47 protein-coding genes, 4 tRNA genes and 1 riboswitch (2 of these 52 running past the window's edge) are annotated in these 57,671 nt (G+C 48.4%); of the genes, 15 read left to right on the forward strand and 36 right to left on the reverse strand.

All coding sequences use genetic code 11. The features are described from left to right. Positions 1 to 210 carry the final stretch of a threonine synthase gene (gene thrC / locus RWJ96_RS01155; RefSeq protein WP_314018456.1) on the forward strand. 1,335 nt of this gene lie to the left of the window's left edge, so 210 of the gene's 1,545 nt are visible here — the last part of the coding sequence; its start codon lies off the left edge, out of view; the stop codon is at positions 208 to 210. A 22-nt stretch (positions 211 to 232) separates the two neighbouring features. After that, the gene (gene thrB, locus RWJ96_RS01160; RefSeq protein ID WP_314018457.1) at positions 233 to 1,162 is read left to right on the forward strand and encodes a homoserine kinase; all 930 of its coding nucleotides are present in this window, start codon (positions 233 to 235) and stop codon (positions 1,160 to 1,162) included. A gap of 420 nt (positions 1,163 to 1,582) precedes the next feature. Here thrB and RWJ96_RS01165 read toward each other — a convergent pair whose 3' ends face one another. The 13 genes from RWJ96_RS01165 to RWJ96_RS01225 form a co-directional block, all read right to left on the reverse strand. Next, complete coding sequence (locus tag RWJ96_RS01165) at positions 1,583 to 2,332, reverse strand: ABC transporter ATP-binding protein (protein ID WP_314018458.1); 750 nt, start codon at positions 2,330 to 2,332, stop codon at positions 1,583 to 1,585. Further along, entirely contained in the window at positions 2,332 to 3,177 is an 846-nt protein-coding gene (locus tag RWJ96_RS01170; protein WP_314018460.1) for an ABC transporter ATP-binding protein, read from the reverse strand. Before RWJ96_RS01170 ends, RWJ96_RS01165 begins: the two co-directional genes overlap by 1 nt. A gap of 5 nt (positions 3,178 to 3,182) precedes the next feature. Then, positions 3,183 to 4,400: a branched-chain amino acid ABC transporter permease gene (locus RWJ96_RS01175; protein ID WP_314018461.1), complete on the reverse strand. Its 1,218-nt coding sequence runs from the start codon at positions 4,398 to 4,400 to the stop codon at positions 3,183 to 3,185. Positions 4,401 to 4,410: 10 nt separating this feature from the next. Beyond that, positions 4,411 to 5,283: a branched-chain amino acid ABC transporter permease gene (locus RWJ96_RS01180; protein ID WP_035428101.1), complete on the reverse strand. Its 873-nt coding sequence runs from the start codon at positions 5,281 to 5,283 to the stop codon at positions 4,411 to 4,413. 15 nt (positions 5,284 to 5,298) lie between these two features. Further along, positions 5,299 to 6,480, reverse strand: a complete 1,182-nt coding sequence (locus tag RWJ96_RS01185; protein WP_314018463.1) for an ABC transporter substrate-binding protein — start codon at positions 6,478 to 6,480, stop codon at positions 5,299 to 5,301. A gap of 199 nt (positions 6,481 to 6,679) precedes the next feature. After that, positions 6,680 to 8,083: a hypothetical protein gene (locus RWJ96_RS01190; protein ID WP_314018465.1), complete on the reverse strand. Its 1,404-nt coding sequence runs from the start codon at positions 8,081 to 8,083 to the stop codon at positions 6,680 to 6,682. A gap of 297 nt (positions 8,084 to 8,380) precedes the next feature. Beyond that, positions 8,381 to 10,486, reverse strand: a complete 2,106-nt coding sequence (gene rho, locus RWJ96_RS01195; protein ID WP_314018466.1) for a transcription termination factor Rho — start codon at positions 10,484 to 10,486, stop codon at positions 8,381 to 8,383. A 240-nt stretch (positions 10,487 to 10,726) separates the two neighbouring features. Then, on the reverse strand, positions 10,727 to 11,407 hold the full coding sequence (locus RWJ96_RS01200; protein WP_035428097.1) for a MarR family transcriptional regulator: 681 nt from the start codon (positions 11,405 to 11,407) through the stop codon (positions 10,727 to 10,729). A gap of 329 nt (positions 11,408 to 11,736) precedes the next feature. Beyond that, positions 11,737 to 13,581: an arginine--tRNA ligase gene (argS, locus tag RWJ96_RS01205; protein WP_314018467.1), complete on the reverse strand. Its 1,845-nt coding sequence runs from the start codon at positions 13,579 to 13,581 to the stop codon at positions 11,737 to 11,739. Between the two features lie 68 nt (positions 13,582 to 13,649). Continuing rightward, a complete protein-coding gene (locus tag RWJ96_RS01210) occupies positions 13,650 to 15,146 on the reverse strand; it encodes a nicotinate phosphoribosyltransferase (RefSeq protein WP_314018468.1) in 1,497 nt (498 codons plus the stop codon). Positions 15,147 to 15,206: 60 nt separating this feature from the next. Beyond that, positions 15,207 to 15,650, reverse strand: coding sequence for a hypothetical protein (locus RWJ96_RS01215; protein ID WP_314018469.1), 444 nt, complete (start codon positions 15,648 to 15,650; stop codon positions 15,207 to 15,209). Between the two features lie 2 nt (positions 15,651 to 15,652). Further along, complete coding sequence (locus RWJ96_RS01220) at positions 15,653 to 16,681, reverse strand: radical SAM protein (RefSeq protein ID WP_314018471.1); 1,029 nt, start codon at positions 16,679 to 16,681, stop codon at positions 15,653 to 15,655. An 81-nt stretch (positions 16,682 to 16,762) separates the two neighbouring features. Next, positions 16,763 to 16,838, reverse strand: a tRNA-Ala gene (locus tag RWJ96_RS01225). A 484-nt stretch (positions 16,839 to 17,322) separates the two neighbouring features. Here RWJ96_RS01225 and RWJ96_RS01230 point away from each other — a divergent pair. Next, complete coding sequence (locus tag RWJ96_RS01230; protein WP_314018472.1) at positions 17,323 to 18,525, forward strand: MraY family glycosyltransferase; 1,203 nt, start codon at positions 17,323 to 17,325, stop codon at positions 18,523 to 18,525. Positions 18,526 to 19,044: 519 nt separating this feature from the next. Here RWJ96_RS01230 and rplT read toward each other — a convergent pair. From rplT to RWJ96_RS01295, 13 genes are all read right to left on the reverse strand, one after another. Continuing rightward, on the reverse strand, positions 19,045 to 19,404 hold the full coding sequence (gene rplT, locus RWJ96_RS01235) for a 50S ribosomal protein L20 (protein ID WP_035428088.1): 360 nt from the start codon (positions 19,402 to 19,404) through the stop codon (positions 19,045 to 19,047). Positions 19,405 to 19,445: 41 nt separating this feature from the next. Next, positions 19,446 to 19,646, reverse strand: coding sequence for a 50S ribosomal protein L35 (gene rpmI / locus RWJ96_RS01240; protein ID WP_012808612.1), 201 nt, complete (start codon positions 19,644 to 19,646; stop codon positions 19,446 to 19,448). A gap of 1 nt (position 19,647) precedes the next feature. Continuing rightward, a complete protein-coding gene (gene infC / locus RWJ96_RS01245; protein ID WP_035428086.1) occupies positions 19,648 to 20,229 on the reverse strand; it encodes a translation initiation factor IF-3 in 582 nt (193 codons plus the stop codon). 249 nt (positions 20,230 to 20,478) lie between these two features. After that, positions 20,479 to 20,562, reverse strand: a tRNA-Leu gene (locus tag RWJ96_RS01250). A gap of 73 nt (positions 20,563 to 20,635) precedes the next feature. Then, positions 20,636 to 21,409 (reverse strand): MBL fold metallo-hydrolase, encoded by a 774-nt coding sequence (locus RWJ96_RS01255; protein ID WP_314018473.1) that lies wholly within the window; start codon positions 21,407 to 21,409, stop codon positions 20,636 to 20,638. After that, positions 21,402 to 23,747, reverse strand: a complete 2,346-nt coding sequence (locus RWJ96_RS01260) for a bifunctional (p)ppGpp synthetase/guanosine-3',5'-bis(diphosphate) 3'-pyrophosphohydrolase (RefSeq protein ID WP_314018475.1) — start codon at positions 23,745 to 23,747, stop codon at positions 21,402 to 21,404. The genes RWJ96_RS01255 and RWJ96_RS01260 overlap by 8 nt, the downstream gene beginning before the upstream one ends. Next, the gene (gene recJ, locus RWJ96_RS01265) at positions 23,740 to 27,102 is read right to left on the reverse strand and encodes a single-stranded-DNA-specific exonuclease RecJ (RefSeq protein ID WP_314018477.1); all 3,363 of its coding nucleotides are present in this window, start codon (positions 27,100 to 27,102) and stop codon (positions 23,740 to 23,742) included. Before recJ ends, RWJ96_RS01260 begins: the two co-directional genes overlap by 8 nt. 241 nt (positions 27,103 to 27,343) lie before the next feature. Further along, positions 27,344 to 28,561, reverse strand: coding sequence for a tRNA guanosine(34) transglycosylase Tgt (tgt, locus tag RWJ96_RS01270; RefSeq protein ID WP_314018479.1), 1,218 nt, complete (start codon positions 28,559 to 28,561; stop codon positions 27,344 to 27,346). 10 nt (positions 28,562 to 28,571) lie between these two features. After that, complete coding sequence (gene dapD, locus RWJ96_RS01275) at positions 28,572 to 29,273, reverse strand: 2,3,4,5-tetrahydropyridine-2,6-dicarboxylate N-acetyltransferase (protein ID WP_314007154.1); 702 nt, start codon at positions 29,271 to 29,273, stop codon at positions 28,572 to 28,574. A gap of 54 nt (positions 29,274 to 29,327) precedes the next feature. Beyond that, on the reverse strand, positions 29,328 to 30,044 hold the full coding sequence (gene dapB / locus RWJ96_RS01280) for a 4-hydroxy-tetrahydrodipicolinate reductase (RefSeq protein ID WP_314018480.1): 717 nt from the start codon (positions 30,042 to 30,044) through the stop codon (positions 29,328 to 29,330). Further along, complete coding sequence (dapA, locus tag RWJ96_RS01285; RefSeq protein ID WP_314018481.1) at positions 30,037 to 30,930, reverse strand: 4-hydroxy-tetrahydrodipicolinate synthase; 894 nt, start codon at positions 30,928 to 30,930, stop codon at positions 30,037 to 30,039. Before dapA ends, dapB begins: the two co-directional genes overlap by 8 nt. Before the next feature lie 15 nt (positions 30,931 to 30,945). Then, positions 30,946 to 32,250: a diaminopimelate decarboxylase gene (locus RWJ96_RS01290; protein WP_314018482.1), complete on the reverse strand. Its 1,305-nt coding sequence runs from the start codon at positions 32,248 to 32,250 to the stop codon at positions 30,946 to 30,948. Positions 32,251 to 32,281: 31 nt separating this feature from the next. After that, positions 32,282 to 32,446: riboswitch (Lysine riboswitch) on the reverse strand. Positions 32,447 to 32,478: 32 nt separating this feature from the next. After that, positions 32,479 to 33,630, reverse strand: a complete 1,152-nt coding sequence (locus RWJ96_RS01295; protein WP_314018484.1) for an aminotransferase class I/II-fold pyridoxal phosphate-dependent enzyme — start codon at positions 33,628 to 33,630, stop codon at positions 32,479 to 32,481. A 77-nt stretch (positions 33,631 to 33,707) separates the two neighbouring features. On the opposite strand from RWJ96_RS01295, the gene RWJ96_RS01300 reads away from it, so the two are divergent. The 4 genes from RWJ96_RS01300 to RWJ96_RS01315 all read left to right on the forward strand — a co-directional run bounded on the left by RWJ96_RS01300 (position 33,708) and on the right by RWJ96_RS01315 (position 38,414). Continuing rightward, positions 33,708 to 34,883 carry an endonuclease/exonuclease/phosphatase family protein gene (locus RWJ96_RS01300; protein ID WP_314018485.1) on the forward strand — a complete coding sequence of 392 codons (1,176 nt, stop codon included), beginning with the start codon at positions 33,708 to 33,710 and terminating at the stop codon, positions 34,881 to 34,883. A gap of 118 nt (positions 34,884 to 35,001) precedes the next feature. After that, complete coding sequence (locus tag RWJ96_RS01305; protein WP_035431761.1) at positions 35,002 to 35,280, forward strand: type II toxin-antitoxin system RelB/DinJ family antitoxin; 279 nt, start codon at positions 35,002 to 35,004, stop codon at positions 35,278 to 35,280. 158 nt (positions 35,281 to 35,438) lie between these two features. Continuing rightward, entirely contained in the window at positions 35,439 to 37,031 is a 1,593-nt protein-coding gene (locus RWJ96_RS01310; protein ID WP_314018487.1) for a DUF438 domain-containing protein, read from the forward strand. Between the two features lie 120 nt (positions 37,032 to 37,151). Beyond that, on the forward strand, positions 37,152 to 38,414 hold the full coding sequence (locus RWJ96_RS01315) for an MFS transporter (RefSeq protein ID WP_314018488.1): 1,263 nt from the start codon (positions 37,152 to 37,154) through the stop codon (positions 38,412 to 38,414). Positions 38,415 to 38,476: 62 nt separating this feature from the next. Here the strand turns inward: RWJ96_RS01315 and RWJ96_RS01320 are convergent, their stop codons facing one another. From RWJ96_RS01320 to RWJ96_RS01335, 4 genes are all read right to left on the reverse strand, one after another. Then, complete coding sequence (locus RWJ96_RS01320) at positions 38,477 to 39,484, reverse strand: ABC transporter ATP-binding protein (protein ID WP_314018489.1); 1,008 nt, start codon at positions 39,482 to 39,484, stop codon at positions 38,477 to 38,479. Continuing rightward, a complete protein-coding gene (locus RWJ96_RS01325) occupies positions 39,426 to 40,106 on the reverse strand; it encodes a hypothetical protein (RefSeq protein ID WP_314018490.1) in 681 nt (226 codons plus the stop codon). The genes RWJ96_RS01320 and RWJ96_RS01325 overlap by 59 nt, the downstream gene beginning before the upstream one ends. Before the next feature lie 200 nt (positions 40,107 to 40,306). After that, positions 40,307 to 41,062, reverse strand: coding sequence for a fused MFS/spermidine synthase (locus RWJ96_RS01330; protein WP_314018491.1), 756 nt, complete (start codon positions 41,060 to 41,062; stop codon positions 40,307 to 40,309). A 73-nt stretch (positions 41,063 to 41,135) separates the two neighbouring features. Continuing rightward, positions 41,136 to 42,494 carry a M18 family aminopeptidase gene (locus tag RWJ96_RS01335; RefSeq protein WP_314018492.1) on the reverse strand — a complete coding sequence of 453 codons (1,359 nt, stop codon included), beginning with the start codon at positions 42,492 to 42,494 and terminating at the stop codon, positions 41,136 to 41,138. 152 nt (positions 42,495 to 42,646) lie between these two features. Between RWJ96_RS01335 and RWJ96_RS01340 the strand changes: the two genes are divergently transcribed. From RWJ96_RS01340 to RWJ96_RS01365, 6 genes are all read left to right on the forward strand, one after another. Further along, on the forward strand, positions 42,647 to 43,615 hold the full coding sequence (locus tag RWJ96_RS01340; protein ID WP_314018493.1) for a 3'-5' exonuclease: 969 nt from the start codon (positions 42,647 to 42,649) through the stop codon (positions 43,613 to 43,615). 91 nt (positions 43,616 to 43,706) lie between these two features. Beyond that, complete coding sequence (gene gltX / locus RWJ96_RS01345; protein WP_314018494.1) at positions 43,707 to 45,221, forward strand: glutamate--tRNA ligase; 1,515 nt, start codon at positions 43,707 to 43,709, stop codon at positions 45,219 to 45,221. 131 nt (positions 45,222 to 45,352) lie between these two features. After that, a complete protein-coding gene (gene sdaAA, locus RWJ96_RS01350) occupies positions 45,353 to 47,002 on the forward strand; it encodes an L-serine ammonia-lyase, iron-sulfur-dependent, subunit alpha (protein WP_314018495.1) in 1,650 nt (549 codons plus the stop codon). Between the two features lie 117 nt (positions 47,003 to 47,119). Next, a tRNA-Gln gene (locus RWJ96_RS01355) sits at positions 47,120 to 47,193 on the forward strand. A gap of 19 nt (positions 47,194 to 47,212) precedes the next feature. Next, positions 47,213 to 47,289: transfer RNA gene (locus RWJ96_RS01360), tRNA-Glu, on the forward strand. Between the two features lie 155 nt (positions 47,290 to 47,444). Further along, a complete protein-coding gene (locus RWJ96_RS01365; protein ID WP_314018496.1) occupies positions 47,445 to 49,601 on the forward strand; it encodes a DUF6541 family protein in 2,157 nt (718 codons plus the stop codon). Between the two features lie 5 nt (positions 49,602 to 49,606). Here the strand turns inward: RWJ96_RS01365 and metK are convergent, their stop codons facing one another. From metK to RWJ96_RS01380, 3 genes are all read right to left on the reverse strand, one after another. Beyond that, complete coding sequence (gene metK / locus RWJ96_RS01370; RefSeq protein ID WP_314018497.1) at positions 49,607 to 50,869, reverse strand: methionine adenosyltransferase; 1,263 nt, start codon at positions 50,867 to 50,869, stop codon at positions 49,607 to 49,609. A 190-nt stretch (positions 50,870 to 51,059) separates the two neighbouring features. Beyond that, a complete protein-coding gene (locus RWJ96_RS01375; RefSeq protein WP_314018498.1) occupies positions 51,060 to 51,785 on the reverse strand; it encodes a TetR/AcrR family transcriptional regulator in 726 nt (241 codons plus the stop codon). A gap of 131 nt (positions 51,786 to 51,916) precedes the next feature. After that, positions 51,917 to 53,341: an HD domain-containing protein gene (locus RWJ96_RS01380; RefSeq protein WP_314018499.1), complete on the reverse strand. Its 1,425-nt coding sequence runs from the start codon at positions 53,339 to 53,341 to the stop codon at positions 51,917 to 51,919. A 178-nt stretch (positions 53,342 to 53,519) separates the two neighbouring features. On the opposite strand from RWJ96_RS01380, the gene RWJ96_RS01385 reads away from it, so the two are divergent. Both RWJ96_RS01385 and RWJ96_RS01390 read left to right on the forward strand, forming a co-directional pair. Beyond that, positions 53,520 to 54,929, forward strand: coding sequence for a putative DNA modification/repair radical SAM protein (locus RWJ96_RS01385; RefSeq protein ID WP_314018500.1), 1,410 nt, complete (start codon positions 53,520 to 53,522; stop codon positions 54,927 to 54,929). Continuing rightward, entirely contained in the window at positions 54,901 to 55,914 is a 1,014-nt protein-coding gene (locus RWJ96_RS01390; protein WP_314018502.1) for a TIGR03915 family putative DNA repair protein, read from the forward strand. The genes RWJ96_RS01385 and RWJ96_RS01390 overlap by 29 nt, the downstream gene beginning before the upstream one ends. A gap of 82 nt (positions 55,915 to 55,996) precedes the next feature. Here the strand turns inward: RWJ96_RS01390 and RWJ96_RS01395 are convergent, their stop codons facing one another. The 3 genes from RWJ96_RS01395 to RWJ96_RS01405 all read right to left on the reverse strand — a co-directional run. Continuing rightward, positions 55,997 to 56,632 (reverse strand): DivIVA domain-containing protein, encoded by a 636-nt coding sequence (locus RWJ96_RS01395; RefSeq protein WP_035428061.1) that lies wholly within the window; start codon positions 56,630 to 56,632, stop codon positions 55,997 to 55,999. 79 nt (positions 56,633 to 56,711) lie between these two features. Beyond that, positions 56,712 to 56,990: a YggT family protein gene (locus tag RWJ96_RS01400; protein WP_314018504.1), complete on the reverse strand. Its 279-nt coding sequence runs from the start codon at positions 56,988 to 56,990 to the stop codon at positions 56,712 to 56,714. 12 nt (positions 56,991 to 57,002) lie between these two features. Beyond that, positions 57,003 to 57,671, reverse strand: partial view of a cell division protein SepF gene (locus RWJ96_RS01405; protein WP_314018506.1) — the 3' portion only. 12 nt of this gene lie beyond the right edge of the window; 669 of the gene's 681 nt are visible here — the last part of the coding sequence; the start codon falls outside the window, past its right edge; it ends in the stop codon at positions 57,003 to 57,005.

Here is a 57,671-nt window from a genome sequence, read left to right on the forward strand (position 1 = left end):
TCGTCCGACGTGCTTGCCGCGCTGGGCCACACGACCGCTGGCCTGGATGACTTTGCATGCATGCATACGCTCGCCGAAATCACGGGCATTAATCCGCCAATCCAGCTTTCATCGCTGAATGATAACGTTATCATTCATACTGACGTTCGCGAGAAGGAACAACTTGCTTCGTACGTTTCTGAAGCATGCGGGCGTATTTTTGCTTGTTAGACTCTGAGAAAGCAGGTTCTACATGCTCGACAACACCATCTTGACCGTTTCTGTACCTGCTACCTCTGCAAACATTGGCGTCGGCTACGATACACTGGGCCTTGCGTTTAACCTGCGCGCAAAAATTACGTTTAGAGAGTCGCCTACGCTCATCATTGACGGCTGCCCCGAGCAGTTCAGAAACGACGACAACCTTGTGTGGACCTCCTATATTCGAGCCTGCGAAAAGCTGGGCGAAGAGCCTACTCCCAAACACATCACTATCGACTCGCCTATTCCGCTTTCTGGTGGACTTGGCTCAAGTTCTACCTGCGTAATTGCTGGTATTGCCGCCGCAATGACCGAATCACATGGTGGCTGGGATCCTGGGCGTGCACTCGACTTTGCCTGCCACTTTGAAGGCCATCCAGATAATGTTGCTCCTGCAATTTACGGTGGCCTGACCTCGTCATTTGTTGAGGGCGGGCATACCGTTTGTACTCGAAGGCTCGTAGCACGCGGTCTCTCTTTTGTTGCAATTGCACCGCCGTACACTGTCAACACTGAGGATGCCCGCAAGGTGGTTCCGCAGAATATTTCTCTTCAGACCGCTGTTTATCAAATGGGTCGTACCGTTGCTGTTACCCATGCACTTGAAACAGGCAATGGAGGTCTTTTGGCAGCTGCCTGCAACGACAAACTCCATGAGCCCTACCGCAAGGAGCTCATTCCTGATTACGAAGAGCTCAAACAGGTAGCTAAGCTTGCTCGTGCTTGCGCCTTTGTTATCTCGGGCTCAGGTTCCACCATGGTTGCCATCTGCGACTCCCCTGTTACAGCTCGCGCTGTTGCCGAGAATGCCAAGCAGGTCAGAGGCGATCTTTGGATTCAGATTCTTGAGCCGGCGCTTCTAGGTACCGTCCTTACCTTGGACGACGGTCAGCAACACCACAACACTTTCGACGAAATTTAACGTGACAACTGCGCTTGGTCAATGCGTGTACTAACAAGTACGCCTGCGACAACACGGGTTTCTCGCCAGATGCGCCTGAAAAGTGTAAAGAATCTGTATTTGAGGCACAGATTCTTTGATGAAATCAGGCAAATCCACCGATTCTTTTACGTATTTAGGCAAAAGTTACAGATTCTTTGAAGAAATCAGGCGCGTGAAGATAGGCTGCGCCGCGCCAAATTTTGCGAGCCTGAAAACTACATCAAGTCTGAGTAAATTAGCTCAGACTTGGCGAGAAAAACAGGCAAATAGCTCAGATATGGTGCGCTTTTCAGGCAAACTGTTCAGACATGACAACAAAACCCGGCTCCTACGTTGTGTGGGAGCCAGGTTAACGTTTAAGGTACGTTGACGTCAAAGCACATTTGCCATTAGTCGCCGTTATGCGCCGAGATAAGCCTTGCGAACGTCATCGTCGTGGAGAAGCTCCTGGCCGGTGCCATGCTTAGCAACCTTACCAAGCTCAAGAACGTATGCACGGTCAGCAACCTTAAGTGCCATATTAGCGTTCTGCTCAACAAGCAAAATGGTGGTTCCTGCATCGCCGAGCTGGCGAATAATCTGGAAGATTTCCTCAATCAGAATAGGAGCCAGACCCATGGAAGGCTCGTCAAGCATCAAAAGCTTTGGCCTGCTCATCAGAGCACGACCCATAGCAAGCATCTGCTGCTCGCCGCCAGACAGCGTTCCTGCCAGCTGATTCTTGCGCTCGCGAAGACGTGGGAAATGCTCGTAGACCATCTTGACGGTCTTAGCGTTCTGGGAATCGGGCTGCGTATAGCCGCCCATCTCAAGGTTTTCAGCAACACTCATACGAGAAAACACACGGCGGCCCTCAGGACATAGCGCCAAACCAGCCTCAACAATCTTGTGAGCGCGCTGGCCTACAAGGTTTTTCTCGTCAAGGGTAATGCTGCCAGAGTCAGGCTTTACCAGACCAGCAATGGTGTTCAGCGTAGTTGATTTACCTGCGCCGTTTGCGCCAATAAGGGTGACGATCTCACCCTCGTGGATGTCAAAAGAAATGCCCTGAACTGCATGAATTGCACCGTAAGAAACGTTAAGGTCCTTGACGGACAGCAGGGTTTTTTCTGCGCCTGCTGCCTGGGTGTTTGTAGTTTCAGCGGCCATTAGCGCACCTCCTGCTTTCCAAGATATGCCTCGATAACGCGAGGGTTGTTCTGAACCTCTTCTGGCGTTCCCTTTGCGATGATGTTGCCGTGGTCAAGAACGGCCAAACCCTCGCAAATGCCCATAACAAACTTCATATCATGCTCGATGAGAAGAACAGCAATCTTGAAATCATCACGAATCTTAAGGACATTCTCCATAAGCTCGTCAGTCTCTGCTGGATTCATACCTGCAGCTGGCTCGTCAAGCAGCAAAATCTTAGGCTGCGTTGCCAGAGCGCGAAGAATCTCAAGCTTGCGCTGAGCACCATAAGGCAGGTTGCCTGCAAGGTTATTTGCAAGGTTCTCCATACCAAAAATGCGCAGCAGATCGCGGGCGTTATCAGCGCTCTCTTTTTCCTGCTTCCAGTGAGCCGGAAGGCGGAAGACGTCCTCAAAGAAATGAGACGTCATGTGGCTGCCCTGACCAACCTGAATGTTCTCCATAACAGTCATGTTGTTGAACAGTCGAATGTTCTGGAAGGTGCGGGCAATACCCATATGATTTGCTTCAACAACGCTTTTACCAGCAAGGTCGTAGCCGTCAATCATTACGGTACCACGGGTTGGCTTGTAGACACAGGTAAGCAAGTTAAAGACAGTTGTTTTACCTGCACCGTTAGGACCAATGATGCCAGAAATCTCGGTAGGACCAAGAGCAATGTTGAAGTCGTTAACAGCCGTCAAGCCACCAAAGTCAATGCCCAGGTGCTCAGCCTGAAGAACTGGAATTGCGCCAAGGTCTCGCTCAGGAATGAGGTTAGGAGACTCTTGCCTAATAAGTTTTGTAGTGTTTTTAGTTGCCATCGCTCTTACGCCTCCTTCAAATCAGTTGAGGCTTCTGCCTGAACGTCTGCCTGCGTATCTGCCTGAACACCCGCCTGCGCCTTGACCTGTACACCTGCCTGCTCATCCGAGTCATCCTTGTTCCAAGGGAAGTCCCTGTTCATGACTCGCTCAATAATGCGAGACAGCGAGAAGTCATAGGAGCCAAACAGACCCTCAGGTCTGAAGATCATGACCAGAATCAAGACAATTGCGTAAGCAACCATACGGTAGTCGGCAAAGGCGCGCAGAGCCTCTGGAAGCACGGTCAGGACAGTTGCGGACACAACGGAACCAAACATAGAGCCCATGCCACCAAGAACAACCATAACAAGGATCTCAACGGACTTCATGAAGCCAAACTTGGCAGGCGCCATAACGCCGATGCAGCCCGCGTAAAGGCCGCCTGCAATACCAGCAAGAAATGCAGAGAAAACAAAGGCAAGGGTCTTGTAATACGTGGTGTTAACGCCTGATGCCTCTGCCGCAATCTCGTTATCGCGGATGGCGAGAATAGCGCGTCCATGTCTAGACTTCATAAGAGTATGAATAGCAAAGATGGCAAGCGAAACAACAATTGCGGTGTTCAGGTAGCCGGTATAAGCAGGAATACCCGTGAGGCCTGATGCACCACCAGTAAGCTTGAAGCCAAGAGCAGAGTCAATGTTTACCAGGACAACGCGGATAATCTCTGCAAAGCCCAGAGTAATGATGGCCAGGTAATCACCGCGAAGACGAAGTGCTGGAATACCAATAACCACACCCATTAGAGCGGCGCAAATGCCGCCAAACAAAAGACCCACAACAAAAAGAATAACTGCAGGTGTAGAGCCTGAGGCCATGGACTGAGCATCCAGACCAAAGAGTGGCATCATGCGAATGATAAAGATTGCGCAAGCATAACCACCAATGGACATAAAGCCAGCGTGACCCAAAGGAAGCTGTCCCAGATAACCAGTAACAATGTTCAGAGAAACGGTCATCAGAACATACACGCCAATTTGCTCAAAAACAACGGTCTGATAGCGAGAAATAAGGCCCTCTCCTACCAGGAAGTTTCCACCAAAGACAAAGAGTGCAACAAGAATTGCATTGATGGCATAGCGAGCAGGCATAGTGAGCTCACGACGCTGACCATCTTTTCCACCAAAACCAGTGACAATTACGGGGTTGTGGTTATTATCGCGTGGATACATTTTAGTCATGTGAGCCTCCTTACACTTTCTCGGTAACTGGTCGGCCAAGCAGGCCAGTTGGTTTCACAACAAGAACAAGAATCAAGAGTAAGAAGACTACTGCATCCTGCCAGACAGACAGACCAAAGGCAGCAACAAAGACCTCGGAGAAGCCAACAATAAGGCCGCCAATAACAGCGCCAGGAATGGAGCCAATGCCGCCAAGAACTGCTGCAACAAATGCCTTGGTACCCAGCATGACGCCCATGGTAGGAGAAACCTGCTGGTATGCCATGGAGTACAGAATAGCTGCAATGCCTGCCAGAGCGGAACCAACTGCAAAGGTAAAGCTAATAGTGCTATTGACGTTGACGCCCATCAGACGAGCAGCGCCCATATCCTCAGAAACGGCACGCATTGCCTTACCAAGACGAGTCTTCTGAACCAAAAGGGTCAGAACAACGGTTGCCACAATAGTAACGGCAACAGTCAAAAGTGCAGTGCCGGAAAGCGTCGAACCAAATACCTGAACAGTTCCCAGGTCAATGATGCTTGGAACAACCTTAGCGTCAGCACCAAGAAGCAGCTGAACACCATTTTCAAGTAGGTAAGAAACACCAATTGCGGTAATCAGAATAGAAAGCCTTGGAGCTTCTCTGAGTGGTGCATAGGCAACCTTATCAATAAGAACGCCCAGCACAACACAACCAAAAATGGCGAGAAGAACGGCGATTGCAGGATTGAGTCCTAACTGAACAAGCGCAATCCAAGCAACGTAGGAGCCAAACATGATAATGTCACCATGTGCAAAATTAAGAAGCAAGATGATGCCGTACACCATTGTGTAACCAAGCGCCACCAGTGCGTAAATACTGCCCAATTGAAGTCCATTGAGCACCTGAGTCAAAAACATCTGAGGTTCTCTTTTCTATGAAGGATTGATCGTGTCATAGATGGACTCTTTGCCATCTTTAAAGGTAATAATCAAGGTGGACTTCACTGGGTCACCTGTTCCCTGATATGAAAGGGTTCCAGTAACGCCTTCGACCACACCAGATGCAATAGCGTCAATAATGGCTTTCCTATACTCATTAGAGTTGTAGGTATAACCGCGCTTCTCGGCAACCTCAAGAGCAGAGCAAAGAATCATTGCTGCATCATAGCCCAAAGAACAGAAGTTAGTTGGAGCCTCACCGTATTCCTCGGTATAAGCCTTAACAAAATGCTGAACTTTTTCATCTGGGTTTGAAGCAACAAAAGCAGAGCAATAGAAGCATCCTTCAAGGTCAGTCGCAGAAGCATAGTCCTGCTCGCCGCCAATGATGCCTGCCCAACCATCTGCGCCCATAAAAGGCTTTTTGCAGCCAAGCTGGCGAGCCTGCGTCACAATCTTGCCATTATCCTGGTAATAGTTTGGAGCCAAAATGGCATCAGGATCCAGTCCAATAATGCTGGTAAGCTGGGCGTTAAAGTCAACAGCTCCCGTTGGATAGCCCTGCTGAGAAACAACCTCAATGCCCAACTCACGAGCCCTCTGAACAAATGCGTTATTAACGCCAATCTCGTAATCGCCACCAGAGTTAAAGATGGTTCCTACACGCTGATAGCCTTGCTTTTTAGCAAACTCTGCAAGAACAACGCCCTGGAATGGGTCGGTGACAGTAGCGCGGAACATGTTATTGCCGTGAGCAACAACGTCTTCTGCTGTTGCAGATGCCGTTACGCAAGGAATGTTGTCCAGTACCGATTTCTGTGCCAGTGCAATGGTTGGCGTTGAGGTAACGTCACCCAGAATTGCACAAACATTCTCGTCAAGAAGCTTGTTATAGACAAGAATGGCTTCGGTTGAATCGCCTTTCTCGTCCTCAGCTATAGGGACAATCTGGCGGCCACCAGCTCCACCATTCTTGTTGAATTCCTTGAGGTACAGCAAAATGCCGCTACGCACTGCAAGGCCATACTGGGCAACGTCGCCGGTATACGGTCCCATCACGCCAACGTAAATGGAGTTAGGGTCTTGGTTCTTTGGCGAACAGCCTGCTAGAGCAAACGACCCCGCAATGGTCCCGGCCACCTCCAAAAAGCGTCGTCGCGTTAGCTTATGTGCCATATTCATCTCCTTTTCTCCATAGCGTTGAATATATGACACAACACAATATGGCTGTAGCTCTTAAAAAAGAACCACAGCCAAAAAATGTTATCTAACTTGAAATAATTTTAGAGAAATCGGATGTTTCTACGAACTCCAGCCTTTCGCGACGGTTGCGCGGTTGTCTTCTGACTACCCGCAGCTAGCCTACGTGAGCTACTTACGCCTCGCGTACCAGCGGAAGCTCACCAGCAAAGTGACGAGGCTTGTAAGAGGCCTTGTCTGCGCTGGTCTTCTCGCCAAGATCAAGCGAAGAAATCTTCTTCATCTTGCTGGTGCCGCCCTCAATGAGGCGAAGCAGCTCGCGCGTTGGTCTCTCGTCAGCCGCCTGAAGCTCAGCTGCCATCTCACGCTCAACCGCGTCAAAGATGTCCTGAACATGCGATGACGTATCGTTTGTAGCCTTGACCAGCGGCATTGCGGTTGATTGTGCAACCACACCAGCGTAGTTTGGCTCGCGAGAAGGACGCATCTGAGCTGCGGCAACCTTGTGAGACGCAGCAGGTTTTGCACCCGACAACTCCACCGAGCTTGCAACTTCAGCCTCAGCAGCGACCTGACCAATAAGTGGCAACTGCACTGGATGGTACTTGCGCATTTGCTGCTGATCATGGCGAGCTAGATGCTCGTCCATTGCAGCCAGCGCAAGTGTCCAATCATCAGCATGCTCAAGCTCGTCAATCGTACGCTTCTCAGGGAAGACTCCCTGGTCAACGTAAGAGATACGGCTAGAAATATCAGCAGCATGGTTGGTAAAGTCTTCAGGAATAGCCTCGGCACCAATCTCAGCAATACCAAAATCACGCGTAATGGACTCTTCGCCCACAGCCTTAGTCCACCAAGCTGTACCAACATCACCAACGGTTCCGTCAGCACGCTCGATAATGGGCAGACCGTCCATAGGATCTTGTCCTAAGCGCTCAAGAAGTACCGCAGCAGCACCCTTTGCACGTGCAACGGTACGCTCGCGCCAGCTCAAAAGCTTGGTGTAGTTCTCTGCAATCTGCGCGTAGTCGTTTGTAGAGTGCGCAGGAGCCTTCTTTGCGCGAACGGGAAGAACGCCCTCTGCGGCCGTACTTACAACCTGTGACTTCTTTGCAGTTGACTCGGCAGGCTGGACAGGCAGCTCAGCAGACTGAACACGAATGGAACCAGTCATATCCCACTGAGAAGCCCTCATGTGCTTTGGCTTGTACGCAGCAATCGAGCGCCTTGAAGAGTCCAGCGGAATCACAATGCTCTCTTCTGACGAGAAGTTCGATGCAGCTGAGACCTGCTTTGAAGATAGAGCCTCATCTGAGCCCTGGAACGTTGCAGATGACTGGCTCTTTGCTTCTACCTCATCGTTTTTCTCGCCACGATTTACCGAGCGAGAGACTACCAAGGCCGCACCAGAAATGACTGCAACCGCAGCAAGTCCCACTCCAATGCCTGTAAAGATTGCACCAAGAGGCGTTTGACGAATTTCATTAGCGGTAAGGGCATACGCAGATGCTGGCTCTGCTACCAGAACCAGACCACTGAGCAGGCCGGCGACTACTGCCGGATTCCTACCTTCTGTCATACAAACTCCCCCTACAAACGCTAAGAAGATGTATGAAGACACACGCTAAATTTGCATATGCTACTAAACCCAATACGGGCGACGTGAGCAACGGGTGGGCTTCATTTCATCTTTGTGTATCCGCTGCAACACATAATTGTGCTGTTAGAAATGACTATAGCGTAATTCATTATTTTTTACAGCGTCTTTAAAACTTTTTCATAATTCTTCGGCAGTTATTCAACAAAAATGGCGAGAAAAAAGAAGTGCCTCCCAACATAGATTGGAAAGCACTTCTTGCGTCATCTTTAAATCTGACTAATTCTGTGGATAGTCAGACTGTGCAGCCTTCTTTGCAGATCTAATCAGGAAGTCCTGGTTATTGTCGGTCTGCTTAAGACCACTGATAAGAGCAGTAGTTGCACGCTCAGTGTTATTGAAGCCTGCAAGAATACGGCGAACGCCCCATACCATAGGCTGAAGCTCTGGCTTAATAAGCAGATCCTCATTACGAGTACCAGAAGAAACAGGATCAATAGCTGGGAAGATACGGCGATCTGCCAGATCTCGATCAAGCTTGAGCTCCATGTTACCAGTACCCTTGAACTCCTCGAAGATAACTTCATCCATCTTGGAGCCTGTATCTACCAGGGCAGACGCAATAATAGTGAGCGAACCGCCGTTCTCGATATTTCGAGCTGCACCCAAGAACTTCTTTGGTGGATACAAAGCTGCGGAGTCAACACCACCAGAAAGAATACGACCAGAAGCAGGAATAGCCAGGTTGTATGCACGAGCAAGACGTGTGATGGAGTCCAGAATAACCACAACGTCCTGACCCATCTCAACCAGACGCTTTGCTCGCTCAATGACAAGCTCCGAGACAACGGTGTGATTCTCTGCTGGCATATCAAAAGTTGAAGCAACAACGGTGCCCTTAATGGAGCGCTCCATGTCTGTAACTTCCTCAGGGCGCTCGTCTACCAAGAGGCAGAAGAGGTGGACCTCAGGATTGTTGGTGGTAATAGACTGGCAAATACGCTTCAAAATGGTGGTCTTACCTGCCTTTGGAGGCGAGACAATCAAACCACGCTGACCCTTACCAATAGGAGCCACCAGATCAATTGCACGGCCCGTAATGGAATCTTTACCGTGCTCCATAGTAAGAGGCTGGTCTGGGAAAATTGGAGTCAGATCTTTGAAGCGAGGACGGTCCTTAAGACCCTCAACTTCCCCACCGTTGACCTGGGTAACCTTAAGCAGTGGTGGATATTTGCTATTTACGCGAGCAGGTCCCACCATGCCCAAGACGCTATCACCCGGGCGCAGACCAAGATTTCTAATAATCTGCTGGTGGACAAAGGCGTCGTCATCGCCTTCCATGTAATTACCTGTACGAATCCAGCCGTAGCCTTCGTTGCTAATCTGAAGAATACCCTCAACAGTCTTAAAGCCCTCAGCAGCTGCAGATGCAGCGTATACAAGCTCAATCAAATCAGACTTATGAACGCCTGCGTACTCAATGCCCAGCTCAGTTGCTTTAGCACGAAGCTCAGAAAGCTTCATCTCTTGCAGAGCCTCTTTGGAAAGCGATGGCTCGCTTGCCTGGCCCTGCTTGCGATTCTTGTTGCGCTGGTTGTTCTGTCTACGATCGCGAGAAGGACGCTCCTGGTTGTTGGCGTGTGCGTTTTCCTGTGTCTTCTCGCCCTCCTGAACTGCTTCTTTTTGCTCAGCATTACGATGTCGACGACGTGCTGCACCCGTACGAGAACGCCCTGAACGCTCTGCTGGAGCTGCATCGGAATCTGCTACTGCACCAGAAGCCTGCTCCTGAGCTGCACCATCCTGCTGCTCAACACTGCCCTGCTCTTCAGCAAAGTTCTTCTGAGCCGCATTGCCATTCTGGCCAGCTGCACCCTCTGCCTCTGCTTTAGTAAAGGCAGGAGCCGGGGTTACCTCCGCAGAAGGCTGAGTTGCGTCCTGAACAATCTTGGTAAGGCGATCAGTGTCTACAACGTCAGAAGAAACCTTGCCACCTGCCTGGACCTGAGCCAAAACCTCTGCCTGTGCAACTTCAAGGGCACGCTCATGAAGAGCACGCTCTTCCATCTCTTCTTTGCTAGGACGGCCACGACGGCGCTTTGGTGGCTCTGTAATGCCTGCTGCGTTCATAGCCTCTGCCACAACAGCCTCTACCGCACGACGCGCCTCAGTCTCTTTTTTAGTTGGACGACCACGACGACGCTTAGCAGCAGATGAATTAGAGGCCTTTTCTTCAGTTGCCTCAGAATTGGTATTTTCTGAAGTTGAATTTTCTGAATTACTATTTTCACTCTTACGAGGTCTACCACGTCTACGTGGTGCTGGAGTATTTTCTACATCATTTAAAGAATCATTTTGGACCGAAGATGTTTCGTCCGACATGTACAAACCTCTCTGTTTGCTCATCAAAATAATCTGTAAAAACGTGAGAAATATGATGAAGGGATAACAAACAAAATCAAATAGGTGCAAATCCAAAAGGAATATACCACGAAAATGCCCGCCTTATGATGAAAAAATAAATAAAATTCACCATAAAACGGGCAAATGGGGATTTATAACCACTAACCCTTAAACCTCGAGAAATCCATCTTCTAGATTTCTTTAATCTGCATAAATCATTTAAACAGCTGTGCGACTCTTTCTTTTTACAACAATATCTTCAATTTGCTGAACGATTTCTTTGATATACGTCTTGCCTTGAGGCGTGAGCTCAACCATAGTTACTCTTCTTGAAAGAGCATCATCATGTTTGCGCTGTACCAGGCCACTTTCTGCCAAAGCAGTAAGAGACATAGAAACCGTTGGCTGCAAAAGACCAAGCGCGTCAACAATCTCTGTAATTGAAAGAGCGTCTTTAGGAGAATCTAGAATTGCAAGAAGCACCATATCTGCTGCCCTGCAATACAGAGCTCCCATAGCGTCAACATACATGACGATGCGCTCAAACGAAGTACGTGAAAGTGCCTGGCCGGGCGCAATACGAGCACAGGTAAGCTTGGACAGCTCCTCAACTGCTTCTACACCCTTTTCTGTGATGATACACACTACGTTGCGTCGATCAATGGCGCCTTCATCTCTCTTGATGAAACCAAGCCTTGCCAGGTGCGAGGTACGATGAGTAATCGTAGGACGAAGAGCACTCTGATACTCGGCAATTTCTGAAGTCTTAACAGGAGCACCCTTCACATTGAGGCGACACAAAATAGCAAACTCTTCAAACGTGAGTCGTCTGTTAGCAGGCACCACTCTTCTAACCAAGTTGTAAGACCTGCGAATGGACATGTACTCGCGAAGTTCCATAGAGACCTCCACTCTTATGCCCGAACCATTTACTATTTGCTCGCATAATGAGTATACCCCTAAAAAACACGTGTTAACGTGGGGACAAAACAATAGTTAGTCAAAAATATGTTAGAAAATGGTGCTTATATGACATCAAAATAGGCTTTTATATGCTGAAATATAAAATTTAAGTAATAAATATTAATTTTATTATCTCTTTTATACATTAAAAAATTTTTTACATAACGGAGAAATATGTAAATTATCTGGAGAAATTCACTAAAGATACCGTGCAGGTATTCAATACTTGCACGGTATCATGACAAAACAACATAGTTAGCTATCGTTTACATTGCCTCAGGAGCAGAAACACCAATCAGATCAAGAGCAATTGCAAGTACGCGACGGGTTGCATCACACGCAGCAAGACGAGCCTTAGAAAGTTCTGCATCCAGTGGGCGTCCTTCGGAAGGAAGTACCTGGCAAACGGTATAGAATGCGTGGAACTGGCCAGCAAGCTCTTCAATGTAATGCGTAATGCGGAATGGTGCCCTATCGCGAGCACAACCCTCAACAAGACCTGGGAACTCAAAGAGTTTACGAGCAAGAGCCTGCTCGGCGTCTTCAGAGAGCAGCCCAAGATCAACCTCAGATCCAATAGCCTTATCTGCAACAGCATCCATACCAAGAGTCTTTGCTTCTTCAAGGTCAACACCAGCAGCGCGGCGCAAAATAGAACAAATACGAGCGTGAGCATACTGAACGTAATACACAGGATTAGAGCTGTCCTGACGCTTTACCTGCTCAATGTCAAAGTCAATCATCTGGTTAGAAGACTTTGAAACAAGGGTATAGCGCGTTGCATCAACACCAACCTCGGCGAGAAGTTCGTCAAAGTGGATACCAGTTCCTTTGCGCTTAGACATTCTGACGGCAACACCGTTTCTGAGCAGGTTAACAAGCTGTCCAAGCAAAACCTCAAACTGAGTTGGGTAACCAAGAGCTGTTGCAGCAGAGCGAACACGCTGAATATAGCCGTGATGATCTGCTCCCCAAATATCAATAACGTGGTCAACACGCTGGAACTTGTTCCAGTGGTAGGCAACGTCGGAAGCAAAATAGGTATACTCGCCATTTGTTTTGATAAGAACACGGTCCTTATCGTCACCAAAATCGGTAGAACGGAAGAATAGCGCACCCTCGTCAGAACGATAAAGGTAGCCAAGCTTATCGAGAGCATCAAGCGCACGATCAACAGCGTCTTTACCCTGGGCGTCCTTAACATACAAAGAACGCTCGGAGAACCAAACATCAAAGTCAGCGCGGGCATTGTGGCAGGTGTTTTTGATGGACTCAAGCATCATCTTGTAGCCGCGCTCGCGGAACTCTGCCATGCGCTCATCTTCAGATTTGTCTGCCCAAACCTCTCCATCATTTTTGAGGAAGAAAAGTCCCAGGTCAACTATGTAGTCTCCAGCGTATGCATTGCCGCCAAGAGAGTTAATGAACTCATCAGTAAACGGATGCTCCTCTGGATGAGCGTCGTCTTCATCTGCAACGTAAGCGTTGCGATCTTCTGCAAGCACCTGCGCAGCTGCATCAGCATCAATGCCGCGCTTCTGCATGATGTCAATAAGCTGCAGATAGCGCTTAGAGATGGAGTGACCAAAGACGTCCATCTGAGAGCCATGATCGTTGACGTAGTACTCGCGCTCAACCTCATAGCCTGCAAAGGCAAGAATGCGGCTGAGAGAGTCTCCCAGCGCTGCCCAGCGGCCATGTCCAATATGCAGAGGACCAACAGGGTTTGCAGAAACGTACTCTACCTGGACCTTTTGACCGGCGCCAAAAGAAGAACGGCCAAAGTCTGCGCCCTGCTCACGAACAGTATTAAAAATCTCATTGCCCGCAGCGGTAGACAGATAGAAGTTTACAAAGCCAGGACCGGCAACCTCAACGCGCTCAATCTGGGCATCTTTAGCAATATGTGCCACAAGAGCTGCTGCAATATCGCGCGGTGCTTTATGTGCCAGCTTTGCAGAACGCATTGCAACCGTAGAAGACCAGTCACCATTTGATGAGTCCTGTGGGCGCTCAAGTCCCACATCATCAATCTGGAATTCAGGCAACTCACCCGCAGCCTGGGCTTCTGCCAAGGCTTGACGTACAAGTTCCTCGATCTTCTCGCGCATGGTTCTCCTTTAAATTCAGTGCACGTGTGCAGCGTAATTACGTAGTTGGTTGTGTAGCTTCTAAAGGACTACTCAGTTTCCTCGGAAGATTTTACCTGATGTTGAGCAGCAAGTTCGTGACGCAAATTGGCCAGACCGCGCTCAAGGCCCACAGGATAAATCTGAGGGTTCAAGAAACGTGTATACGCTGCATCCAGATGCATAAGCGCAGCGTGGCAGCGATCGCGAGCAACCTCAATAGACTCGCTCTCCCCTACACGCTTGCCGCCTTCTACCAGCCTTACCATCAGCTCGCGAGAAGTTCCTTCAAGCTTGTGGGTTGAATAGGGGTCAATGATGTCGACAACGGTTGCCTTAGACTCTGGATGCTTGGTGACCAGGTAATCAGGGTCAAAAATCATGTCACCTGCAGGGCAGCCGTTTGCATCGTAGAAGCGGCGAATGTGCTGAATGCCTGGGACGGTACGCTTGTAAGCCATCTCGGACAGCTTGATAACAGGAGTCCAAGGCTCAGCAGCAGACTGACGACGAGCAGTTAGCTTATAGACACCGCCAAGCGAAGGCTGAGGATCGCAGGTAGCAAGCTTGGTGCCAACACCAAAGGCGTCAATAGGTGCACCCTGAGCAAAAAGCGACTGGATAGTGTACTCGTCAAGATCATTTGATACAGAAATCTTGATGTAAGGAAGGCCAGCCTCGTCAAAAGCCTTGCGAGCTTCCTTAGAAAGGCGTGCAAGGTCTCCAGAGTCAATACGAACTGCACTTAAGCGCTCGCCACGCTCTTCCATCTCTTTTGCCACAATGATGGCGTTCTTGATGCCTTCGTGAACATCATAGGTATCAAGCAGAAGTGAGCAGTTAGTTGGGCTAGATTTTGCAAACGCCCTAAAGGCATCAAGCTCAGTGTCAAACGACATTACCCAAGAGTGTGCGTGGGTACCAAAGACAGGAATGCCGTAAATTTTGCCAGCAAGGACATTTGAAGTGCTTGAAGCACCTGCAATATAGGAAGCACGAGCAACTGCCAAGCCACCATCTGGACCTTGCGCACGACGCAGGCCAAAGTCAGAGACAGGATTGCCCTGAGCAGCCTTGATAACGCGAGCGCACTTTGTTGCTGCCAAAGTCTGGAAGTTGACCAAGTTTAGCAGGGCGGTCTCAATGAGCTGGCAGTCAACAATGGAGCCCTCTACGCGGACCATAGGCTCACGTGGGAAAACAAGCTCTCCCTCGGGGATTGCATCAATGGTTACATTGAGCTTGTGGTTGCGCAAAAACTCAAGGAACGCTGGCTTAAAGAGACGGCCGCCACCAGGAGAGTTAATGCTTGCCAGGTAGTCAATATCGTCGTCTTCAAAGATAAAGTTTTCAACTAAGTCAGCAATTTGACCAGTTCCACAAGAAATGGCAAAGCCGCCATTAAAGGGATTCTCGCGGAAGAATGCGGTAAAGCATGCCTCTGCATCAACAAGACCAGCTTCCCAATAACCTTGAGCCATCGTGAGCTCATACAAGTCTGTATTAAGGCTAACGTCTGAGGGTTTGGTACGATCAGTGAGTGACATAGTTGCTCTTTTCGATTGGTCAAAAACTGACGGTGAGACGATATATCTAGAGTAGCAGTCCTACAAAATAAATTGGCTTACAACAAAAATAACTGCGAGAATTACCACAGTTCCAATAACAATTTTTTGCCCCAGAGGCATTTTGATGTCTTCGTCGTCCTCATCAGGCTCCATGAGAGCACGGCCCTTTGCGCGCTGCTCCTGAATGCGACGAATTTGCTCGGCCTCCTGCTGAGCTGCCTGACGTGCAGCACGCTGCTGAGCTTCACTTTCCGCTGCTGCATCTACCTCTGCCTGAACTGCAGCTTCTGCCTGGGCTGCACGGGTCTTCTCGGCACACAGCGCCTCGAGCTCAGCACGTTCCTTCTCTGCGCGAAGAGCCTCGAGCTCCCTGCGCTCCTTCTCTGCGCGGAGCGCTTCCAGCTCGGCGCGCTCCGCGTCCGTGAGTGCAGCCGCCTGTGGCGCTGGGGTGGTTTGGAGCTCTTCGGGTTTCTCGACAGACATGGTTACTCCTCGGTTTGTGTGTCGGGGATGCTGGTGGTGGCGTCGTTGGCGGCGTCTCCGTGTGCCGTGCGGAGCTTGAGCGCGGGGCCCTCAACGCCTGTTGCGTCAAAAGCTGGCACAAAACTCTCGGAAACGGTTCCACCCTCCTGCCACCACAGGTTCTCAAAGCCCAGGTCATCCGCATGACAGAGCACCAACTCGTACTCCTCGTCAGAAAGCGTTCCAGAAAGCGGTCCGCCAGCTGCACGCATGCGCTCGTTGGGCGTGTACTGATTCATTATTGATACGTCTACATCATTATGACAAAGATTCCAGACGCGGTTGAGTACCTCGCAGGAATCGTCCGCGTGCGTGGGCATGACCAGGTGGCGCACAATGATGCCCTGCATCATGCGACCGTCGTCATCCAGCTTGCGACCGCCGCGACTCATCACCGAGTCATGCATAACCTCAAGCGCCGCCATGGACATCTCTAGATAATCTGCTGCGTACGAGAGCTCTTTTGCCAGCGCAGGGTCTGCGTACTTGACGTCTGTCAGCCAAATATCAATAACACTCGAAACTTTCTGCACCACCTCTGGCAACTCGTATCCCGAGGTATTGCACACTATTGGGAGCGTAAGTCCCGCTTCTTTTGCCAGCGTAACTGCTTCAATTATGTGTGGCGAGAAGTGCAAGGGAGTTACAAGGTTGATGTTGAGCGCACCCTGAGCTTGCAGTTCAAGCATCATCTGGGCTAGGCGCTCGGTTGTGACTGGCTTGCCAAAACCTTCTTGCGAGATTTGATGGTTCTGACAGAACACGCATCTGAGCGGGCAACCCGTGAAAAATATGGCGCCTGATCCGGCCTCGCCCGAGATGGGAGGCTCCTCCCAAAAGTGCAGCGCTGAACGAGCCACACGAATGGTGCTTGAAGCTCCACAAAGGCCCGCTTTACCAGCGTTTCTTTGAGCATGGCAACGCCTTGGGCAGAGTTCACAGACGTCGTAGGCAGAAAACGTAAGGGTATTAGGTGATGGTGCACTACCCAAGGGTTTCTCACCTCCCGTCGTATCTGCTCAGGCAGATGGTGGTATAAAAAACGCGCAGGTTCTCTGCGCGCGTCAAAGTCATGGTGGAGATAAAGGGATTCGAACCCTCGGCCTCTGCCTTGCGAAGGCAGCGCTCTCCCAACTGAGCTATATCCCCGTTGCGGTACTTATTGTGGCAATCAGGGGCAGGTATGTCAATGATTATACGAGCGGAATGAGCGGCTGTAGGCTTGCGAGGAGGCTCGTTGCGTTTCCGCGGACCATTGCGGCTCTTCCGCGGACTGTCAGCGCTCTTCCGTGAGCCGTCACAATTTAAACACAGACTGCCTAGGCACAAAAATATCCTTCCCCGCAGTCATCTATGAACCCACCTTCATAAGGTGGGCGCCGCGCTCGAGCGTTCCAGCTTCCTTAACAACGAAGGATGCCTGTACTGAACACGAGATTAGGCTCCCTGAAAAAACTTGTCGGTTCACCCAGTTTTGACCGCGGGAAAAGGACAATTCTTACTATAAAGAGATTATAAAAAGATTAAAGTCTTGACTTGTTTTTTAATGAGCAGCACAATTAAATGGTATGGATTTTAGCAGTTAAATACTGTTTTTTATTGAAGGGTAAGCGGCTTGAACCTCTGGGTAACCATGTTTTGTGTTTTCCTCTCAGCTGGTCTTGGTTCAGCTCTGATTACCCCTGCCGTTCGTCAACTAGCTTGGAAACTTGGAGTTGTCGATAAACCCTCTGCACGTCGAGTCAATAAAAAACCTATTCCTCGCATGGGCGGCGTTGCAATTTTCTTTGGGTTAGCCGTTGCTATGCTGGTGCGTTATGGCGTTGAAGCAATCCTTGGACATGCCGAGATTACGCTTGCTACTCGCTATTACCTGAACGTTAATTTTTGGGTTGTTGGCGCAGCCTTTGTGGTCATCTTCTTGACCGGCCTGCTCGATGATATTTTTTCTCTCAAGCCTATTCAGAAACTCGCTGGTCAAATTATTGCTGCATGCATTGCCGCTGCAGGCGGTCTGATTATCGGTAACGTTGTTGATCCGTTTTCCGCGTACGGCTTTGTGGATCTTGGATGGCTCGCCTATCCAGCAACAGTCATTTACCTGGTTGCTTACGCCAACATCATTAACCTGATCGACGGTCTTGATGGACTTTCTTCAGGAATTACCTGCATTGCCTCTACCACTATGTTTGTGCTTTCCATTTGGGCGGGCCGCTTTGATGCAGCGCTTTTAAGTGCAGCCATCGCGGGCACCACGCTTGGATTTTTGGTTCACAACTCGTATCCCGCAACTATTTTCATGGGCGATTCTGGTTCGCTAACCTTGGGATTTGCTCTGGGAACAATTTCACTTTTGTCCGTCACCCGTTGGGCGGGACTCACAACTATCATTGTTCCTCTCGTCGTTGCAGGCATTCCAATTATTGATACGTTCTCGGCAATTGTCCGCCGTACCCGCGCGCATGTTAGTTTTGCTACTGCCGACCGCGGACACATCCATCACCGCTTAATGGCTCACGGTTATAATCAGCGCCAAGCGGTACTTTTGATGTACGGTTGGACTGCCCTTCTGTGCGTTGGCTCGCTCATTATGACGCAGGTCAATACGCTGCCTCGTATTGCAATTTTTGTCATGCTACTTACTATGTCTGCTTTCTTTGCAAAGTACCTGCATCTTTTTGAGCCTGTTCTGCTTCACCATACTGATCCAAAGACTGGTGAAGACGAACTCATTACCCCTAAAGATCCAGGCTTCGATGAAGAGATTAAGCAACTCCATGAAGAAGAGCATGAACACATCGAAGAGCTCATTCACAGAGACCATAAGAGCGAATAAGCTAGGGAAACGACTGCTCACAAATTGGCTTTCCGTGAGCTCGCGGTTCCGTTCACAGCTACGATTGCGACTGCACGGGTTTCTCGCCAGGTGCGCCAACAACCAGCTCACGCGCCTAAAAAGTGCAAAGAATCTGTACTTTAGATACAGATTCTTTGACAAAATCAGGCAAATCCACAGTTTCTTTTGCATTTTTAGGCAAAATTTACAGGTTCTTTGATGAATTCAGGCGCGTCAAAGATAGGCGCTTCGGCTCTAAATTTTGAGCCTGAAAGCTGCATCATGTCTGAGTGAATTTACTCAGACATGGCGAGAAAAACCGGCAAAACTACTCAGACTTCATGTACTTTTCCGGCAAATTGCTCAGACATGGCGAGAAAATCAGGCTCGCCGGGACGTCAACGGAGCACCATGGACGCACCAGGTTTCTCGCCAAAAGAAAACCCCGCACATCCGGGATGTACGGGGTGTAGCTATCTAGCTGCGAAGAAATCGCTTGGCTGAAGCCTCAAACTGAGGTTACTCAGCGAGAGCCTTCTTAGCGATCTCTGCAAGATCTGCGAAGCCCTGCTCGTCAGAGTAAGCAATCTCTGCGAGAACCTTGCGGTCAAGCTCAACACCAGCGAGCTTGAGGCCGTGCATGAACTTGCTGTAAGAAAGGTCGTTGATGCGTGCTGCAGCGTTGATACGCTGAATCCACAGTGCGCGGAAATCACGCTTCTTGTTACGACGGTCACGGTAAGCATACTGACCAGAATGCTGTGCCTGCTCCTTCATACCACGGAAGGTACGAGAGGAAGTTCCGTAATAACCCTTTGTGCGCTCGACGAGCGTCTGACGCTTCTTGCGGCCAGCAACTGCGCGCTTAACTCTTGCCATATCTAATCACTCCTTGTTATTTGATCTGGTGGGTGGCGCGCTTAGTTCTTAGCGCCCATACGCTGAGAAACTACTGCTGCATCGCCAGCGGAAAGAACAGCTTCTTTACGGAAGCCACGGATACGCTTCTGGGACTTCTTGGTAAGAATGTGGCTCTTAAAAGCCTTAGCACGCATAATCTTGCCAGTACCGGTGCGGCGGAAACGCTTAGCCGAACCCTTGTGCGTCTTCATCTTAGGCATACTACTTCTCCTCCTGTGTGGTGCCATCCTCAGCACCCTCGGGCTTCTCGTCAAACGCTCCCTTGATTGGAGCAACGAGCATGTGCATGTTACGGCCTTCAATGAGCGGTTTCTGCTCAATTGTGGCAAAAGGCTTCAAATCTTCAGCAAGGCGATCAAGTACAATACGGCCCTGCTCTGGGTGAGCCATCTCGCGTCCACGGAACATGATGGTGATCTTGACGCGTGCTCCCTTCTTGAGGAAGCGCAGTACGTGACCCTTCTTGGTCTCGTAATCGCCCACATCAATCTTTGGGCGGAACTTCATCTCTTTGACTTCGATCTTGACCTGGTTCTTGCGAGCTGCCTTGGCCTTGCGAGCCTGCTCATACTTGAACTTACTGTAATCAAGAATCTTGCATACAGGAGGCTCAGCATTTGGAGCAATCTCTACGAGATCAAGACCGTGCTCACGAGCTCTCTTCATTGCATCATTGACGCCAAAAAGACCAAGCTGACTACCATCAGCGTCAATCAGACGGCACGTGCGAGCAGTGATTTCCTCATTGATGCGAGGACCATCGTTCTTGGCTATCTTGTACACCTTCCCTCTTGGACAATTGCTTGTCCGCCAATAAAAAAACCCAGTGCACAAGCAACTGGGAGACAATACGCACAGGTAGCGTGCGAAGGTTAAATTGTCTGACCAGACAGCTGCTTTTGCGCTGTGTAGGTGGGGACTCACGTTCAATCCCGCTTCAAAAGTACCTTGTAAGGTTACCTCTAACAAGAAGACATTACAAGTACCAAGTTAGATATGACGAGAAATTCACATCTAGCTTAAACTTTTAGCTGGTGCCCGAGGTGGGACTTGAACCCACACGAGTTTCCTCAAAGGTTTTTGAGACCTCCGCGTCTGCCATTCCGCCACTCGGGCTAAAAAGTTTGCATAGGTACTATACCGCACCTATGCAAATCTGTCTTGCTAAATCATCAAAGTTGTAGCTGATTTAATCCTGTAAGAATGGATTAGTTGCTAACTCTGCCTCTAAAGACGTTTGATTTCCATGTCCTGACAAAATAATGGAGGTTGGATCAAGCTCTGTCTTGATGCGGTTCAGAGAAGCTTTGAGGGTTTCAAAGTTGCCGCCTGGAAGGTCTGTTCTTCCTGCAGAGCCCTGGAAAAGCGTATCGCCTACAAAAACGGCGCCAGTAGCAGTTCCCTCACCCACCAAAACAATGCCGCCAGGAGTGTGACCAGGGGTTTCCATAATCTTGAACTGTGCAGTTCCAACAGAGAGAACATCTCCCTCGTGAAGAAAACCGTCTGGCTCTGGAGCATCATTATAAATCTCGTTTGAGTTATGAGCCCTCTTTGCAAGTTCATTATCTGCTTCGTTGATTAGGTACTGAGCACCAGGCACAGCAAGCTTCAAAGCCTTAACGCCGCCAACATGATCAGCATGGCCGTGAGTAGCAACAATGTACTTAAGCTCAAGGTTCAAGAGCTGTGCAGCAATCTCTGCACCCGATGCACCGGCATCAATAATCATGCACTCATTACCAGAAACGTAAATGTAGCAGTTGGTCTCAAGAGGACCTACTTTAAAGACGCCAATCTGGTCTTTTGCGTGATGGCAACCACCATGACCGTGATGGCCGCAGCAACCGCCATGACCGTGCTCACCGTGGCCATGCTCGCCATGATGACCGCAGCAGCCACCGTGTCCGTGCTCTTCCTCGTGATTATGACCGCAAGAGCAGCTCTCATTTTGATTAGCCATAGAGTCTCCTTCTCATCTGATTAGCGCCTTCACCTGGCATAATACGACGAGCGTCGTAGACAGAAGGCACGCGAGTTACAAATGCAAATAAGGTATCAAGCAGGCTGGTATCAGAGATAGAAACCAAGAAACGCATACGTACTACGCCCTGCTCGCCCACTTGTGTAGCAGCAGAAAGAATGTTTGCACCAGCGTCAGACAGCGCAACCGTGACGTCTTTAAGAAGGCCCATTCGGTCTGTTGCCTCAACGACAATCTCTACCCTAAACTCAGTAGCACCGCTGGCGTCCCAAGAAACAGGAATGATACGCTTTGGATCGTTGAGCAAGTCTTTAACGTTAGGGCAATTGGCGCGGTGAACAGAAACGCCACGACCGCGTGTAATGAAGCCCACAATATCGTCACCTGCAACAGGATTGCAGCAATGCGCCAGATGAACAAGCAAATCTGGATCGCCGTTTACCACAACGCCGCAGTTAGACTTCTTGGGACGACTCCCCTTGGCGGTGCGAGAAATAACGTAGGAGCGAACCAAAGGCTGATCGTTTGCAATTGCCTTGTTCTTCTCCTGAAGGCGTGCCGCATTACGCTCTTGCTCAGTAACAACCTCAGGGTTTTTCTCCTCTAAGATTTCACTCACGCGATTAACAACCTGCTTAGCAGACTGATTGCCTGCACCAATTCCTGCAAACAGGTCATCTACACTGCGATAATCAAACTGCTCGGTGAGCTGATCAAGCGCCTTAACGGTTCGCGTAGCGCTGATGCCATAGCCACGCTTGCGCAGCTCTTTTGCAAGCTCAGAACGACCGCGTTCGGCATCGTCAGACTTGTTCTCTTGCGAGAAATACTTGCGGATCTTTGCACGTGCAGACGGCGTTTTTACCAGCGTCATCCAGTCGCGAGAAGGGCGAGCATTCTTGTTAGTCAAGATCTCAATGCGATCGCCCATCTGAAGCGTATGTGTCAGCGGAACAACGGAACCGTTAACACGCGCGCCAACACAGTGATTACCAACCTCAGTGTGGACAGCGTAAGCAAAGTCCAGAGGTGTTGAATTGACGCGCAAGCTCATGACCTCACCCTTTGGCGTGAATACAAAAATTTCATGCTCAAAGAGGTCTACACGCAAGTTATCCAAGAACTCGTGGGGATCGTCAATATCGTCTTCAACGGCCCAGTCAAGACTGCGGCGAATCCAGTTGATAGTTGAGTCAATAAGCTTGTCTTCAGAGGACATCTTGCCCTTTGAATTGCCCTGCTCCTTATACAGCCAGTGAGCAGCAATACCGTACTCAGATGCCTCGTGCATCTCGGCGGTTCTAATCTGAATCTCAATAGGGCGACCATCAGGGCCAATAACTGTTGTGTGTAAGGACTGATAGAGATTTGCCTTTGGTGTTGCAATGTAGTCCTTGAAACGACCAGGCATTGGATGCCACAGTGCATGGATAGCGCCAAGTGCTGAATAGCAATCGCCTACGTTTTTAGTAATGACGCGCAAGGCGATAAGATCGTAGATGTTGGAGAACTCCCTGCCCTTGCGGACCATCTTTTGATAAATGGACCACAGGTGCTTAGGACGTCCCGTAATCTGGAAGTCAGTAAGACCGGCAGCATTAAGCTCATCTGTCAGAGTCTTTTTAGCGTTGTTGAGGTCATTCTCTCTTTGTGCACGAGAGTCAGAGACCATGCGAGCAACACGCTGGTACTCCTCTGGTTCAAGCCAGAAGAAAGATAAATCCTCAAGCTCCCACTTAACCGAAGAGATACCCAAGCGGTCAGCAAGTGGTGCATACACGTCCATTGTTTCTCGCGCCTTAAACAGACGACGATCCGGTGGAAGTGCTGCCAGCGTACGCATGTTATGAAGACGGTCGGCAAGCTTGATGATAACAACGCGGATGTCCTTTGACATGGCAAGGAACATTTTGCGCAGGTTAAGCGCTTGTTTCTCGTCCATTGAACTGACTTCGATGGACGTAAGTTTTGTGACGCCGTCAACAAGCTCAGCCACTGACTCACCAAAGCGAGAAGAAATTTCATCTAGCGAGGCAGACGTATCTTCTACGGTATCGTGCATGAGGGCAGCGCAGATGGTGTCTTCATCCATATGAAGATCGTGCGCAAGAATAAGGGCCACTTCAACTGGGTGGTTGATATAAGGCTCGCCAGAACGACGACGCTGATCTTTGTGATAGTCAGCAGCAAAGGCATATGCAGCAGCAATCTTTGCCTGAGCTTCCTCAGGTAAATATGTACGCACGGCTCCCTCAAGCAGGCGGTAATTATCCGCGCCTGGCGCCTTGGCCTCTTTTGTGGTCCTCTCGTCACTCATCAGAGGACTCCCTTCCCCCATCAAACGTTGAACCAATTTCTGGAACGATGGGTTTTGTTATAGCATCTGCCAGCTCATCTGGTGAAGCAGAAAGTACCCACTGAGCAAATGATTCAAACTCAGTGTGCGCTTTAAGCCCCTCAGCGTAGCGCGCAGACTCCAGCAAGTCCATGTGCGAAGCTTGACTATTGACGGAGATTGTTCGCGTTTGATCAAATCCTTCAATGCTAATAAACCCTAGCTCAGCAAAAACGTCAAGTGCAACACGAACGGTTTGCTCGTCAGCCTTAGATCGCGGGTCAATTTCTAGCGCCATCTGCGCAATATCTTCATCGGTAAGTGCTGAATCAGCTGTCTGAGCACCAAGCTTTGGCTGCAGTGCCGTAAGCGCGCGGTAGACAGCTACCAGAGCTTCTCGCTGTGGTGCATGAGAAGAAAGGATGCGCTCGTTAACGCGCATGTCATGCGCATCAAATAGCATCTGAATTACAGAAGGCTTACCGTCTCTACCTGCGCGTCCGCTCATCTGATTGAAGGCAACGCGACCAAACGGCAGGTGATACAGAATAACCTGGCGAATATCAGAGATATTGACGCCTTCGCCAAATGCACTGGTAGCAATGATGCAGCAAACGTCGCCACACCTAAACGCGCGCTCAACGTTCTTGCGTATCTGAGGTGTTAGACCCGCATGATAAAACGCAATCTTGTGACCAAGTTCTGGAATACGATGGCGTAGCATACGCGTCAGTGCCTGCGCTTGCTCCCTTGAATTGACGTAGACAACTGTTTTTGTGCCATCTGACACAAGAGAAAGCAGCGCACATTCCCTATCCTTAGTACCACGAAGGTCCCTGAGTTCAAGGTTAGTACGAGCCGTTTTGTCTTTGTATACATGCTCTGCTTCAATGGAGAGAAGCTCGCAGATATTCTGGGCTGCCTGCGTGGTAGCCGTAGCTGTTGTGGCAAGTATCTGCGGACTCCCAAGCATCTCTAGTACCTGTGGCATGTGCGCATAAGCAAGTCTGCCCTCAGAAGCATTCATGCCCACATGATGTGCCTCGTCAAACACTACAAATGAGATGTTTTGCGCCTTGGCAAATTGATCAGCGTGGAGCGAGAAGAACTCTGGAGTAGTCAGCACAATATCAAGCTCATTGTTTGTCATGCGAGCAAACAGGTCTTCTCGGCTGGAAAGGTCTGTTTCTCCGTTGAGTACCTCGACAGAAATTCCTAGAGGCTCAAAGGTGTTTTTTATGCTTTGAACCTGGTCGTTGATGAGGGCGCGCAGCGGATAGACAAACACGCTCATTTTATGTTGCAGCAACGCAACACGAGCAGCATGAACCTGGAAGATAAGCGATTTACCTCTACCTGTTGCCATAACAGAGAGACAAGACGTTCCTTGAGAGAGAACCTCTAGCGTTTTCTTTTGCAGAGGCAAGAGCTCTCTTGAACCAATCATGGACGTGACCAGGGTCTGGGTAAGCTCCTCAGAAGAAAGACTTTCCAGCTCACGGCGCTTTTGCTGCGCCTGTTCTTGGGAGGCCTCATCAGCCTCTATAGTCTCCTTGGTAACCACAAGGGGCAAGTCAGCAGCGCTGCCGAGAAGATCTGCTTCAATGGGGCCGTCATCTTCATCGGTAAAGTCTCTGTAGAGAATGTCTCTGACCATGAGTTTTGGCTTAGTTCTGCCCTGCCAAGTCTCGTTAACTGCTTCAAAAATCAAATCAACAGCGCCATCATACTCAGCTGCCGCCTCAACATGAGGCGTTCTAAACATGATGGATGAAATTGAAGAAATACCATTTGAAGCCATAAAGCAAAGATGAGCTCCACCTGCGCCAACACGCGAGCGATTCTTCATCACTACACCCTTAACGCCAAAGAGAGGCTTTTTGTTACCCTGACCAAAAGGTTGCAGTGCCTCAAGGGCGTCAATGGAGTTGATGGTAATTTCATCAAGGTTTACTAGTGCTGTAACTTCTCCTGAAGCCTCAAACTCTTCTTCTGGAAGCTCTGCCATAACCTTTGATAAACGCTTTCTAAATGCGTCAATCTTTGCTGTTTCTACCGTTACGCCAACGGCTCCTTGGTGGCCACCAAAACGGACGGTAAGGTCTGCACACTGTTCAACGGCGTGGAATAAATCAACGGAGCCAACAGAGCGGCCAGAACCACGAGCAACTCCATCTTGGATGGTAAACAGAATGCAAGGCACGTGATAGCGATTAACAATTCTTGAAGCAACAATGCCCTTTACGCCCTCATGCCAACCCTCTTTAGCAAGCACAATTGCGTGGCCGCCGTCGTAAATTTCTTTTGCCTGCTCAAGTGCTTCATCGGTAAGCTTTGCCTCAATAGCACGACGCTCGGCATTAATCTCTTCTAGTTTTCCAGCAAGAATGGTTGCCTCTTCAGCGTCTTCTGTAAGAAGAAGGTCAAGCGCAATATCAGTAGTACCCATGCGCCCCGCTGCATTAAGGCGAGGAATAATAGAAAACGGCAGATTATCTGCAGAAATCTGAGCAATATCTTGACCAGCAACAGCAGCTAGAGCCACAAGACCTGGACGAAGACCTTTCTGGAGACGCTTAACACCTTCAGAAACCAGCGCACGATTCTCTTTGTTGAGCATCATCATGTCAGATAGTGTGCCCAACATAGCAACATCAATGTAATCAAGCCAAAGCTGAGGCTGATCTTGAAGCTGTCCTAAAACCTGCACCAGCTTAAGGGCAACGCCTGCACCAGCAAGTTCTCTAGAAGGACAATCTTCAACAAGCTTTGGATCAGTGACTGGAACACCCTGGGGCACCAGATCTGCGGGCTCATGATGATCGGTAACAACAACATCAATCCCCTGCTGCAAAAGCCAAGCAACCTCTTGAGCAGCAGCAATGCCATTGTCTACCGTAATAATTAAATCTGGCTTTCTATCTTGCAAAACTCTTGCAAGAGCCTCTTTAGAAAGTCCGTATCCCTCACCAAAACGATGCGGAATATACGGCAAAACATCTGCTCCCAATCGACGTAAAGCCAGGGTAAGCAAACACGTTGAGCTCATTCCATCAACATCAAAATCACCAAAAACGGCAATCTTTTTATGCTCAACAATTGCCTTATGAACGTGGGCGGCAACCTCAGCCATTCCAGGAATACACTGTGGATCAAGCCAATCCCTTTGCAAGGATGGCGAGAGAAACTCTTGAGCTGTGGCTACATCAGTGAATCCACGTGCTACTAATACACGAGCAACAAGTGGCGTAACGTGCAATTCTTTTTTAAACAGCGACTCTAGATATACGTCTTGTGTAAGAACACTCCAACGAGTGCTTTTCTCGATGCCGGGCATCATATCCTCTTTTCTGTGGCGGCAGAGCCAGCCAGGGGCACCTTGGGCACCCGCGAATGTTTATCTCTTCCATTCTACCCGTGTCACCGGACAAAAAATGACTAGCCCACAAATTAGTGAGCTAGTCATAAAAAAATTTAAATCAAAGTTGCTTGCGCAGGGCTATCAAAGTTGCTCGCGCAGGGCTATCAAGATTGCTTGCGCAGGGCTATCAAGAAGACGGGGTTCTCGCCAGGCGAACTTAGAAATCAACCACGCCGTCAGAGTTTTCCCACTCCTCAACAAAATCGCTGTAGGTACCTGCAAGAATTGCTTCTCGTGCCTGACGCATCAGCTCAAGCAAGAAGTAAATATTGTGCATAGAAAGCAGCTGACCGCCAAGCATCTCGTGCTGTTTAACCAGGTGGTTGATGTACGCGCGAGAATATCCACCCCTACAGACAGGACAGGTGCACTTGGCATCAAGAGGGCCTGCATCTGCAAAGTACTTTGCGTTCTTAAGGTTCATGCGGCCCTCGTGAGAAAACGCGGTGCCCATACGAGCGGTGCGCGTTGGAAGCACGCAGTCAAACATATCAATGCCACAAGCAACACCGCGGATAAGCGTGGACGGATTGCCAACACCCATCAGATAACGAGGCTTATTGCGAGGCATGTAATCGGCGCAAAGTGGCGCCAACGTCTCAAACATGACCTCGTGAGGCTCTCCAACAGAATAGCCACCAATGCCATAACCGGGGAAATCACCAATGGACTCAAGGTGCTCAATGGAGCGCCTGCGCAAATCAAGGTGCATGCCGCCTTGAACAATGCCAAAGAGCGCCTGATCAGGTCGGGTATGAGCCTTAAAGCACCTTTCGGCCCATGCGCTTGAAAGCTCAACTCCGCGCTCAACTTTTCTGCGCTCGGCAGGATAGCCTACGCACTGATCAAGCTGCATAACAATATCTGCACCAAGGTTCTGCGCAATCTGCATATTAGTTTCTGGCGTCCAGTACGACCATGTGCCATCGTAATCTACGGCACGGAATTTAACGCCCTCGTCAGAGAGCTTCATGAACTCCTCGTGACTAAAGACCTGGAATCCGCCTGAATCCGTCAGAATTGGTCCATGCCACTGCATAAAGTCATGCAAGCCACCCATCTGTGCAACCAGCTCATCTCCTGGGCGCTGAGACAGATGGTACGTATTTGCCAGAATAATTTTGGCACCAAGGTCACGAACGGTATCGGTCATCAAACCTTTAACGGTTGCCTTAGTACCCACTGGCATGAAAATAGGCGTTGGAATATCACCATGAGGCGTATGGAAGATGCCAGCGCGTGCGTGCGTCTTAGGATCTTCGGCGAGAAGTTCGTAGGTAAACCAAGAATCTTCTTTTTTCTCTGCCCAATTTTCTGTGTGTACGCAGGAAATTTTGGTGGTAAAACCCTGTGCTTTTTTGGAGCCGTCTGGCATGTAACCTCGATTACAACGTGCGGAGAGCATCAACCAAAGCTGTCTTGCCCTCTGTTTTCTGGTCCTTCATTTTTATCACACGTGCAGGACATCCCGCTACCACAGCGTTTGCTGGAACGTCCTCAACTACCACAGCACCTGCTGCAACAACAGCGCCCTCTCCAACACGAATGCCCTCGATAACCACGGCATTTGCGCCAATAAGGACGTTATCCTCAACAATAACTGGCGTAGCAGATGCAGGCTCAACAACACCAGCAAGAACAGTGCCGGCACCAATGTGGCAGTTCTTACCAACAGTTGCACGGCCGCCAAGAACAGCGCCCATGTCAATCATGGTGCCCTCACCAATAACAGCACCAATATTAATAACAGCACCCATCATAATGACGGCATTGTTACCAATCTCAACGCGCTCACGAATTAGCGCACCTGGCTCAATACGTGCGTTTACGTCCTTCATGTTCAGCAGAGGAACGCCGGAGTTACGACGGTCATTCTCGATGTCAAAATACTCAAATGCGTCTGCATTCTGCTCAACAACGCTCTTGAGCTCGGACCAATCGCCAAAGACTACCTTTGAGGTGCCCTCACCATACACGCGAGAAGAGCCATACGACACAGAAGCACCCTCACGCTCTTTGACGTAGAGCTTAATGGGGGTCTTCTTCTCTGACGTAGCAATGTAATTAATAATTTCCTGGGCGTCCATGCACGTCCTTTCTCAATCAAACAGATGCTGACCTATACAGGTCAGCACATGCGGTTATCCAAAAATCAACTCTTCAAAGGTATAGAAACCTGGAGCTTTTGTAAGCAATTTTTCAGCGCACGCAACGGCTCCGTTAACAAAAATCTGACGAGACGTTGCGCGATGAGTCAGGCACACTTCCTCATCCTGTCCAAAGAAATGCACCTCATGAGTGCCGGCAACGGTGCCGCCTCTGAGTGCAAACACGCCAATCTCATCTTTGGTGCGCGCTCCGCAGAAGCCCTCGCGACCAGAAACAACCGGACGAGTTCCCTCTGGGTCAATAGCGGCGAGCAGCAGCTTTGCTGTACCAGATGGAGCGTCAACCTTCTGGTTGTGGTGCGTCTCCACAATCTCGGTATCCCAGCCGTCAAGCGCCTCAGCAGCCATAGCTACCGCGCGCCTCAACACAGCAACGCCTACCGAATAGTTTGCCGCGTGAATCACCGGCACGCTCTCCCCCAACTGCTTCAACTCCAAGAGCTGCTCTGGCGAGAAACCCGTGGTGCCAGAAACAAGCGCACACCCGCGCTCACGTACAAAGCCGACCACAGCGTCAAAGGCTGCAACACCAGAGAAATCCACAACCACATCAGGCGTCTGTTCAACGGTATTCAGCTGATTGATATTCTCGTGACCAAACGCACCAAGTACCTCAAAACCGTGAGCAATCAGGGTTTGCTCAATGAGCTTTCCCATCTTGCCGGTACCAATTACTACTGCACTAGGCATCAAGAAGACCAGCCTTTCTCATAGCATTCTCAAGCACCTCTGCATGCTCTTCTGTCATCTTCCACAGAGGCAGACGATAATTCTCTTCCATAAAGCCCATACGAGCCAGCGCGGCCTTTACAGGAATTGGATTAACCTCGCAGAAGAGTGCGTGAACCAGGTCAAGATACTGAAGCTGTAGCTCACGGGCAAGCGAAACCTCGCCGCGGTGCCATGCAGCTACCAGGTCATGAACCATCTTTGGATCAAGGTTAGACCATACGGAAATGACACCAGAAGCACCCAAGGAAAGCAGAGGCACAATCATGTCGTCATTTCCAGACCACATAGTAAAGTCATCGCTCAGATAACGAGCAACCTTTGTTGCGTATGCGATGTCTCCAGACGCCTCTTTAATGCCCCATGCATTTGGATGTGCAGCAAGTCTCTGAACATTGCGCTCAGAAATTGAGCAACCCGTTCTACCAGGGATGTTATATAAAATGCAAGGAACATCAACGCGGTCTAATACATACGAGAAGTGCTGGTAGATGCCCTCTTCGTTACTCTTGTTGTAGTAAGGAGTAATGAGCAGCAGGCCATCAACACCTGCCTTCTCTAGAGCCTCTGCTTTGCGCAAAGACTCAGCAGAAGAGTTGGAGCCAGCACCACCAATAACAGGAACTCTGCCCTGAGCCCTGGCAAGGATTGCCTTAACTACCTCGATGTCCTCCTCGTCTGTCATGGTTGAGGACTCACCAGTTGTACCAAGGGCCAAAATTCCATCAATTCCCTGGTCAATCTGGAAGTCTACAAAGCGCTCAAGTGCCTCGAAGTCAACATTTCCCTGAGCATCAAATGGGGTTACTAAAGCGGTGATTGCACCAGTCAAATTCTTCATGTCCATAGTTTTTCTCGCCCTCTAACGTGTGGTGTTTGTAGTTGTTTGTTGTGCAAGATCTGAAAAGTCTGAGCCGTCAAATGCAAGCGTTGCAAAGTAATCGGCCTCTGTCTCAGCGCGGCGGATAAGCTGCACGGATTCATCCTCTAGAAGCAGTAGCTCAGCGGAGCGCAGACGACCGTTGTAGTTATAACCCATCGAGAAACCATGAGCGCCGGTATCGTGAATGAACAAGAGATCACCCACGGCAACCTCTGGGAGCTGGCGATTCTTTGCAAACTGATCGTTATTCTCGCAAAGACCTCCCACAACGTTGTACGTATGTGTTGCAGAGGCGTCCTCTTTGCCCATAACAGTGATGTGATGATAGGCATCATAGATTGCAGGACGCATGAGATTAGCCGCACACGCATCTACGCCAAGGTAGTGGCGGTATGTCTCTTTTTGGTGCAAAACGCGGGTAACAAGTGCGCCAGCGGGACCCAAAAGCCAACGGCCAAGCTCGGTGTAGATAGAAACATCACCCATACCTGCAGGAACTAAGACCTCTTCAAAGGCGCGTTTTACTCCCTGACCAATTGCCAAGACGTCAGGCTCAACCTGGTCTGGCTCATACGCCACACCAATTCCGCCAGAAAGATCAATAAATCCAATATGGATATCAAGTTCTTTATGCAGCTTAACAGCCAGCTCAAAGAGGACGCGCGCAAGGTTTGGATAGTAATCTTCCTCTTGAGCGTTACTAGCTAGGAAGGCATGGAGGCCAAATTCAGTGACACCTTTGGTTTTAAGATACGCAAACGTCTGGAAAAGCTGTTCTTCTGTCATGCCAAACTTAGCATCATCGGGATTTCCAATAATGCCGTTTTGTGACTCAAACACGCCACCAGGATTAAGGCGTGCACACATGACCTGAGGCATGTTGCTTCCCACCGCTTCTTCAAGCGTTGTAAGCATATCGCCACCAGCGTCCAAGTTGATAATGGCTCCCAGCTCATGAGCACGAGCAAAGTCAAGCACCGTGGTGTCATTTGACGAGAGCATAATGTTTTGGCTGGTAACTCCACAGGCTTTTGCAAGCGTGAGCTCGGTAGCATTTGCACAGTCACAGCCGCAACCAAGTTCTGCAAGCAACTTCACAATGTATGGATTTGGCGTAGCCTTAACCGCAAAGTACTCTTTAAAGCCAGCGTTCCAGCTAAAAGCCTCTTGTAACAGCTTTGCGCGGCGAACAATCTCTGCCTTGTTATACAGGTGAAATGGCGTTGGATACGTCTTAGTAATTGCCTCTAGGGCATCTACAGAAACAAACGGTTTCTTACTCAAAGCTCCCCCTCAAATTGGGGGCGCAATACACCGTCAAAGTAGCACCCCCGAAATCTCGGACAGTCTTGCATGTATTTCATACAAGCCCACCTGACAACCACGCCTGATTGCCAAGTTCGGCGAACCTCGCCTCCTTCTGGGATCACTGCCTGCCGACTAACCCAGAACCCATCGTGCTCGCTCCTCTATTGACAGTAAAACCCTACCACAGAAAACTATGTATTTGGGCTAGTTTTGTTCTTCTCGCAAAGTATTAACAAAAGTCTTAAGGCGAGAAAGGCCTTCTGTCAGATTTTTGTCAGAAGCAGCATAACTGATACGCACATAGCCCTCAGCGCCGAAGAAAACGCCGGGCACCAGTGCAATACCAAACTCTTTGATTGCTCGCTCACAAAACGCCTCAGAATCAAGGGCAAATTCCTTGATTGATGGAAATGCGTAGAAGGCACCTTCTGGCTCTTCAACAGGAAGTTTCATATCTTGAAGCGCAGAAAGTACAATCTGCCTGCGCTTTTGATAGTTTGTGCGCATAGGCGTGACATCGTAAGAAAGTGCATAGAGAGCAGCTGGCTGCAAAAATGAAGGAACAGAAGACACCAGCTGGGCGTGGACCTTTCCAATATCTGCTGCAAGCTCGTCAGAAGTGGCAACCCAGCCAAGTCTCCAGCCCGTCATTGCCCATGGCTTTGAGAAACTATTTGTCACAATGCAGCGATCAGCTAAGTCTGGATAGAGCTCAACAAAACGTGGAACGTCCTCAACATAGGCAAGCTCTCTATAAACGTCATCACACATCACATAAAAGCCGTGCTTGCGGGCAAGTTCTGCCACCGCATCAAGCGACTCTTTTGTATAAACACATCCCGTAGGATTGTTGGGAGAAGTCAGCACAATAAGCTTTGTCTTCTCTGAAATCTTTGATTTAAGCTGCTCAGCATCAATCTGGAAATGATTGGCGCTGGTATCAAGCGGCACAACTACACCACGATTAAGCTGGCAGAGTGTTTTGTATACCAGATACGCTGGTTCAGGAATGATAACTTCATTACCTGGATTCATAAGGGTCAGCATAGTTGCAGAAATGGCTTCCGCAGCTCCCACGGTAACTACAATGCCGTCTGGACTAACCCTCATACCACGAGCTGACTCCCAATCGGCAATAGCTCTTCTAAGCTCAGGAGTACCGATGTTAGGTGGATAGTGAGTGTTTCCAGCTGCAAGTTCTCTGTCTACTAAGTTGCAAATAGGAGCTGGAGTGTCTTCTCCCGGCTCTCCAATGGTTAAAGAAATACATCCTGGTGTTGCAGCAGCAAGTGCCGAGAAACGCCTGATACCAGAGGGTTTGAAAAGCTCTAGTGTTGTATTTCTTGATAGCGACATACAAACTCCTCAAAGTAATTTCAATCCATAATAGTTATCATTTAAATCATACGACACTTGATTGATACGAGGTTCGCATGAAAAGAGTTTTGTCTCTTGGCCTTAAGTTTATTATTGGCCTTCTAAAAAGGGTTCTTGCACCACTTTTCAAATTTGTAGGCGGGCTTTTTGTTCTAGCTTTACTGGTTGTTGGTGGATATGCCCTCTACCTGCAGCTTAATTACTATCGCATTCCTGACAATACTCCTGTATCCAATCAAGGTGCTTCTCCTGAGGCTACAACTGTACAGGTAGGCCAAACCTACACAGCTTCGACCTACAACATTGGCTTTGGTGCTTACACCCCTGATTACACCTTCTTTATGGATGAAGGCATCATGCAGGATGGCACACGCACCGTGGGAACTCACGGACGCGCGGTAAGCAGAAACTCCGTTCTTTACACCACAAACGGTGCCCTGAACACCGTTTCTTCTCTGAATGGCGGTACAGCCCCTGACTTTATTCTTTTCCAAGAGATTGATACCTCATCCGATAGAAGCTGGCACGTCAATCAAGTTTCTGAGGCAGAGAGCCGCTTTGGATCCTACGCATCATATTTTGCGCAGAACTTCCACACCGCGTTTCTCGCCTATCCACTCACAGAGTTCCACGGAACCTCTAACTCTGGAATTCTGACGCTTTCAAACGTACTTGCTTCTAGCGCAACTCGTCGTACCTACCCCATTGATGAGTCATTCCCAACAAAATTCTTTGACCTAGACCGTTGCTTTATGATTACACGCTATCCTACCAGCGATGGTCATGAGCTGGTACTTATTAACAGCCACATGTCTGCCTACGACAAAGGCGGCACCAGCCGCGCTCAACAGCTTGCACTTCTGACCAAAATAATGTCTGAGGAGCGCGCTAAGGGCAATTACGTTATTGCGGGTGGCGACTGGAACCATGCCATTTTGGGCTCGCTTACACTCTACCCTTCTGTTCAGCAGATACCAGATTGGGTAGCAGAACTCAAAGATTCTGATTTGCCAGAAGGTTTTAGCGTTGTAGCTCCAGACAACCTTACCGACGTTCCTACCTGCCGCGGAGATGACATTCCATACGAGAAGGACAAGACATACACCACCACAGTTGATGGCTGGATTGTCTCGGATAACGTTGTTGCAACCGCCAGAAACATTGACACGCAATTTGCTTACTCGGACCACAACCCGGTTCTGTTGTCTTTCACCCTAAAGAGTAAAGAATAGGGTTATCTGCCCTTCGATATATTCATATTATGTGCGTGTTGTACCTATAATACGCACATAATTATTGACTCCACAGTCTTTATCTTGTATAACAAAACTACAAGAAAGGCGGGTAATCATGGCAAAAGTAAGCACAAATATAAATTTGGATCCAACCCTTAAAAAGAATGCTCAGGAGCTTCTCAGAGATTTAGGCATGGATCTTACTACTGCTATTACCATTTTTCTTCGTCAGACTGTTCGTGAGCAGGGAATCCCTTTTGAAATCAAGCGAGAAATTCCTAATGCTCAAACTATAGAGGCTCTTAATGAATACACCAACATGAAAGAGCATCCAGAAAATTACAAGCACTATGCCTCATTCTCCGACGCAATGTCGGAGGTCCTAGATGCTTGAAATCTTTTAGAACCGGTTCTCATTCTGATCTCTTTTAAAACTAAAGAATAATTTCTGTTTTGTTGTAACCACAACAAAAGCCATATGGAACTCCTGTCACACTTTGGGTATAAAGTAAGCCAAAGTGGACTTTCTAAACCCATCCGAGAGGAGCCCGTATGGCACAGGTTCTTGATTTAAGCAAATCCGTTTATGAGATTTGCACTAAGTATCCCGTTATTAAAGGCCTCATGGCAGAAAATGGCTTTGCCGAGATTACCGAGCCAGGCCGTCTTCAGACCATGGGACGCTTTATGACCATTCCAAAAGGTTGCGACCACAAAGGCGTAGACCTTGAAGAGCTCAAAGCAATCTTCCGCTCTCACGGCTTTACCATTCTTGGTGATGAGGAGCCTGCAGCAGTAGAAACCCCAGCTGACGAGAAACCCGCAGAGGCAGAGAACGCACCTATCGCGCAGACTCCTGAGGAGCGCAAAGCTCTTATCGCCCAGTACCTTGAGCGCCTCAATGACGGCGAGGACATCGAGGCTGTTCGCGAGGACTTTACCCGTAACTTCAAGGACGTCTCTGGCTCAGAGATTTCTAACGCTGAACAGGAGCTCATTGCTGGCGGCGTTCCTATGGAGAAGGTCCTCAAGCTCTGTGACGTTCATGCCGCTCTCTTTGAAGGCAAGGTCTCTTGCGCACCAACAGGTGCTGTTGAAGAGACCCCTGGCCATCCTGTTTGGACCATGCGCCAAGAGAACGACCGCATTCTTGCCTTTATCCACGACCGCGTTGCTCCAGATGTGAAGCGTGCTCGTACGCTTACCGAGTCTTCCAGCAACGAAGAGTGCGCTGGTGTTGCAGCAATTCTAAAGGCTGATATGGACGCCTTTGACGAGGTCTTTGTTCACTACAAGCGCAAGGAAGAACTGCTCTTCCCTCATCTTGAGCGCCACGATATCACTGGTCCTTCAAAGGTTATGTGGGGTAAGGACGACGAGGTAAGAAACGCTGTTAACGGTGCAGAGGCTCTGCTCGAGACTGCATACGGCCAGTATGATGCAGGCCTTATGGCAGCCGTTGCTGACTATCTGGATGAGGCTATTGAGGGTGCTGAGTCCATGGCTTCCAAGGAAGAGAACGTCCTCATTCCGCTTTCCCTTGAGCACCTAACCGCTACCCAGTGGACCCAGATTGCCGCTGAGGAGAACGAGTTTGGTCACGCATTTGGCGTCAATCCTCCTTCATGGCACGCAGATCCTCTTGAGCTTGCAAACGACAAGCTTAAAGAGATGGAAGCCGCAGCCGCTATGGACGAGAATAACGCTGAAGCAGAAGAGGAAGCAATTTCTGCTGACGGTAAGGTCAAACTCTCTACCGGTGAGTTCACCATTCCGCAGCTTGAGGCTGTCTTTGCAACCATTCCGCTTGACATTACCTTTGTTGATGCAGATGACAAGACACGTTACTTCAGCCACGGCGACACCCGTGCTTTCCCTCGTCCTAAGAGCTGCCTTGGCCGCGACGTATATGACTGCCATCCACCAAAGAGCCAAGAGGCTGTTCGTCGCATCCTCACCGAGTTCAGAAGCGGTCGTAGTGACTCCTCCGAGTTCTGGTTTGAGGTCAGGGATAAGTTCCTCTATGTCCGTTACTTTGCTGTTCGCGATGAAGAGGGTAACTACCTGGGCGCTCTTGAGACCACTCAGGACATCGGACCAATCCGCGCTCTTGAGGGCGAGAACCGCAGAGGTTCTGACAGCTAAGATCTTACGCACGTAAAATCCTGAGTTACCTTTCAAAAAAATTTGTGCGACTTGGTAGGCGATGTGTCCTTTTTAAGGCACATCGCCTACACTATTTCTGGCCAAAAGAGAGGAGCCTCAGTGCTACATCGTTTACTCGGCACTAAATATGCATACGCCATCGTTGCAACTTGTATTGTCATCATGTTTTTGCCGTGCGCCATTATCCTTACGTGCTTTGGCATCTTTATCACACCAGTTTCACAATATTTTGGCGTTCCCCGCGTTGCCTTCTCTGCGGTCTTCTCGGTACTCTGTATTGCCATGACGGTAGTTCTGCCATTCATGGGCAAGTTCTATAAAACACACGACACGCGCCTAGTGCTTTCTGCAAGCGTTATCATTTGCGCAATTTCATACGGAGCTATGTCAGCAGCTCAAGAAATGTGGCATTTCTATCTCTGTGCAGTGGGACTTGGTATTGGCGTACCTGCACTCATGTTCTTGTGCGTCCCCGCCCTCATTAACGATTGGTTTGACCAGCGCGTTGGTACCTTTATGGGCCTCTGCTTTGCATTCACCGGCATTGGTGGCACTGTCTTTAACCCCATTGGATCCGCCATCATCTCGTCTGGCCCTGAAGGTTGGCGCGCTTGCTATCTGATTTTTGCTCTGGTCATGCTTGTAGGAACACTCCCCTTCACCCTTTTTGTGGTGCGCGAGAAACCCCAAGACCTTGGCCTTACTCCCCTTACCTTCTCCTCTACTGACGAGAAAAACGTTGAGGTTGCAGAGACTTCTTCTACCGATATCTCTGCCGATGACGCAATAAAATATCCAGAGTTTTTTATGGTTGCTGCGTTTTATGCACTCATTACCTTTAACCAGCAAATCTCTCAGTACTTCCCAAGCTATGCAGCAACCTTTGCAGAAACTGCTCCTGCCATTGCCGCTGCCACAGGCCTTCTTGCTGGAACAACTATGCTGGGTCAAGCAATTGGAAAAGTGCTTCTAGGTGCTTTAAGCGATATCTCCGTGAAGCTTGCTTGCTTTGTAGGAATTTTCTCGGGCATTGTTGGCTTACTTATGTTGGGGATTAAGCTTCCAGTATTGCCACTCTTGCTGGCAGGAACCTTCCTTTTTGGAATTGCCTATGCCCTTACAACGGTTGGCTCGCCACTTTTGGTACGTGCGGTCTTTGGTAAAAAAGATTCCACTCTTATTTACTCAAGAATTGCAGGCGTAAGCAGCTTTGTCTCTGCATGCGCGCTCATTATTTGGAGCCTAATTGTTGATGGCTCGGCCCACGGTTTCTTGGTGCTCTTTGGTATTGGTATTGTACTGATGAGCAGTTGTCTTGCGCTTGCGCTCGCTGCACTTAAGCGCGCTGACAAACGAGCATAAGGTTATCTGACTCTGTTGGATCTACCTCTGAATCTTGAGAATGATTTAAACCAAAGAAACCTTTAGGTACCACTAATAGTCAAGTGCGTATTAAATTTTAAAGAAGCGGGAAAAGAGGTTTCGTGAGAAACAATAATAACGATTCTATTCTTAGAAAGATCCTGTAATTTCTGAGCAATAATTTCAATATTGTTCGGGTCTAAGTTTGCAAATGGTTCATCAAGTATCACAACTTTTGACGGACGAATCAGTGCTCTAAGAATAGACAGTCTCTTTCTTTCACCTCCAGAAAGATTTTCACCTTCTTTAGCAATATCTTTATTCAATAGGCTTTTTCTGAATCCAAATTCATCTAGTAGACTCTCTAATTTCATTCTTTCCGATGATGAGAGATGGTCTACGGTTTTAGGATATATTAAATTTTCTATCACAGATAAATTAAACAGTTTATTCGATTGTCCTGAATATGAGTACAAATTCAAGTCGTCTTCTCGAGAATAAATAGTCACTTCTCCACTCGAAGATTTGATTAAGCCTAAAAGTATTTTTATCAAAGTGGATTTACCTACACCGCTTTTTCCGTCGATTAAGTTGACTCCTTCTTTAAATCTAAAAGTGACATCTTCAAGAATTGCTTCAGATTCATAATTTTTTGATATGCCGGTCAAAACTATTTCTGATTCAGATGAATCAGAAATAAAATGGATAGTTGAGATCTCTTCAGCTGGCTTCGAGATTATAAAATCTATAAGCTTATCTGCACTTGAAACGGATTTTTGAATTAACTGAGAATACTTATTCAAATTTGAAAATGGATTATAAAATCTTTGTACGTAAAGCAAAAACGGGATAAGAAGCATCCAATTTCCATCCTGCATTAACACATCTTTACATAAAAAGAATAATGAAATCGCAACAAATAAATATCGAACGCTTTTTTCTATAACAAAGAAGATACTAAGTGCCGCACTTGATAAATTATCGTTCTCCAAAATATCAATATTTATACGGTTAAAACGATTGTCCTCTCTCCTTGCCTTTAAATATTTTAATATATGCAAAATTGTCATTAGTTTCATTAATCTTTTCAATCAAATCCTCATTGAGTTTGATTGTATTTTCTGCAAACTTTTTTTGCTCAAATGCCGATATATTGCCGATTAAAACTAATGGTAATATGCCGATTATTAAAATAAATAACGAAGTGATATTTATTTGTGTCATAAAAAAACAAATCCACACTGTATCGAATATATCTGAGCACAAAGTAAAAAAGCTTGTTGAAAAGATTAAGCTTAATCTATTTACGTTATTGTCTATCAAATTAATATAATACGCATTGTCATGAATTGTCGCTAATTCATATTTCATATCAATAAGTTTTGAATACGCTTTATCTCTTACGTTTTTAATGATGTCATTTGAAAAAATAGAAACTCTAAAGCAAAAGTAATTTCTAACTATTGTTGAAAGCACAATTAACATCAAAAACTTAGCGCAGATAAAACCAATTTGAAAAAGATCATTTGTAACCGATGTGCTAAAAACTTCAGAAAGTGACTGCATATATTGAATCGAATAAATCTCAAGAAATGATGATAAAACCGCTAAAACGGCAAGAAAAACTAGTGCATTGATTTTTCCATTACCAATATGAAAGATTTCTTTTATTGATAAAAACGATTCTTTCATATATTCATATCTCCAATCAAGTGCGCTGAACTAGACTAAAGAATTCGATTTATGTTGTGTCCAAACGAGAATCATTCAAAAACTAAAATCAGCAGCTTCTATTTTACACTTCATTTTTTTAATTTCTTCATCGATGTTAATTCATTGACATCACAAAAACTTTTAACTAATAAATAGCCAAAAGCTTGCGCTCGCTGCACTTAAGCGCGCTGACAAACGAGCATAAGGTTATCTGGCTCTGTTGGAGCAACTTCTGGATCCAAAGGTACAACCTCTACCTGTTCAAACACCGTGCGAGCAACATCCATGAGTACTTCAAGTTGATATGCGTCCTCTCCTACCTGTGCAGAAACTACATTTGTAAGATATCTACCGCCAGGAGTAAGGCAGTGTGCCACCTGTCTCATCCACTCAACAGTCATCATAGCTGCAGGTGGAACTTCTCCGCTAAAGCAATCATTTAAGATAGCGTCATAGCGCCTATTATCAGAGGTAGCTAGGCTCTTTATATACTCTACGCCATCAGCTACTTGTACCCGAAGCCTACCTTTGCTCTCTCTAATAGCTTCATCCACAAAGAAGTAGCTATGAGCTAGAGCTGCAATTTTAGGATCAATCTCCAGTGCGTCGCAAGAAACCTCTGGATAATGAGCTACTAAATATCGAGGATACGAGCAACCACCAGCACCCAGCATCAAAACTGAGCGCACAGGGCAGGCAGCTTCAAACAACAAGTCATACAACTCAAGATAAGGAAATACCAGCTGATTCTTTCTAGAATCTGTGTACGTTGCACTTTCATAGGCGCCTCCCTGCCACAGCACACGTATTTCTCCACCTTCACCATCTGAAATGGGAAATACCAACGCAGGGCCATTCAGTGTCTGAGGTTCAACGTAAATACCTGCACAAGTTAGGAGCTCCATATCATGAGCAGTAAGCTGTTTTTCTGACATGGAGCTCCTTCAAGTGATGTGTTGTATGCGATGTACGTAAGTATAGCTAGTACACGGGGTTTCTCGCCAGGTACTACCTCAACTCAAACGAATCGGCATCGGTGATGCAAACGCAGGTGTCATAGAACGCCTTGAGTGCCTGGTATCCAAGAAGCGTGTCTTTGGTGCCCGCGGTCTCGTACACGGAGTGCATAGCAAGCTGTGGCAGACCCACGTCAACGGCATGCATGCTGGCCTGAATGTTGGAGAGGTTGCCCAGCGTTGATCCGCCTGGCATATCGCTTCTATTGGCAAAAACCTGGTAAGGAATGTTTTGCTGCTTCCAAATAGCCTCGACAATGGCACGGCTAAACGCATCGGTGCAGTACGACTGACGTGCTGCTTCCTTAATAACCATGCCGCCATTGAGATAAGGCTTGTTGACTGCATCGTGCTTCTCGGGATAATTGGGGTGGACGGCATGCGCATTGTCGCAGCTTACCAGCAAAGATGCCGAGAGCGCTCGGTAGTAATCTTCCTGTGTAAAGCCAAGCGTGGCGTTTACGCGTTGCAAAGTGTCTTTTAGAAATGTGGACTGAGCGCCCTGCTTGGTATTTGAACCAACTTCTTCATTATCAAAGCAGGTGTACACAGAGATGTCCTGCTCATTTGAGGAAGCAAGGAAGGCCTTAAGTGCTACGAATGCACACTGAAGGTCATCCAGATGACCAGCGGAAACAAATTCTTTCTTAGCACCCCAAATGCGGCCGCCCGTGTGATCAACTAAGAACAAATCACGAGAAAGAATGTCCTCTTGAGACACGCCTGCTGCGTCTGCTACCAGGGCGTTAAAGGCGCCGGGATTAAGCTCTCCAGCACTAAAGAGTGGCATCAAATCTTTAGCGCGATTAAACTCTGGCGAGAGACCATTTTTGTGCTCAAGATGAATAGCCAAGCTTGGAATCATGACAACGTCGTCTTCAATGTTGACCAGCCTGGACTCTACCTTGTTTCCTACCTTGACCAGCACACGACCGGCAATACCCAAAGGGCGGTCAAACCACGTGTGATCAAGCATGCCGCCGTATGCCTCGGTGTTCAGACGAAGCGAGTTGCCCTCACCAGTAAGCTCTGGCTGAGCTTTTACCTTGTAGGTTGGAGAATCGCCATGGGCAACAGCAAGCTGGAAGTGATAAGGAGCATCAACGCTTGAGGTTTGGGCCTCACGGTACTTCTCGCCAACTTTCCAGGCAACAATTGAAGAATTATTGCGCGTGGTAAAGTAAGCGCCACCTGGCAGAACATCCCAAGAAGAACCTTCGGAGAGATAGGTAAAACCATTCTCTAACAGGTACTCTTTGATGGTTTGTGTGGTATGAAACATAGAAGGGCTCTGCTTAATAAAAGCAAGGAGCTCCTCAGAAAGAGCAAGTGACTCATTCAAATCAGACATGCGTAAAACCTTTCATAGAACTGTGTTGCCTCAACAGCCTAGCACGCATTTTTGGTGAGGCGCGCACTTTCTAGAAAATGACGCAAAGAATACGCGCTTCAGGGTAGATACTTATATGTTGAACTAATTCTCACCCACCAAAGCGAGAGTCTATGGATATCAATCAAGCTATTGAGCACGCTAATGCGTTTGTCATACCTGGCCTTCTTGTTGATGATCAGTCCATCATCGGCGAGGTCAACAAAAACTGTGATGCCATTAAAACGCTGCTTGATGCCTGGAAGGAAGCGCCACTTGGCCAAGAGCCTGTAGAGTTTTCTGTCATTCAGCAGCTTGCTGATAGAACGCGCTCGCTCTGCGATACCTACGGTGTGGAGAGACTCAGAAACCATCGAGGCGTTGGACTTTCTCGCGGTCTTTCAAATGACGATCTTGCAGCAGCCGTTGCAAAGATGCAGCGTCGTCGCCCTAAGGCTGTCTTTAAAACCGCAGGTCCACTTCTTAATGACTTGCAAATTGCCTATGTCGAGAAGAGCGTTTCTGGCACGGTGCTGGGCATTGATATTGAGACTACGTCGCGCTTCCCTGAGCTGGGCTACATTGTTAACGTAGGCTTTGAGTTCTGGAATCTTGGTCGCAACACCGTTCCGGTAGAGCCTCACACCGCCTACTTTGGCATCCCAGAGATGTACAAAGAAAAGGGCGTCCCTCTTGCCGATATTCACCAGATTACCTGGAAAGATGTTGAGGGCAAGAAATCCTTTAGAGACGATAAGAAAGCCCAAGAGGCCCTGCTGGCAACTATGAAAAAGATTCCTTTTATGGCACATAACGCTGCCTTTGAGGATTCTTGGTTCATGTTCAACATTGATGGCTACGCAGAAGCTAGAAAAGCGGGCAAGATTATTGTTATTGACTCCCGTGATATCTGCCGTCGTTTGGACCCAGAAATTAGGTCTCTTCCTCGTGAGTCTTCCCCAGCCGCACTTGAGAACTGGGCACGTCGTAGGCATACCCTTGCGGCGGACGAGAAGGAACGTCACTTAGGACTTGAAGACGTAGACCTTATGATTCGTACCGTGCAAGCAGAGTTTGCAGACCACAATATGTTTGAAGACTAGGCAACGTTGTCGGTTACCTGTGTTCAAGCGTTATACTAAAGAGTGCACAAACTAGATTTTCTCGCTAGAAAATAACTGCCAAGGAGGAGTTTTGTCAGAGAAGCAGGTTAGAGTACGTTTTGCGCCATCCCCAACAGGTAAGTTGCACATCGGAGGTGCGCGTACTGCTATCTATAACTGGGCTTTTGCTCGTGCAAATGGTGGCAAGTTTATTCTTCGTATTGATGACACAGATCCTACGCGCTCAACTGAAGAGAATACTCAGATTATCCTGCGCGCTATGAAGTGGCTTGGCCTTGATTGGGACGAGGGTCCCGATAAGGGCGGCGATTGCGGTCCTTATAGCCAGACCGAGCGCCTTGACTTGTATCGTGAGGCAGCAAATAAACTGCTGGCAGAGGGCAAGGCTTACCCTTGCTTCTGCACGCCAGAAAAGCTTGCTGAAGACAAAAAGGCTGCTGAGGAGCGCCACGACCCCTTCCAGGGCTATCAGCGTACCTGCAGAAACATTGATCCTGCAGAGGCACAGCGCCGCATTGATGCCGGCGAGCCTTATACCATCCGTATCAAGGTTCCACTGGATCGCGGTGACGTCATTGTCCACGACGCTGTTCACGGTGACGTAACCTTTAACGCTCGCGAGCTTGATGACTTTATCATCTTCCGCTCCGATGGCACCCCAACCTACAACTTTGCTACCGTTGTTGATGACGCTGGCATGGGCATTACCCACATCATTCGTGGCGATGACCACCTGTCCAACACTCCTCGCCAGATTATGGTGTACGAGGCTCTGGGCGCACCTGTTCCAACCTTCGCTCACATTTCCATGATTTTGGGTCCTGACGGCAAAAAGCTCTCCAAACGCCATGGTGCAACTTCTGTTGAAGAGTATCGTGACCAGGGCTATCTTGCAGATGCCTTTGTCAACTACCTGGCCCTTCTCGGCTGGTCGCTTGATGGCGAGACAACCATTGTTCCTCGCGACGTTTTGGCATCTCAGTTCTCTTTGGATCACGTTTCCAAGAACCCTGCTAAGTCTGATCCAGAGCGCTTGAACTGGATTAATGCAACCTATCTTGCCAATATGGACAACCAGACCTTTGCAAAGACTGTTCTGATTCCAGAGCTTGTTGGCGCTGGTCTTGAGCCTGTTCAGGGTAGTGCTACTGACGCAGAAGAGATTTACGCAACCCGTCCAGGCTGGTATGGCCTGCTCTCAGAGATTCTTCGTCCTCGCACCACCGTAAGCCCAGACGTCATTGAGAAGTCCCGCTTCCTATATGAGGGTGCAAACGTCACCTTTGATCAGAAGAGTGTTGAGAAGGGTCTTACTAAAGACGCTGCTCAGAGTGCAACTGTTCTTGCTGCTACAAAGACCGCTCTTGAGGGTGTCTCTGAGGACGAGTGGAAGGCCGCAGCAATTGACGCCGCCCTTGAGGTACTTCCAGAGCAGCTTGATCTTAAGAAGCGCGTTGTCTTCCAGTCCATTCGTGTTGCTGAGTGCGGCAACATGGTCTCCCCTCCTCTTGGAGAGTCTATGGAGCTTCTTGGCCGTGAGGTTTGCCTTGCTCGCCTTGAACGCGCTCTGGAGCTTTGCAAATAATGCGCTGAATGCGCTTGCCGCGTATTCTTCCAAACATAAGTGGGTATCAAAAGTAAAACCACACAAGAGCTGTAAAACAGATGGTTTTGCAGCTCTTTTATCGTTACCGTTTGTTTAGTTTTGGAGTAGTTATGATTTCTATGTCTGCGTTTGAGGTCCTCGGCCCCATTATGGTGGGTCCTTCTTCCTCGCACACAGCAGGAGCCTTGCGCATTGCCCTGGTTGCACGCTCGCTTGCACCAAAGCAGCTGGAGCGCGTTGAGTTTTGGCTCTACAACTCCTTCTCTCATACCCACCTTGGTCACGGCACCGATTACGCTCTGATTGCAGGCATCTTAGGCCTTGCTCCAGACGATACACGTGTCCGTGAAGCACTTACCCTGGCAGAAGAAGCCCACCTCAACTACAGCGTTATTGAAAAGGGCGACGACGAGACTCTGCACCCAAACACCGTAGAAATTCACCTCTACGGCGCAGATAACGTCCACGTCTCCGTTATGGGCGAGTCCATTGGTGGCGGCCGCATTCGCATTTCTGGCGTTAACGGCGTGCGCATTCGCATGTCTGGTGATATGCCTACCATTTTTGTTTCACATCGCGATAAACCCGGTGTTCTTGCAGCTCTCACTACTATTTTGGCTACGCAAAACATCAATGTTGCAACAATGCGTACCTTCCGCTCAGAGCGTGGCGGCTTTGCACACACCGTCTTTGAGATTGACGAGCCCATTGAGCAGAAAGTCCTGGATCTTTTCCAGCTGGCACCTCACGTTTCCTATGCCGCCCAGGTTTCCATTCCAGGAGCCGCTCCACAGGTCACAAACGACGTGCTTTCAGGGGCGTTTGACAACGGCGCAGATCTTCTCGCCAGATGCTCTAAGACGGGAGCCTCCATTGGCCAGATAATGCGCCAGCGCGAGAAGGACCTGCGACCAGATGCAGACGTAGACGCCGAGATGGCTCACGTTCTAGAAATCATGCGCGATGAGGTTCACGACACTATCAAGACGCCTCGTCAGTCTATTGGTGGCCTGCTCAACGGCCAGGCCAAGACCGTGGCAAATACCCCAGCTGCAATCTCCAGTGCACTTATGGGCTCCACGCAAACACGAGCCGTTGCCTATGCTATGGCCGTTCTTGAGCGCTCAGCTACCATGGGCGTTATTGTTGCCGCTCCTACTGCAGGAGCTTCTGGCGTTGTGCCAGGATCGCTTATCTCGGTAGCAGAAGAGATTGGTGCCACCGACGAGCAAGTTATTTCTGCGCTTTGGAATGCAAGTGCTATTGGAGCCATCCTAACCACCAACGCAAGTGTTTCTGGCGCTGAGGGCGGCTGCCAGGCAGAGGTTGGATCTGCTGCTGCCATGAGCGCATCTGCACTGACTGAACTCTTGGGTGGCACTCCTCAACAGTGCTTGGACGCTGCTTCTATTGCCATCTCTAACCTTCTAGGACTAGTCTGTGACCCCGTGAGAGGTCTGGTTGAGTATCCTTGCCAAGATAGAAACGCTATTGGCGTAGCTGCTGCCGTAAGCTCTTCTCAGCTTGCTCTTGCGGGCGTTGGTAACCCAATTCCGTTTGATGAGGTTGCACACGCTATGGCAGAAGTTGGCGCCGCGCTCCCTGTTTCTCTCAGAGAAACAGCTAAAGGTGGTCTTGCCGCAACTCCAAGCGCTCCTACCGCATGCGCAAGTTGCACCGGCTGTGCCCCTCTTGACCAGGCGCTTATTGATGCAGAACGCATGCTCAGCTCAAATACGAGAGACGTTCCTTGCGCTTAGAGATGCGTTTTGTATAATATTTTTTGCTGCAAACAGAATTTCTTGAAATTATTGCTTGCATCTCTGACGAGTCTCCTTTATAGTTATTTCTCGCGCTGATGCGCACGGATGACATCTTGGGATATCGTCTAGTGGTAGGACAGCGGATTCTGGTTCCGTCAACGGGAGTTCGACTCTCTCTATCCCAGCCATGTCCTCCCAGTCATACATGGCCCGTTCGTCTAGCGGTTCAGGACGCCGCCCTCTCAAGGCGGAGATCACCAGTTCGAATCTGGTACGGGCTACCAAATGTTCAAGGACTTCTTCGGAAGTCCTTTTTGTTTATCTCAACACCACTTTTGCTTCTATCGTAAAATAAACCAGTCTGTTTGAAATAACTGTCACGCCCAGTCGTGTGACCAAGAAGTATAAGAATTTTTACTAACACCTTGATTGGATCAGGATGTGGCTTGAGTTCTTCCAAAGTGTAGTTGTCATTATTGCCCTGCTCTACGTGCCGGGCGTCATTTTGTTGCATGCTTCCGGCATGTCAAAGCCCTGGGCACTTGTTAGTGCTCCTTTGGTCAGCTGCGCACTCTTCTTTATTGAGGGAGAAATCTTTAGCGCACTGAACATCCCCATCCCCTTGGCTGTAATGGTTCTTGTTCCGCTGCTTATCGCAGTTCTAGTCAATGGCTACGTTTATTATGTTGCTCCCAAACACAAAGAAGACCTCAGGGGCGAGAAACCCGTCAAATCCAAAGAAACACTCACTGGCAAGCAATTAACTAGCCCTGTACCAGCATTTATCTGCGAAGAACTCCCCTTCTGGATGCCCCTTCTGTACGTTGCAATTGGTCTTCTTACCGTAGGGTTTCTCTTCTTACCAACCCTGCCCTCTGCCAGCTCCTTTGTTCAGGGTTGGGACATTGTGCATCACTTAGATGTCACGCAGGCAATGATTGAGTCTCAAAAGTACTCATCAATTCACTATGACTTCTACAGCACCGTAGAAGCTTCAATTACACCTTGGGAGCCGGGGACTTCGGGATTTTATCCTTCAGGCTGGAACATCATTGTTGCACTAACAACGCAGCTTGTTTCTACAACCGTTCCTATTGCAGGAAATGCACTCAACTTTGTCAGTGCAGCAATTGTCTTTCCGCTTTCAATCTGCTCACTTATCGCAAAAGTTCTTCCTAAACATCGCATTGCGCTTATCAGTGGAGCTTTTGTTTGCCTAGCATTTTTTGTTTTCCCTTGGTCGCTTCTCATCTACGGACCAATCTTTCCTAACACCGTAGCTTTCTGTGTAATGCCTTCTATTTGGTGGATTTTTATGCAGATGACTCGCTCAAAAACACCAAAACACGACCTCATCTGGCTTATTGTCATATTTGTTCTTGGCTTGATTACCCTCTTTATATTGCATCCTTCCACGATTTTCTCGTCAATTGTTGTGCTTTTACCTTGGAGTTTTGCACGCATTGGAGAATCAAAACGCAGAGTTATTCTCTTTGGAAAACAAATCAAGCCTGTCACGCTGGCATACGCATTCTTTATCTTTGCGCTGGTTATTTGGTCTGTTTTCTACTACGTTTTGATTGTTCGAGGCGTGGCTCTCAATTTCTGGTGGAGCGCCTACTCTAGCCTGCAAGATGCTATTTTGCACGCCCTTGGCATGGACTTTATTGGACAGTCGTACGCAGGTGGAGAGCTTGTTTCTCCACAACCGATACTTTCAATCTGCGTGCTTGTAGGCGCTGTATGGACGTTTAAGCACAAGCAGGCTCGATGGATGGTATCTGCCTTTATGTACCTGTCTGTACTCTGCATTTTTATTATTACGTTTGACGTTCCTCTGAAGGGATATCTCTCGGGATTTTGGTATACCGATCCGTTCCGCATTGCGGCAAGCTGCGTCATTATGGCAATTCCGCTGGCAGCACTTGGCCTAGCAACTCTTGCCGAAGCTGCGCTGGAAATGTTTGCCTCCTGGAGAGAAAAAGCTTCTCAGGCTCAGACCAAAGCTCAAACCTGCGTCTTTTGTACTGTTTGGGCTAAACCTCTGATTGTGGGAGCGGTCATTGCATGTGTAGTTGTACTCAACTATGTGATTCCTATGCCAAACCTTAAATCGGAAGAGCCAATTCCTGCCGCTACTGCCTTTAAACAGGCTTCCGAGAAGGCCTATGGTGATCACTACATTTTGACATCGGAAGAATTGGAGTTTTTACGTCGCGTGGAGCTTACCGTTCCTGCAGGTGCTGTTATTGCAAACCTACCTCAAGATGGCAGTCTCTGGGCGTATGGCACTAACGACTTACATGTGCTCTGGCGCTTCCCTAACGGCTATGACGCTTCAGAACGTCCTGCAAGTGCAATTCTTCGTAAACGCCTTAATCGCATTGCGAGCGACCCTGAGGTGCTTCAGACGGTACGCGACCTTAACGTACAATACGTCCTTATTCTGAACAACGTTGTTGATTACTCCAACGCTGTTACCAGTACCTACAAACCTGGAACCTTCAGAGGTATCACGCAAATAACAGACACCACCCCAGGTTTCGAGGTGGTGCTGGAAGAAGGTTCTATGAGGTTGTACAAGATTACCTTGTAAGAACGTTATGCCTGAATTGCAGAAACTGCGTCCTTAAGCTCCTGAACACGATCAGTTGCTTCCCATGTGAAGTCTGGGTCTTTGCGGCCAAAGTGTCCGTATGCTGCTGTCTTAGAGAAGATAGGACGGCGCAGCTTAAGGTCTCTGATAATGGCACCAGGACGAAGATCAAAGACCTTCTCGATAGCCTGCTCAATAACAGCATCGTCAACAATGCCAGTGCCAAAAGTATCAACCATGATAGACAGTGGATGAGAAACACCAATGGCGTAGGCAAGCTGAGCTTCGCACTTCTTTGCAAGGCCTGCTGCTACGACGTTTTTGGCAACCCAGCGCGCTGCATATGCTGCTGAACGGTCAACCTTGGTGCAATCCTTTCCGGAGAAAGCACCGCCGCCATGACGTCCCATACCGCCATAGGTATCAACAATAATCTTTCTACCGGTAAGTCCTGTGTCTCCCATAGGTCCACCAACAACAAAGCGGCCAGTTGGATTAACGTAAATGTCAGCGTTATCCCAAGCAATGTTGACCTCACCCATAACAGGTGCAATAACGTGGTCGATCATGTCCTGTTTGATGACGGACATGTCTTCAATCTCTGGAGCATGCTGCGTGGAAACAACAATAGCTGTGACCTCAACGGGTTTCTCGTCCTCATAACGAACGGTAACCTGAGTTTTGCCATCTGGACGCAAATACTCAATCTCGCCAGACTTACGCACCTCTGAAAGGCGCTGAGCCAGACGCTGTGCCAGGTAAGCTGGCATTGGCATAAGAACATCGGTCTCGTCAGAGGCAAAGCCAAACATCATGCCCTGATCGCCTGCGCCGATAAGATCAAGCGGATCTGTGGTGCGTCCTGCCTGCGTGTCGTAGGACTCATCAACGCCCTGAGCAATATCGGGGCTCTGCTCATGGATAAGGCTCAAAACGCCGCAGGTCTCACAGTCAAAACCATACTTAGCGCGGTCGTAGCCAATATTTCTGAGGGTGTTACGAACAATCTCCTGGACATCAACGTAGGATTGAGTGCGAATTTCTCCTGCCACCACAATAGTTCCTGTAGTCGCAAAAGTCTCGCATGCACAACGAACGTTATCCAAGCAAGCTGGAACACCACTTGGAGAAACGTATCCACGCTCTTCAAGCTCTGCCTCTTTTGCCAGGATTGCATCAAGAATTGCGTCAGAAATCTGATCGCAAACCTTGTCTGGATGTCCCTCAGTAACACTTTCTGAGGTAAACAAATAGTTTTTGTGTGCCATGAACTGTCCTTTCACGCATGGCTTCTCTGCTTATGCAGAATGTTTGCGTTCTTCTACGCGCAACTACTCTTACTATACCCACCAAAGACACTTTTGAGCAGGATCAGTCAAGAAAATTTGAAAAAAGAGCACCACAAGGGCGCTCTTTAAATTGCATAGTTAAACTGGCATTATGCAAAAACTCGTATGATTACTCGTCTATTCCAATACCAGCAAGTGTCATATCTAGCAGATTCTGTGCAAGTTCGTCAGAACCCTCTGCACCGTGGCGCTCTCCCATCAGACCAATAGCCGAGAGAACCAATGCACCCGTAATAGAACAGGCAGCAAGTCTTGAATCAACACCCTGGCGAATAAAGCCTTGCAATTTTCCCATCTCAAGCTGGTTAGCAAGGAGAACAACCACGCGAGAAAGTGGTCCTTCAATGTTGGTAATAAGTGCCTGCTCAGAGCTTGCAAGCTTGTTAATTAAAGCCAAAACCAAAGGTGAGTCAGGCAGAATATGAGCAGCAAGTTGAGCGATGATTGCATGAAGTGTCTCTTTTGAGGCGGGCTTATTACCAAGGGTATGCGCAATATCTTTTGCAAGCTCATCAACGCTCTCGTCAAAGATTGCCTGCAAAAGGGCCTCTCTATCAGAAAAGTAGTAATATAGCGCGCCCTTTGAAAGACGAGCACGATCTGAAATCTCACTCATTTTGAAGTTGGTATTTCCACGAGCAAGCATGAGCTTGGTTGTCTCGTGCATAATACGCTTACGTGTAGCTGCGCTTTTCTTAGTACGAGCTTCAGCACGAATATGAGAAATGGAAGGCGCTGGAGCTTCAGGTTCTTCTGCAGGCTGTTGTTCATAAGCATTGTGATGTATGACTTCTAACGTAATATAATCGCGCTTCTCGCCCATGAACTCCCCCATACGACACTATCCGTCATATAAAATGACGCCTCTCTGATAATTTTTTATGCCTACTATACCGTTTTACCGAACCTATAAAAATACAAAGCCCTTACTTTTTTATTGATTAAATCTGGCACTCTTTATTATTTTTACCAATTACCCTTAGAGAGAATGGCGAGAAGATCTTCTTTTCTATTCTCCACTTGACCTGCTAAATAAAGCTCAAAGAGCTTACGTTGACATACGCCCACAGCAGGTCCTGGCTGAAGCGAGAGCACTTCCATAATTTCTGCTCCCGAAACGCACAACTCTTGTGGACGCTGAGCAATTCCCCGTTTTGCCTCATGTAAGAGAAGGGTCCTCATAGCCTCAAGCGTTACCGCATAGCTACGATAAGGATTTGCCTTTGCCAGAGCATCTGCCTGCTTTAACGTCAAAAGGTCATACGCAAGGGCAATGCCGTCCGATTTACTTACCTCGGCTAACAGGGCAATCATATGCCTCAGCGACGCCGTTGTAACATCCACATCATAGTCATGCAATGCCACAAGAGCGCAAACTTCATTACTCAAGTGCTGTGATAGAGCTAAGCGCTTAAGCAAGGCTTTTGCTACGATTGCGCCTTTTTCTGGATGGCAATAAAAATGGCCTCTTCCATCTGCGTCAACGCTAAACATTTCTGGCTTTGAAATATCATGTAAAAGCGCCGCCCACCTAAGCGCAGGTGTTGCAGTACCTGCAGTAAAGGCTTCTGTTGCAGAACATACCCGAGCAGTATGCTCCAGCACGTCATAAGCATGATACGGACTTCTTTGATCAAAGTTTTGAAGTGGCAAGAGCTCTGGAATTGCTATCGCTAGAACAGGAAATCCCAGCTTGATAGCATGGGCAATATGGCCAGCCTCAACAATTTGAGCCACTTCCGAGCCAATGCGCTCAGATGCAACCTGAGAGAGTAGCGGCGCACACTCAGTAAGTGCCTGATGTGTCTTCTCCTCAATTGAAAACGAGAGCCTGCATGCAAACCGCAATGCTCGAAGCATACGAAGAGCGTCCTCTGTAAAGCGAACCTTAGGCTCCCCAACAGTGCGAATTACACGTGCAGATAAATCTTCTTGACCGCAATAAAGATCAAGCAATCCCCTCTTTGGGTGATATGCCATTGCATTAATAGTGAAGTCTCTACGAGCAAGATCTTCCTCTATACGAGAGACAAACTGCACAGAATCAGGACGACGACCATCAAGATATTCTCCGTCACAGCGATACGTTGTGACCTCAATAGGGTGCTTCTCGACAACAGCAGTAACGGTTCCATATGCAATACCTGTTTCATGCACAGAAATGTCTGCAGCCTCAAAAGCCGCTTTGCTCTGCTGCCACGTTGCCGATGTTGTGATGTCAATATCATGGGCAAATGAGCCGCGTAGGGCGTCTCGTACCCAGCCCCCTACAATCCACGCCTCAAATCCGGCATCTTCAAGAGCTTCTAATGCACGCAACGCGTAGGTGGGAATCTGTAAATTCACAGGACGAGAAAGGCATGGTGAAGAGCTGTTTTTCTGTATGCTCATGGCCATTCCTTCCGCAGTTGTTGATGGGAAAAGTATACATCCTTCACACGTCATTCACATCCTTCCTGCGGTTTTAAAATGACAAACATTTGTTCTAGATTTTTCTTTACTTCTTCCCCATTCGTGATAGTCTAAGTATACGAACAGACGTTCTATTTTCAAGTAGAAAGTTGCTGCCATGGATACTCTTGATAAACTCACCATACTTGCAGATGCAGCCAAATTTGACGCGGCGTGCACTTCTTCTGGTGTAGACAGAGATCCGCAGGCAGGAAAGGTAGGAATGGCCTCAGCAGCAGGTTGCTGCCACTCATTTACCCCTGATGGTCGCTGTATTACGCTGCTAAAAGTTTTACTTTCTAATGCTTGTTGTTATGACTGCGCTTACTGCGTCAATAGATCTTCTGCACAAACCAAGCGAGCTACCTTTACACCACAGGAATTAGCCGAGCTTACCGTAGATTTCTACAAAAGAAATTACATAGAAGGACTTTTTCTTTCCTCAGGTGTTATAGGGTCACCAGACCACACCACAGAACTCATGATTGAATGTCTCTCCTACCTCAGAAATGAGTTGCTGTTCAACGGCTATGTTCATGCAAAAGTAATTCCTGGAACAGACCCAGACCTTATTGACACTATTGGTCGGTTGGCAGATAGGCTCTCCGTCAACTTGGAATTACCTAGCTCAACCTCACTTACTAAACTTTGCCCTCACAAAAATGCTGAAACAATTACTAAACCCATGTCCTTCATTCACCGCCTGCGCGTCTCCGAAGAACGTCAATTGCTTGAGGCTAAAAATGCATCAAAGGGCATTGTGAAGTCTGTCGGTAAGTCTAAGGGCATTATTATTCCCAGTCAGAAGAAAATCATAAAAGAAGGTTTAGCTCTACGTTCCAACTGTTTAAAGAACACGTTTATGCGCTCATCAAGGGTATCTTCGGGCAAGAGGTCCTTCTCGCCTGCTGGGCAATCAACTCAAATTATCATTGGAGCCTCTCCAGAATCGGATAATCAAATATTGCACTTGTCTCAAGCGCTTTACCAGCAATTTGAGTTAAAACGAGTATTCTTTTCTGCCTATATTCCTGTTATAGAAGACAATCGTCTTCCTGAGCTGGATACTCCTGTCCCCCTCCGCAGAGAGCACCGGCTTTACCAGGCTGATTGGCTTATGCGCTACTATGCGTTTTCTCCTGATGAGCTTGTTTCTCCGGAAGCGCCTTGGCTTGATTTAGAAATTGATCCAAAGCTTGGTTGGGCACTGGCACATCTTAATCAATTTCCTGTAGAGATTATGGATGCTCCCCTAGAAATACTTTTACGGGTGCCCGGTATTGGCCCTACCGGTGCACGAAGAATTATTGCTGCAAGAAGACGGTCTTGTCTCACCTTTGATGATCTTAAACGGCTAGGAATACAGCTCAAACGATCACACCATTTTCTCACCTGCTGTGGCGTAAGAGATGCCTCAGCCCCACTTGACCAAGAACTGATTAAACAGAGGGTAATTGCTGATGCCAAAGCAAGTTCGTACAACAAAACAAGACGTCGTATTGAGTCCTCTCAACTCAGGCTCTTCTGATCAAAGTGTAGAGCTTATCTCGCTTGTTCAGAGGCTTACAAGACTCTCCAAGCCTCAGAAGGTTGTTATCTCCTGCAATCCAAGCTTAGAAGGCGTTGTAGGGGCTGTAGGGCTCACCTATCTCTCGCATGCTAACCCAGCACACGTACGTCTTGTTAGAGAAAGCTTTTGTCAGCCTAGTCTTGGGGAGCATGTTCTCTGTGGACCAGACCCCTCTGATGACTCAGTAGTTGCCTTAGCTAGACGAGTTCTTATAGGCCTAGAGAAGAAGGTAGGAACAAAAGAAATCACACGTCGCATTGTTTTGGCATGTGCTTCAGATGCTCATACGATGCCGGAGATTGTGCATAGGTACATCCGTCTTGCATTCTCCTATGGTGTAGGAGCCCTTGAAGATATTGCGGACCCAACCGTAGCAGAATTTAACGCATTAGCCAGGCAAGTAGAAACTGAGCGAGAGCACACGCGTCAATTTGTTCGATTTTCTCGCATGTCAGACGGCTCTTTCATGTCTGTGTTTCAGCCTAATGCAAACGTAGTACCACTAACCTGCAATTACTTTGTCAAACGGATGAGCACGGAACGATTTTTTATTGTTGATCCAGCTCACCATATAGTCAGTTTTTATGCCCCAGAAATGAAGACCTTTGGAACCATTCAGCTTGATGACACTTCTTTAGAAGAGCTGCTCTCTAGAACAGACCTTGCAACTGATGAGAAATACGTGCAAGCCATGTGGAGACGCTTCTACGAAGGAGTTGGTCTAGAAGGTCGCGGACCTGCAGAGAGGGGTTACGATTTGCGCGCTCATTGGATGCCAAAGCGTGTTTGGCAAGGGCTTCCTGAGCTTACCGCAACCACAAGTGCAGAAGCTGCGCGTAGCCAAGGCGTACCCGCTCGCTATCAGGGGCGAGAAAACAGAAAGGATGTGCATCATATAGAACAAAAGCAGGCGTTTAACCAAGAGCTTACCTCTGGGCTGTAAGGTTGCTGCTCAAGAAGACTTATAACAAAAAAGCGCCCAGCAGAGCTGAGCGCTTATCAGTACAAAGGTAATGACCTAAGACTTAATCAAGATCGTTGAAGTCACCAGCTGCAGGTGCAGGTGCAGAAATCTGAGTCTGCTGAGCTGCAGGCTGAGCAGCATTCTGGGAACCAGTTGGAGCATTGTTGGTAAGAACAGTCTCTGGGAAGACAGAGTCTGCGTCATCCAGGAAGTGCTGGAGGAGCTTACGGTACTCAGCGCGGAAGTCCTCACGGGACTGCTTGAGGCGATCAATCTCATCAAGCTCAGTCTGCTTCTCTGCAAGAGCCTGACGGATAACCTCACGAGCCTTCTGGTCTGCCTCGTTGCGGATGCGCTCAGCATTTGCACGAGCGTCTGCAACAAGCTTATCTGCGCTCTGCTGAGCAACAATGAGGACCTGAGAAATCTGGTGCTCGGATGCAGCGATAGCGGCTGCGTTTGTCTCCTCAACAGAAGGAACGCTTGCGTTCTCCTCAAGGTTTGCAACCTGAGCCTGTGCTGCAGCGAGCTGCTGCTCAGTGCTGGTCAGACGGCCCTTAAGGTCAGCGATCTTTTGAAGCATTGCATCAACCTCAGAAGAGAGCTGCTCAAGAAATGCGTCAACTTCCTCTGGATTGTAGCCGGTCTCAGCAGGAGAGAATGTCTGCTGCTCGATGTCTGCTGGTGTGATTGCCATCTTTGTTCCCTTTCAGTCTGCGAGTAGACGTACCACACATCATAACTACTCAGTTTGTAATTAAAGACAAACTAGTTTCCTATATTAGTATAAGACCCAGCGTCGAAATGGCAAAACGTTCCACAAGATTAAGCACAAAAAGCGCAATAATCGGTGAGAGGTCAACGCCAGAAATTGGAGGAATCACCTTCCTAAACACATTGAGATATGGCTCAACAATTTTGCCAATTGCCTCAAGAATGTTCTTAACCGAATCATTTGAAACGGTAATCCAAGAGGACAGGCACCATACCACAATGCAGACGCTGTAAATCCTAAACAAGGTATAGAGTGCGTTTAAAACATAATACGAGAACACAAAAACCTCCGGTTACCTGGTAATCTCACCCTCATCAGCAAGCTTATCAAGATCAGCCTGCGTCAAAGAGACACCATGAGGAAGTACAACAAAAACGCGGTCAGCAACTTCTTCAACAGCACCATCAAGGCCATAAGAAAGACCAAAGCTGAAGTCCAAAATTCTCTTAGCAACCTCAATGTTGGTGTTCTTAAAGATAAGAACAACTGGCTGACCAGTACGAACACGACGAACTACCGACTGAACATCGTCGTAAGAAACAGGACGAAGAACATATGGTGGCAGCTGTCCAGAATAGCTTGTACGGCTCACAGGACGAAGACCAATATCGCCAGGAGTTGGCAGATTTGGGCTTACGGCGTGCTCGTAAGAAGGAGTGTATCCAGAGGGCTCCTGACGAGATGCATATGCAGAAGCACGGGAGCGCATATCCTGCTGAGGATTATAAGAAGCAGCTGGATTGGTGCTAATTGGCTTACCAGAGCGTGTGTAAACAGAAACACTCTCTGCCTCTGGTCTGGATGGATTGCCCAGGAGCCTATTAGAAGAACCCTGCTGTGCGCGGTCATCGTAGGAACGAGGAGAAGCTGCATCTACCTCGTCATAACCTTCGTCGCCGTAATACTCATCGTCGTAGTACTCATCGTCCTGACCACCACGAAGTTTTGCTCTTAGCGTATC

The sequence above is a fragment of the Lancefieldella parvula genome (genome assembly GCF_963547875.1).
In the GTDB taxonomy this organism is placed as follows: Bacteria; Actinomycetota; Coriobacteriia; order Coriobacteriales; family Atopobiaceae; genus Lancefieldella; species Lancefieldella parvula_D.

Bases quoted from the DNA above. Each gene is read 5' to 3' on its own strand.
- RWJ96_RS01365 (WP_314018496.1), top strand. From the start codon at position 47,445: ATGTGGCTTGAGTTCTTCCAAAGTGTAGTTGTCATTATTGCCCTGCTC.
- RWJ96_RS01185 (WP_314018463.1), bottom strand. From the start codon at position 6,480: ATGGCACATAAGCTAACGCGACGACGCTTTTTGGAGGTGGCCGGGACC.
- dapD (WP_314007154.1), bottom strand. From the start codon at position 29,273: ATGGACGCCCAGGAAATTATTAATTACATTGCTACGTCAGAGAAGAAG.
- argS (WP_314018467.1), bottom strand. From the start codon at position 13,581: ATGCGCGAGAAGATCGAGGAACTTGTACGTCAAGCCTTGGCAGAAGCC.
- RWJ96_RS01200 (WP_035428097.1), bottom strand. From the start codon at position 11,407: ATGGAACTTCGCGAGTACATGTCCATTCGCAGGTCTTACAACTTGGTT.
- RWJ96_RS01260 (WP_314018475.1), bottom strand. From the start codon at position 23,747: ATGAGTGACGAGAGGACCACAAAAGAGGCCAAGGCGCCAGGCGCGGAT.
- dapB (WP_314018480.1), bottom strand. From the start codon at position 30,044: ATGCCTAGTGCAGTAGTAATTGGTACCGGCAAGATGGGAAAGCTCATT.
- RWJ96_RS01255 (WP_314018473.1), bottom strand. From the start codon at position 21,409: ATGGCTAATCAAAATGAGAGCTGCTCTTGCGGTCATAATCACGAGGAA.
- RWJ96_RS01330 (WP_314018491.1), bottom strand. From the start codon at position 41,062: ATGTCAGAAAAACAGCTTACTGCTCATGATATGGAGCTCCTAACTTGT.
- rpmI (WP_012808612.1), bottom strand. From the start codon at position 19,646: ATGCCTAAGATGAAGACGCACAAGGGTTCGGCTAAGCGTTTCCGCCGC.
- sdaAA (WP_314018495.1), top strand. From the start codon at position 45,353: ATGATTTCTATGTCTGCGTTTGAGGTCCTCGGCCCCATTATGGTGGGT.
- RWJ96_RS01395 (WP_035428061.1), bottom strand. From the start codon at position 56,632: ATGGCAATCACACCAGCAGACATCGAGCAGCAGACATTCTCTCCTGCT.
- dapA (WP_314018481.1), bottom strand. From the start codon at position 30,930: ATGGACATGAAGAATTTGACTGGTGCAATCACCGCTTTAGTAACCCCA.
- RWJ96_RS01375 (WP_314018498.1), bottom strand. From the start codon at position 51,785: ATGGGGGAGTTCATGGGCGAGAAGCGCGATTATATTACGTTAGAAGTC.
- RWJ96_RS01165 (WP_314018458.1), bottom strand. From the start codon at position 2,332: ATGGCCGCTGAAACTACAAACACCCAGGCAGCAGGCGCAGAAAAAACC.
- rho (WP_314018466.1), bottom strand. From the start codon at position 10,486: ATGTCGGACGAAACATCTTCGGTCCAAAATGATTCTTTAAATGATGTA.
- RWJ96_RS01295 (WP_314018484.1), bottom strand. From the start codon at position 33,630: ATGTCGCTATCAAGAAATACAACACTAGAGCTTTTCAAACCCTCTGGT.
- RWJ96_RS01210 (WP_314018468.1), bottom strand. From the start codon at position 15,146: ATGTCACTCACTGATCGTACCAAACCCTCAGACGTTAGCCTTAATACA.
- RWJ96_RS01230 (WP_314018472.1), top strand. From the start codon at position 17,323: ATGTTTTGTGTTTTCCTCTCAGCTGGTCTTGGTTCAGCTCTGATTACC.
- recJ (WP_314018477.1), bottom strand. From the start codon at position 27,102: ATGCCCGGCATCGAGAAAAGCACTCGTTGGAGTGTTCTTACACAAGAC.
- RWJ96_RS01175 (WP_314018461.1), bottom strand. From the start codon at position 4,400: ATGACTAAAATGTATCCACGCGATAATAACCACAACCCCGTAATTGTC.
- RWJ96_RS01335 (WP_314018492.1), bottom strand. From the start codon at position 42,494: ATGTCTGATTTGAATGAGTCACTTGCTCTTTCTGAGGAGCTCCTTGCT.
- RWJ96_RS01180 (WP_035428101.1), bottom strand. From the start codon at position 5,283: ATGTTTTTGACTCAGGTGCTCAATGGACTTCAATTGGGCAGTATTTAC.
- RWJ96_RS01385 (WP_314018500.1), top strand. From the start codon at position 53,520: ATGGATACTCTTGATAAACTCACCATACTTGCAGATGCAGCCAAATTT.
- RWJ96_RS01170 (WP_314018460.1), bottom strand. From the start codon at position 3,177: ATGGCAACTAAAAACACTACAAAACTTATTAGGCAAGAGTCTCCTAAC.
- RWJ96_RS01325 (WP_314018490.1), bottom strand. From the start codon at position 40,106: ATGAAAGAATCGTTTTTATCAATAAAAGAAATCTTTCATATTGGTAAT.
- rplT (WP_035428088.1), bottom strand. From the start codon at position 19,404: ATGGCAAGAGTTAAGCGCGCAGTTGCTGGCCGCAAGAAGCGTCAGACG.
- RWJ96_RS01310 (WP_314018487.1), top strand. From the start codon at position 35,439: ATGGCACAGGTTCTTGATTTAAGCAAATCCGTTTATGAGATTTGCACT.
- metK (WP_314018497.1), bottom strand. From the start codon at position 50,869: ATGGCACACAAAAACTATTTGTTTACCTCAGAAAGTGTTACTGAGGGA.
- RWJ96_RS01340 (WP_314018493.1), top strand. From the start codon at position 42,647: ATGGATATCAATCAAGCTATTGAGCACGCTAATGCGTTTGTCATACCT.
- RWJ96_RS01215 (WP_314018469.1), bottom strand. From the start codon at position 15,650: ATGTCTGTCGAGAAACCCGAAGAGCTCCAAACCACCCCAGCGCCACAG.
- RWJ96_RS01300 (WP_314018485.1), top strand. From the start codon at position 33,708: ATGAAAAGAGTTTTGTCTCTTGGCCTTAAGTTTATTATTGGCCTTCTA.
- tgt (WP_314018479.1), bottom strand. From the start codon at position 28,561: ATGCCAGACGGCTCCAAAAAAGCACAGGGTTTTACCACCAAAATTTCC.
- RWJ96_RS01320 (WP_314018489.1), bottom strand. From the start codon at position 39,484: ATGACAATTTTGCATATATTAAAATATTTAAAGGCAAGGAGAGAGGAC.
- RWJ96_RS01190 (WP_314018465.1), bottom strand. From the start codon at position 8,083: ATGACAGAAGGTAGGAATCCGGCAGTAGTCGCCGGCCTGCTCAGTGGT.
- thrB (WP_314018457.1), top strand. From the start codon at position 233: ATGCTCGACAACACCATCTTGACCGTTTCTGTACCTGCTACCTCTGCA.
- RWJ96_RS01305 (WP_035431761.1), top strand. From the start codon at position 35,002: ATGGCAAAAGTAAGCACAAATATAAATTTGGATCCAACCCTTAAAAAG.
- RWJ96_RS01380 (WP_314018499.1), bottom strand. From the start codon at position 53,341: ATGAGCATACAGAAAAACAGCTCTTCACCATGCCTTTCTCGTCCTGTG.